At 38.6% G+C, this 57,671-nt stretch carries 53 protein-coding genes and 1 tRNA gene (1 of these 54 running past the window's edge); 29 read left to right on the top strand and 25 right to left on the bottom strand.

The window, feature by feature from the left end; all coding sequences use genetic code 11:
* A protein-coding gene (locus AC1DDK_RS10250) for a SusD/RagB family nutrient-binding outer membrane lipoprotein (RefSeq protein WP_172662403.1) crosses the window boundary here: on the top strand, positions 1 to 776 show its 3' portion. It extends 706 nt beyond the left edge of the window; 776 of the gene's 1,482 nt are visible here — the last part of the coding sequence; its start codon lies beyond the left edge, outside the window; the stop codon is at positions 774 to 776.
* A 7-nt stretch (positions 777 to 783) separates the two neighbouring features.
* A complete protein-coding gene (locus tag AC1DDK_RS10245; protein ID WP_172662404.1) occupies positions 784 to 1,230 on the top strand; it encodes a hypothetical protein in 447 nt (148 codons plus the stop codon).
* A gap of 27 nt (positions 1,231 to 1,257) precedes the next feature.
* Here the strand turns inward: AC1DDK_RS10245 and AC1DDK_RS10240 are convergent, their stop codons facing one another.
* Complete coding sequence (locus tag AC1DDK_RS10240; RefSeq protein WP_477633879.1) at positions 1,258 to 2,127, bottom strand: S66 peptidase family protein; 870 nt, start codon at positions 2,125 to 2,127, stop codon at positions 1,258 to 1,260.
* Positions 2,128 to 2,167: 40 nt separating this feature from the next.
* Between AC1DDK_RS10240 and metG the strand changes: the two genes are divergently transcribed.
* The gene (gene metG / locus AC1DDK_RS10235; protein ID WP_477633878.1) at positions 2,168 to 4,276 is read left to right on the top strand and encodes a methionine--tRNA ligase; all 2,109 of its coding nucleotides are present in this window, start codon (positions 2,168 to 2,170) and stop codon (positions 4,274 to 4,276) included.
* A gap of 274 nt (positions 4,277 to 4,550) precedes the next feature.
* On the opposite strand, the gene AC1DDK_RS10230 is transcribed toward metG, so the two are convergent.
* Positions 4,551 to 4,862 carry a hypothetical protein gene (locus tag AC1DDK_RS10230; RefSeq protein WP_288881429.1) on the bottom strand — a complete coding sequence of 104 codons (312 nt, stop codon included), beginning with the start codon at positions 4,860 to 4,862 and terminating at the stop codon, positions 4,551 to 4,553.
* Between the two features lie 603 nt (positions 4,863 to 5,465).
* Here AC1DDK_RS10230 and AC1DDK_RS10225 point away from each other — a divergent pair.
* The 6 genes from AC1DDK_RS10225 to AC1DDK_RS10200 all read left to right on the top strand — a co-directional run bounded on the left by AC1DDK_RS10225 (position 5,466) and on the right by AC1DDK_RS10200 (position 14,518).
* A complete protein-coding gene (locus AC1DDK_RS10225) occupies positions 5,466 to 6,491 on the top strand; it encodes a GntR family transcriptional regulator (RefSeq protein WP_172662407.1) in 1,026 nt (341 codons plus the stop codon).
* A gap of 350 nt (positions 6,492 to 6,841) precedes the next feature.
* Complete coding sequence (locus AC1DDK_RS10220) at positions 6,842 to 9,985, top strand: SusC/RagA family TonB-linked outer membrane protein (RefSeq protein ID WP_477633877.1); 3,144 nt, start codon at positions 6,842 to 6,844, stop codon at positions 9,983 to 9,985.
* A 12-nt stretch (positions 9,986 to 9,997) separates the two neighbouring features.
* Positions 9,998 to 11,884 carry a RagB/SusD family nutrient uptake outer membrane protein gene (locus AC1DDK_RS10215; protein WP_172662409.1) on the top strand — a complete coding sequence of 629 codons (1,887 nt, stop codon included), beginning with the start codon at positions 9,998 to 10,000 and terminating at the stop codon, positions 11,882 to 11,884.
* A 41-nt stretch (positions 11,885 to 11,925) separates the two neighbouring features.
* Positions 11,926 to 13,110, top strand: coding sequence for a DUF5000 domain-containing lipoprotein (locus AC1DDK_RS10210; RefSeq protein ID WP_288881434.1), 1,185 nt, complete (start codon positions 11,926 to 11,928; stop codon positions 13,108 to 13,110).
* Positions 13,111 to 13,140: 30 nt separating this feature from the next.
* A complete protein-coding gene (locus tag AC1DDK_RS10205; protein ID WP_288881437.1) occupies positions 13,141 to 14,271 on the top strand; it encodes a DUF4998 domain-containing protein in 1,131 nt (376 codons plus the stop codon).
* Positions 14,272 to 14,446: 175 nt separating this feature from the next.
* A tRNA-Arg gene (locus tag AC1DDK_RS10200) sits at positions 14,447 to 14,518 on the top strand.
* Between the two features lie 193 nt (positions 14,519 to 14,711).
* On the opposite strand, the gene AC1DDK_RS10195 is transcribed toward AC1DDK_RS10200, so the two are convergent.
* Both AC1DDK_RS10195 and AC1DDK_RS10190 read right to left on the bottom strand, forming a co-directional pair.
* Positions 14,712 to 15,470 carry an SDR family NAD(P)-dependent oxidoreductase gene (locus tag AC1DDK_RS10195; protein ID WP_172659261.1) on the bottom strand — a complete coding sequence of 253 codons (759 nt, stop codon included), beginning with the start codon at positions 15,468 to 15,470 and terminating at the stop codon, positions 14,712 to 14,714.
* Positions 15,471 to 15,689: 219 nt separating this feature from the next.
* Positions 15,690 to 16,277, bottom strand: coding sequence for a Crp/Fnr family transcriptional regulator (locus tag AC1DDK_RS10190; protein ID WP_288881443.1), 588 nt, complete (start codon positions 16,275 to 16,277; stop codon positions 15,690 to 15,692).
* Positions 16,278 to 16,466: 189 nt separating this feature from the next.
* On the opposite strand from AC1DDK_RS10190, the gene AC1DDK_RS10185 reads away from it, so the two are divergent.
* Together AC1DDK_RS10185 and AC1DDK_RS10180 are read left to right on the top strand one after the other, a co-directional pair.
* Positions 16,467 to 16,940, top strand: a complete 474-nt coding sequence (locus AC1DDK_RS10185; RefSeq protein ID WP_172659259.1) for a DinB family protein — start codon at positions 16,467 to 16,469, stop codon at positions 16,938 to 16,940.
* Between the two features lie 90 nt (positions 16,941 to 17,030).
* The gene (locus tag AC1DDK_RS10180; RefSeq protein WP_353935619.1) at positions 17,031 to 17,165 is read left to right on the top strand and encodes a winged helix-turn-helix transcriptional regulator; all 135 of its coding nucleotides are present in this window, start codon (positions 17,031 to 17,033) and stop codon (positions 17,163 to 17,165) included.
* Here AC1DDK_RS10180 and AC1DDK_RS10175 read toward each other — a convergent pair.
* Complete coding sequence (locus AC1DDK_RS10175; RefSeq protein WP_477633876.1) at positions 17,143 to 18,645, bottom strand: TlpA family protein disulfide reductase; 1,503 nt, start codon at positions 18,643 to 18,645, stop codon at positions 17,143 to 17,145. The genes AC1DDK_RS10180 and AC1DDK_RS10175 overlap by 23 nt on opposite strands.
* Positions 18,646 to 18,758: 113 nt before the next feature.
* Complete coding sequence (locus AC1DDK_RS10170; protein ID WP_477633875.1) at positions 18,759 to 20,186, bottom strand: S41 family peptidase; 1,428 nt, start codon at positions 20,184 to 20,186, stop codon at positions 18,759 to 18,761.
* 148 nt (positions 20,187 to 20,334) lie between these two features.
* Between AC1DDK_RS10170 and AC1DDK_RS10165 the strand changes: the two genes are divergently transcribed.
* Complete coding sequence (locus tag AC1DDK_RS10165; RefSeq protein WP_172659256.1) at positions 20,335 to 20,670, top strand: hypothetical protein; 336 nt, start codon at positions 20,335 to 20,337, stop codon at positions 20,668 to 20,670.
* A gap of 77 nt (positions 20,671 to 20,747) precedes the next feature.
* Here AC1DDK_RS10165 and AC1DDK_RS10160 read toward each other — a convergent pair whose 3' ends face one another.
* Positions 20,748 to 21,359: a hypothetical protein gene (locus tag AC1DDK_RS10160; RefSeq protein WP_172659255.1), complete on the bottom strand. Its 612-nt coding sequence runs from the start codon at positions 21,357 to 21,359 to the stop codon at positions 20,748 to 20,750.
* 299 nt (positions 21,360 to 21,658) lie between these two features.
* On the opposite strand from AC1DDK_RS10160, the gene AC1DDK_RS10155 reads away from it, so the two are divergent.
* The 4 genes from AC1DDK_RS10155 to AC1DDK_RS10140 are packed head-to-tail and all read left to right on the top strand — an operon-like array spanning position 21,659 to position 27,085.
* On the top strand, positions 21,659 to 25,057 hold the full coding sequence (locus AC1DDK_RS10155; RefSeq protein WP_337717116.1) for a ThuA domain-containing protein: 3,399 nt from the start codon (positions 21,659 to 21,661) through the stop codon (positions 25,055 to 25,057).
* Positions 25,058 to 25,064: 7 nt separating this feature from the next.
* The gene (locus tag AC1DDK_RS10150) at positions 25,065 to 25,970 is read left to right on the top strand and encodes an alpha/beta hydrolase (RefSeq protein WP_172659253.1); all 906 of its coding nucleotides are present in this window, start codon (positions 25,065 to 25,067) and stop codon (positions 25,968 to 25,970) included.
* Positions 25,971 to 26,008: 38 nt separating this feature from the next.
* Complete coding sequence (locus tag AC1DDK_RS10145; protein WP_288881456.1) at positions 26,009 to 26,569, top strand: thiamine pyrophosphokinase; 561 nt, start codon at positions 26,009 to 26,011, stop codon at positions 26,567 to 26,569.
* A gap of 18 nt (positions 26,570 to 26,587) precedes the next feature.
* Positions 26,588 to 27,085, top strand: coding sequence for a GNAT family N-acetyltransferase (locus AC1DDK_RS10140; RefSeq protein WP_172659251.1), 498 nt, complete (start codon positions 26,588 to 26,590; stop codon positions 27,083 to 27,085).
* Positions 27,086 to 27,087: 2 nt separating this feature from the next.
* Here the strand turns inward: AC1DDK_RS10140 and AC1DDK_RS10135 are convergent, their stop codons facing one another.
* A complete protein-coding gene (locus tag AC1DDK_RS10135; RefSeq protein WP_172659250.1) occupies positions 27,088 to 28,401 on the bottom strand; it encodes a M20/M25/M40 family metallo-hydrolase in 1,314 nt (437 codons plus the stop codon).
* A 5-nt stretch (positions 28,402 to 28,406) separates the two neighbouring features.
* Positions 28,407 to 29,492 carry a DUF4407 domain-containing protein gene (locus tag AC1DDK_RS10130; protein ID WP_172659249.1) on the bottom strand — a complete coding sequence of 362 codons (1,086 nt, stop codon included), beginning with the start codon at positions 29,490 to 29,492 and terminating at the stop codon, positions 28,407 to 28,409.
* A gap of 148 nt (positions 29,493 to 29,640) precedes the next feature.
* Between AC1DDK_RS10130 and AC1DDK_RS10125 the strand changes: the two genes are divergently transcribed.
* Both AC1DDK_RS10125 and AC1DDK_RS10120 read left to right on the top strand, forming a co-directional pair.
* Positions 29,641 to 29,958 (top strand): rhodanese-like domain-containing protein, encoded by a 318-nt coding sequence (locus AC1DDK_RS10125; protein ID WP_048908338.1) that lies wholly within the window; start codon positions 29,641 to 29,643, stop codon positions 29,956 to 29,958.
* Positions 29,959 to 29,961: 3 nt separating this feature from the next.
* Positions 29,962 to 30,147 (top strand): DUF6358 family protein, encoded by a 186-nt coding sequence (locus AC1DDK_RS10120; RefSeq protein ID WP_048907957.1) that lies wholly within the window; start codon positions 29,962 to 29,964, stop codon positions 30,145 to 30,147.
* Here the strand turns inward: AC1DDK_RS10120 and AC1DDK_RS10115 are convergent.
* A complete protein-coding gene (locus AC1DDK_RS10115) occupies positions 30,137 to 31,174 on the bottom strand; it encodes a dipeptide epimerase (RefSeq protein WP_337717118.1) in 1,038 nt (345 codons plus the stop codon). The genes AC1DDK_RS10120 and AC1DDK_RS10115 overlap by 11 nt on opposite strands.
* Before the next feature lie 88 nt (positions 31,175 to 31,262).
* Between AC1DDK_RS10115 and AC1DDK_RS10110 the strand changes: the two genes are divergently transcribed.
* Entirely contained in the window at positions 31,263 to 32,231 is a 969-nt protein-coding gene (locus tag AC1DDK_RS10110; RefSeq protein ID WP_337717120.1) for a hypothetical protein, read from the top strand.
* On the opposite strand, the gene AC1DDK_RS10105 is transcribed toward AC1DDK_RS10110, so the two are convergent.
* The 3 genes from AC1DDK_RS10105 to AC1DDK_RS10095 are packed head-to-tail and all read right to left on the bottom strand — an operon-like array spanning position 32,228 to position 35,256.
* On the bottom strand, positions 32,228 to 32,845 hold the full coding sequence (locus tag AC1DDK_RS10105; RefSeq protein ID WP_172659246.1) for a rhomboid family intramembrane serine protease: 618 nt from the start codon (positions 32,843 to 32,845) through the stop codon (positions 32,228 to 32,230). The two genes, AC1DDK_RS10110 and AC1DDK_RS10105, sit on opposite strands and share 4 nt — an antisense overlap.
* A gap of 2 nt (positions 32,846 to 32,847) precedes the next feature.
* The gene (locus AC1DDK_RS10100; protein ID WP_337717122.1) at positions 32,848 to 34,548 is read right to left on the bottom strand and encodes a M14 family metallopeptidase; all 1,701 of its coding nucleotides are present in this window, start codon (positions 34,546 to 34,548) and stop codon (positions 32,848 to 32,850) included.
* Between the two features lie 60 nt (positions 34,549 to 34,608).
* Positions 34,609 to 35,256 (bottom strand): hypothetical protein, encoded by a 648-nt coding sequence (locus AC1DDK_RS10095; RefSeq protein ID WP_172659244.1) that lies wholly within the window; start codon positions 35,254 to 35,256, stop codon positions 34,609 to 34,611.
* A 67-nt stretch (positions 35,257 to 35,323) separates the two neighbouring features.
* On the opposite strand from AC1DDK_RS10095, the gene pepT reads away from it, so the two are divergent.
* Positions 35,324 to 36,577: a peptidase T gene (gene pepT / locus AC1DDK_RS10090; RefSeq protein ID WP_288881517.1), complete on the top strand. Its 1,254-nt coding sequence runs from the start codon at positions 35,324 to 35,326 to the stop codon at positions 36,575 to 36,577.
* Between the two features lies 1 nt (position 36,578).
* Here pepT and AC1DDK_RS10085 read toward each other — a convergent pair whose 3' ends face one another.
* From AC1DDK_RS10085 to AC1DDK_RS10065, 5 genes are read right to left on the bottom strand one after another with little or no spacing between them, the layout of a single operon-like run.
* Entirely contained in the window at positions 36,579 to 36,995 is a 417-nt protein-coding gene (locus AC1DDK_RS10085) for a DUF6691 family protein (RefSeq protein WP_172659243.1), read from the bottom strand.
* A gap of 10 nt (positions 36,996 to 37,005) precedes the next feature.
* Positions 37,006 to 37,563 (bottom strand): YeeE/YedE family protein, encoded by a 558-nt coding sequence (locus AC1DDK_RS10080; RefSeq protein WP_288881478.1) that lies wholly within the window; start codon positions 37,561 to 37,563, stop codon positions 37,006 to 37,008.
* Positions 37,564 to 37,568: 5 nt separating this feature from the next.
* Positions 37,569 to 38,258 (bottom strand): class I SAM-dependent methyltransferase, encoded by a 690-nt coding sequence (locus AC1DDK_RS10075; RefSeq protein WP_288881481.1) that lies wholly within the window; start codon positions 38,256 to 38,258, stop codon positions 37,569 to 37,571.
* Positions 38,259 to 38,285: 27 nt separating this feature from the next.
* Positions 38,286 to 39,683 (bottom strand): MBL fold metallo-hydrolase, encoded by a 1,398-nt coding sequence (locus AC1DDK_RS10070; protein ID WP_337717124.1) that lies wholly within the window; start codon positions 39,681 to 39,683, stop codon positions 38,286 to 38,288.
* Positions 39,684 to 39,693: 10 nt separating this feature from the next.
* Positions 39,694 to 39,900: a YtxH domain-containing protein gene (locus AC1DDK_RS10065; protein ID WP_048907947.1), complete on the bottom strand. Its 207-nt coding sequence runs from the start codon at positions 39,898 to 39,900 to the stop codon at positions 39,694 to 39,696.
* 105 nt (positions 39,901 to 40,005) lie between these two features.
* Between AC1DDK_RS10065 and AC1DDK_RS10060 the strand changes: the two genes are divergently transcribed.
* Entirely contained in the window at positions 40,006 to 40,356 is a 351-nt protein-coding gene (locus tag AC1DDK_RS10060; protein WP_337717125.1) for a hypothetical protein, read from the top strand.
* On the opposite strand, the gene AC1DDK_RS10055 is transcribed toward AC1DDK_RS10060, so the two are convergent.
* The 7 genes from AC1DDK_RS10055 to AC1DDK_RS10025 all read right to left on the bottom strand — a co-directional run bounded on the left by AC1DDK_RS10055 (position 40,340) and on the right by AC1DDK_RS10025 (position 50,256).
* Positions 40,340 to 42,826: an outer membrane beta-barrel protein gene (locus AC1DDK_RS10055; RefSeq protein ID WP_337717127.1), complete on the bottom strand. Its 2,487-nt coding sequence runs from the start codon at positions 42,824 to 42,826 to the stop codon at positions 40,340 to 40,342. The two genes, AC1DDK_RS10060 and AC1DDK_RS10055, sit on opposite strands and share 17 nt — an antisense overlap.
* A 9-nt stretch (positions 42,827 to 42,835) precedes the next feature.
* Positions 42,836 to 43,963: a PepSY-associated TM helix domain-containing protein gene (locus AC1DDK_RS10050; RefSeq protein WP_337717129.1), complete on the bottom strand. Its 1,128-nt coding sequence runs from the start codon at positions 43,961 to 43,963 to the stop codon at positions 42,836 to 42,838.
* A 24-nt stretch (positions 43,964 to 43,987) separates the two neighbouring features.
* Complete coding sequence (locus tag AC1DDK_RS10045) at positions 43,988 to 45,190, bottom strand: DUF4374 domain-containing protein (RefSeq protein ID WP_337717131.1); 1,203 nt, start codon at positions 45,188 to 45,190, stop codon at positions 43,988 to 43,990.
* A 22-nt stretch (positions 45,191 to 45,212) separates the two neighbouring features.
* Positions 45,213 to 47,597: a TonB-dependent receptor gene (locus AC1DDK_RS10040; RefSeq protein WP_172659235.1), complete on the bottom strand. Its 2,385-nt coding sequence runs from the start codon at positions 47,595 to 47,597 to the stop codon at positions 45,213 to 45,215.
* A gap of 89 nt (positions 47,598 to 47,686) precedes the next feature.
* Positions 47,687 to 48,934, bottom strand: a complete 1,248-nt coding sequence (locus AC1DDK_RS10035) for a DUF4374 domain-containing protein (protein WP_337717134.1) — start codon at positions 48,932 to 48,934, stop codon at positions 47,687 to 47,689.
* 15 nt (positions 48,935 to 48,949) lie between these two features.
* The gene (locus AC1DDK_RS10030; protein WP_172659233.1) at positions 48,950 to 49,591 is read right to left on the bottom strand and encodes a hypothetical protein; all 642 of its coding nucleotides are present in this window, start codon (positions 49,589 to 49,591) and stop codon (positions 48,950 to 48,952) included.
* Positions 49,592 to 49,710: 119 nt separating this feature from the next.
* On the bottom strand, positions 49,711 to 50,256 hold the full coding sequence (locus AC1DDK_RS10025) for a sigma-70 family RNA polymerase sigma factor (protein ID WP_172659232.1): 546 nt from the start codon (positions 50,254 to 50,256) through the stop codon (positions 49,711 to 49,713).
* Between the two features lie 151 nt (positions 50,257 to 50,407).
* Here AC1DDK_RS10025 and AC1DDK_RS10020 point away from each other — a divergent pair, with 151 nt between their 5' ends.
* The 8 genes from AC1DDK_RS10020 (at position 50,408) to tsf (ending at position 57,393) form a co-directional block, all read left to right on the top strand.
* Positions 50,408 to 51,637 (top strand): enolase C-terminal domain-like protein, encoded by a 1,230-nt coding sequence (locus AC1DDK_RS10020; protein ID WP_337717136.1) that lies wholly within the window; start codon positions 50,408 to 50,410, stop codon positions 51,635 to 51,637.
* 20 nt (positions 51,638 to 51,657) lie between these two features.
* Positions 51,658 to 53,301 (top strand): sodium:solute symporter, encoded by a 1,644-nt coding sequence (locus AC1DDK_RS10015; RefSeq protein WP_172659230.1) that lies wholly within the window; start codon positions 51,658 to 51,660, stop codon positions 53,299 to 53,301.
* Between the two features lies 1 nt (position 53,302).
* Complete coding sequence (locus AC1DDK_RS10010) at positions 53,303 to 53,719, top strand: L-rhamnose mutarotase (protein WP_172659229.1); 417 nt, start codon at positions 53,303 to 53,305, stop codon at positions 53,717 to 53,719.
* A 23-nt stretch (positions 53,720 to 53,742) separates the two neighbouring features.
* Positions 53,743 to 54,513 (top strand): SDR family NAD(P)-dependent oxidoreductase, encoded by a 771-nt coding sequence (locus AC1DDK_RS10005; protein ID WP_172659228.1) that lies wholly within the window; start codon positions 53,743 to 53,745, stop codon positions 54,511 to 54,513.
* A 249-nt stretch (positions 54,514 to 54,762) separates the two neighbouring features.
* Positions 54,763 to 55,206, top strand: coding sequence for a 50S ribosomal protein L13 (gene rplM / locus AC1DDK_RS10000; RefSeq protein WP_048907936.1), 444 nt, complete (start codon positions 54,763 to 54,765; stop codon positions 55,204 to 55,206).
* A gap of 11 nt (positions 55,207 to 55,217) precedes the next feature.
* Positions 55,218 to 55,604, top strand: a complete 387-nt coding sequence (rpsI, locus tag AC1DDK_RS09995) for a 30S ribosomal protein S9 (RefSeq protein ID WP_048907935.1) — start codon at positions 55,218 to 55,220, stop codon at positions 55,602 to 55,604.
* An 18-nt stretch (positions 55,605 to 55,622) separates the two neighbouring features.
* On the top strand, positions 55,623 to 56,453 hold the full coding sequence (gene rpsB, locus AC1DDK_RS09990; protein ID WP_477633874.1) for a 30S ribosomal protein S2: 831 nt from the start codon (positions 55,623 to 55,625) through the stop codon (positions 56,451 to 56,453).
* 100 nt (positions 56,454 to 56,553) lie between these two features.
* On the top strand, positions 56,554 to 57,393 hold the full coding sequence (tsf, locus tag AC1DDK_RS09985; RefSeq protein WP_477623040.1) for a translation elongation factor Ts: 840 nt from the start codon (positions 56,554 to 56,556) through the stop codon (positions 57,391 to 57,393).
* Positions 57,394 to 57,671 lie beyond the last annotated feature (278 nt).

Below are 57,671 nucleotides of genomic sequence, written 5' to 3'. Positions count from 1 at the left end.
CGGCTATTGGAACATTGGTAAATGACGCTGCACAAGCGATGGTAAATGGTGTAACAGATAATGTTGCCATACCATACCAGGACGTTCCTAATAAGAGAAACCCGAAATATGCAATTAGCCTTCAATACAATGGTGGAAAGAACTTCTTCTTTGCCAGCAAGCCAGTTGTTGATATTATGAATGCTGCTCCATCTGTTGATCCTCGTCTTCCGAAGTTTTTTGATAAGCCTGCAGGGCAAGCAACGTATATTGGTGTTGTACCTGGAGCAGACGCAGTTGATGCTATTAATCCGAGGATTGCTGCTTCTTTGCACTCTCCTGCTGCACCAGAAGTGATGTATACTTATCAAGAGCAGTTATTTGCAGAAGCCGAAGTGTATGCAAGAGGATTGGGAGTTCCAGTAGATTTGGGTAAGGCGAATACGTTATTTAAACAAGGGCTCGCAGAATCATGTAAATTCTTTGGTGTGAGCGCTACCGAGGCGGGTGTATTCTCAACATCTTTTCCAGCGTTTAGCGGACAAGCTAATGCGGTGTTGACAATTCATGAACAACAATGGGTTGATAAAATGGATCGAGGTCTAGATGCCTTTACGCAATGGAGAAGATCTGGAACGGACGGAAGTGAAGTTCCTGTGCTTACACTACCTATAGGTGCACCTGCCGGTCCAATCTTTAGAAGGTTTGAATATCCAATTACGAATGAGATATCTAATAACCCTAATGCGCCGAAAACAACTGTAAGGTATAACGAAAAAATGTGGTTTGATTTATAATAGAAATATGAAAAAGCTTATAATATTACTCTCTCTGACTGCAGTATTTTTCCTGCAGTCATGTGAAAAGAAAGGTCCTGGAGATAACTATGATTTCAGTAATAGCCTTCCTGCTTATGTAGCACTAACTAGTACAGCAACAAAGACTATCAAGGAAGGTGCATCAGGAACATTCACATTTACCTTAAGAACATCAATTCAGCAAACAGTTAAAGTTACCTACAAAGTTGAAGGGGCATTAAATTTGCCTAATCAAACGGTTACAATTGCCAGGGATGCACTGACTTCTGTAGCAACTGTTGCTGTTCCAGTAGGAGTTATTGTAGCTCCAGCAACCACTGCTACTGCTACATTAACTTTAGTTAGTGCTGCAACCGCAGACGGAAATGCGCTGACAATTGGCTCTAAAAATGATGCTAGCAGTCAAAAAGTAACAATTAACATTACGAAATAGAAGTTAAAGTTTTAACATAAGGGTTGTTCAATTAATGAACAACCCTTTTTTACCTACTACCACTGCCCGGTTATCATCCATATGCCCAATAGGGAAATTAAACCATACCKGATACTCATATTCCTTCACTACTTCCCATATTATTTCTTCAGGCGATTGTCCAAAAGGAATTTTCTCTTCAGGCAACTCATTAAAAGCCCCAACAATTAATCCTTTTAGTTTATTCAGTTTTCCTGCCCGCTTCAGCATGTGCATCATGCGATCTATTGCTGCCGGACGTTCCCCTATATCTTCAATAAATAAGATCTTATCCTCATAGTCGACTTCAGAAGCTGAACCAATCGTCATCACCAATAAAGTAAGGTTACCACCTATCAAAATCCCTTGCATATATCCCTCGCGATTCAATGGTGATGGATGGTAATCATACCTTATTTCCTCACCAAATAGCGCAGCCTTCAAAGAAGCTAAAGACTCGGGTGTGGCCTCGTTAAACGTATAAGGCATCTGTCCATGGATACTTTGAATGCCATATTGAGCGTAGATGTGACAAAGCAATACTGTGATGTCGCTGAAGCCGACAAGCCATTTGGGATACTCAACAAATGTGCTAAAGTCAAGATCATCTACAATTCGAATACAACCATACCCCCCTCGTCCAGCAATGATTGCTTTCACAGTGGGGTCATCTAAAAAAAATTGAATATCCTCTGTACGCAGAACATCATCACCAGCAAACTGGTGGTGCTCAGCATGAACGGTCTTCCCGATAATTACTTCCAAGCCCCAGGATTCGAAGAGTTGTACCGCTGAGTCTATACCTCTTGGAAGTTTGCTTGCTGGGCAGACAATCGCAATTTTGTCGCCTTTTTTTAAATATGCTGGCTGTTTAATCATTAATAAAACACTTATCTTTGACAAAATAATAAAAATAGTTTTGGATAACAGTAAAATAAAGAGATATACCGTTACGGCTGCGCTGCCCTATACAAACGGACCTGTACATATTGGACATCTTGCCGGCGTTTACCTACCTGCAGATACCTATGTAAGGTATTTGCGCTCGAATAAAAGAGATGTAAAGTTTATTTGCGGATCTGACGAAAATGGAGTTCCGATTACCTTAAAGGCAAAAAAAGAAGGAACTACCCCTCAGGCTATAGTAGATAAATACCACAAAATTATTGGCGATTCCTTTAAAGAACTTGGTGTTTCTTTCGACATTTATCACCGTACATCTTCTTTAATGCATCATCAAACTGCTTCAGATTTCTTTGAAACACTATATAATAAAGGCGTTTTTACGGAAGAAGTAACTGAACAGTACTACGATGAAAAGGCACAGACTTTTTTGGCCGACAGGTACATTACTGGTACTTGTCCTAAATGTGGAAATGAAAATGCCTACGGCGATCAGTGTGAAAATTGCGGAAGTACTTTAAATGCAACGGATCTTATCAATCCTAAATCTACTTTATCTGGAGAGAAACCAGTACGCAAAGAAACAAAGAACTGGTTTTTGCCGCTTGATAAATACGAGGATCAATTAAGAATCTACATTGAAAGCCACAAAGAGTGGAGACCAAATGTATACGGACAATGCCAAAGCTGGCTTAATGCGGGCCTACAGCCTCGTGCGATGACCAGAGATTTGGATTGGGGTATTAAAGTTCCGGTTAAAGGTGCAGAAGGTAAAGTTTTGTACGTATGGTTTGATGCGCCTATTGGCTATATTTCGGCAACAAAAGAGCTATTTGAATATGCTCGTTTGGGTATCTGGAACCCTAAAGCTGAAGAATATTACATTAACCAAAACGAGGTAGAAAATGGCAACTGGGAACAATACTGGAAAGATGATGAAACCAAGCTTGTTCACTTTATAGGTAAAGATAATATCGTATTCCATTGTGTTATTTTCCCCGCAATGTTAATGGCCCACGGCGATTATATATTGKCGGATAATGTACCTGCAAATGAGTTCCTGAATCTGGAAGGTCAAAAAATATCGACCTCTAAAAATTGGGCAGTTTGGCTTGATGAATATTTGGTTGAATTTAAAGATAAGCAGGATGTTTTGCGTTACGTTTTAACTGCTACAGCACCTGAAACAAAAGATAACGACTTTACCTGGAAAGATTTTCAGGCAAGAAATAACAATGAACTGGTTGCCATTTTAGGTAACTTCATTAATAGGGTGGTAGTTTTAACCCATAAGTATTTCGGAGGGAAAGTTCCAATGTGCATGACTAAAACTCCGGAAGATCAGCAAGTGATTGATGATTTGGCTGCGTACCCTGCAAAAATCAGCGCTTCGATTGAAAATTATCGCTTCAGAGAGGCTTTATCGGAGGTAATGAATGTTGCTCGCTTAGGTAATAAATACCTGGCAGAAACGGAGCCCTGGAAGGTAATTAAAACAGATGAAGATCGTGTTCGTACCATCTTAAATATCAGTTTGCAAATTGCTGCTACTATAGAAATTTTGATTGAACCGTTTTTACCATTTACTGCCGATAAATTGCAGAAAATGTTGAACTACGGCGGTCATTTATGGGAAGATGCCGGTAAAATGGGCTTGTTGAAACGCGGACATCAGCTTAATGAGCCTGTGTTACTATTTGATAAAATCGAAGACGAAACTGTACAAGCTCAAATAGATAAACTTAACAAGAGCAAAGCTGATAATGTTGCTGCAACAGCAACAGTTGAGCCTGCTAAGGAAAACATCCAATTTGAACAGTTTACAGCAATTGATATCAGGGTAGCTACAATTGTAGCAGCAGAAAAGGTTGAAAAGACCAAAAAGCTATTAAAGCTAACGCTTGATACAGGTATAGATCAAAGAACGGTTGTTTCTGGCATCGCCGAATATTATAAACCAGAAGAAATAATTGGGAAACAGGTTAGTTTGGTTGTAAACCTTGCCCCTCGTGAAATTAAGGGTATTCTATCTCAGGGAATGATCTTAATGTCTGAAGATTCGGATGGCAAACTGGCTTTTGTATCGCCAGTACAAAATCATAGCAATGGTAGTGTGATTCGATAATCGAATCACACTATTATTTTACATTGAATGACATTTCTCTCCAGCCGTCAGTTGCATCCGGATTTACTGTTCCTGGAATTATAAAGGCTTTTAATATAGCCGCTGGATTAAAGGATTTACTATTAATTCCTAAGTTCCCGGCAAAGGTCTTTGTGTAATAACGAAGCGTAACCGTTATTACACAAAGGCATCCGGCTTGGGTATCAAAACTGAATTCTGTAGCGGGTACAGTAAGCGGTTTGTATTCATATCTTATTTCAATAGATTGTGTTTCCTATTTCCGGCATCTATAATTTTCCATATCAAATAATGCCACCTGAAAAGCTAAAATGCAATTGTTCCCCTCGGTGGGGAACTTAAGGTCTTTTGGGATGTGCATTTCAGGCAAGGCTATTTTAATGGCCTCACCGGTTGTTGTAACCGTGGGTTGGGCAAACAAAAGCCTTCTTACCGGAGAATCTATATTAAACTCAAAACCATTAAGCTTATCAAATACAGCATTTGAAAAATCAGATGTTTGTGATTCACGGATCAAAGCTGAATTCAGTATCAGAGCATTTTCTCCGGTAAATCGCGAGATGGCCATACTATCATGTTCGCCAATAGTTTGCGAAAGGAGCACTCTGATGTCAGATGCCAGGTTACTGGCTTTGCCAAAAATACCCGCCGCTTTTTTAGTCGCAACAGTTTATCTTATCTTTTTCTTGGATTTGCCCTGAACTATTTGTGTTTTGCCGACTTTTTTAAAAACAGAGTCGCCAACTAGCCCCCTAATGTATTTGCCGTCAAGTCTTCCCATCGTTTGGTGGTTTAAAATTAAACGCGCAGAATAGTTCGGTTACGGAAAAATAAAATTAGAATTTACTGATAATGAGTGGTATATCCAAGTTTTTATTGGCAAAACATGGACTGGACATGGACTTACCATGAACTCAACATGGACTAACTAGAATAGAAGCTAGGTTTAGGCTACTAAATTTTTACAAAATGCACTTTTCTTTGTCCTTTTTGATAAAAAGGCTGACCGGGAGAAGGATGTTGACTGCCAAAAAGTACATTTGATTTATCAGATTCTCTATTTCTTCCGCACCCTTAACCAATAATTTTGAAGATTAGGGCATTTGCTAACGAAATATTAAAGATAATCAATTATGGGATTGCGGGGTGGAACTGATAAACTATTCTTATTATGAAAAATTATCTCAAAATAATTGAAATAAATGAATACTCAAAAACGCCGAAGTATCTTCAGATTTTCGATTCTATACTGAATGCTATTAAAACCAGCGAGATAGATGTTAATGATGTACTGCCCTCCATTAACTATTTAAGTGAAAGCCTTGAGGTTGGAAGAAATACAATTGAACGGGCTTATTTGGGCTTAAAGAAGTTTGGAGTTGTAGATTCCGTGCCAGGGAAAGGCTATTTTGTATCGAATGCTGAATTTGAGCAACCTTTCAAAATTTTGCTCCTCTTTAATAAACTAAGCGACCATAAGAAAATCATATATGATGCCTTTACTGCTAAACTAGGACATGATGTATCCATAGATTTTTATGTTTACAATAACAATTTTAGTCAGTTCAGAAAAATTCTTGAAAATAAGCCAGATCGTTATAACAAGGTTGTGATTATTCCGCATTTCTTTAATGAACATGACAAAGCTTACGCATTGATAAACAGCTTGCCAAAAGAGAAACTGGTATTGGTTGACAAGCTGATCCCGGAAATATCTGGTGATTTCTGTACGGTATACGAGGATTTCGAAAATGATATATCTTATGCACTTGAAGAACTTAAAGTAAGATTGAGTAACTATCATACTATTAAAATTATTTTTCCTTCTAAAAGTTACTATTCCACAAAGATCTTAACCGGCTTTACTGATTTTTGCCTGAAGTATGCTTTTAACTATGAGGTATTGTCAGATTTGAAAAGTGAGACATTTGTACCGGGAACGGCATATATTAATTTGAGGGAAGACCATTTGGTTGAACTTGTAGAAAAAATAGTGAATAATGAACTCAAAATTGGTTCTGAGATAGGGGTCATATCTTATAACGAGACACCGATAAAGAAGCTAATCCTCTCAGGAATTACAACCATATCGACCAATTTTGCAATGATGGGTGAAGCCGCAGCAAACATGGTTCTTGATAATTTAAAGGGGCATTTGGCAATTCCTTTTAAAGTTACGGCAAGGAATTCATTGTGAAACAGATAGATGGTGCTAGCGTAAGTGTATCTGCATCAGACAGAACAGGTTGCGGATGATGCTTGCAAAAACTATTATTGTATTAACCAAATACAAACCAAACAGTATGCGTCCTCTCATTCTTATTAAAATGCAGTATCGTTTTCTGTTTTATTTACAGAGAGGCAGGTACTTATGAAATAGAACTTATACATCCATTTATGTCAACTATCCATACTTCTTTATTGGCCTAAAGAAGTATTGAATAGCCAACAGTCAAATGTCACAATTCTTTTAGTGCAGCACGGAACCACGGAAGCAACCTAGAGATCCGTTAGCTGCGAATATTTACATTTAAACAGAGTAAAGGTATGAAAAAAACGCTTGTTCTCATAGCTCTCTCAATGGTGTGCAATTTTGTTTTTGCACTGAAATTGAGAGAAATAGAGACTTTAAATGAAATTGCCGCCCCGCGCATCGTCACGGGAACTGTTTTAGACGAAACAGGAGTGGGAATTCCGAATGTTACAATCACCGTTGAGGGTTCTAAACCTAAACGTGCCGCAATGACCAGCCCCGACGGTAAGTACAGCATACAGGTAAACAGTGATTTGGAAGTGCTGATTTTTTCTTTTGTTGGATACGCTACACAGAAAATTACAATTGGTGATAAAAATACAGTCAATGTTAAACTATTACCCGATGATAAAAATGCGCTTGAAGAAGTTGCAGTAGTTGCTTTTGGCACTCAGAAGAAAAACGATTTAGTAGGCTCAGTTGTGTCTGTTAAGGTATCAGACCTTAAAATTCCATCAAGCAATCTAACAACGGCTCTGGCGGGTCGTATTCCAGGTATGATTGCATTTCAGCGTGGTGCGGAACCAGGTAAAGACAATGCAAATTTCTTTATACGCGGTGTTACTACGTTTGGGTATAAAAATGATCCCCTGATATTAATTGATAACATGGAGGTTGGTACAACTGAACTCGCCCGTTTACAGACCGATGATATTGCCAGTTTTTCTGTGATGAAAGATGCAACTTCAACGGCATTATATGGTGCCCGTGGAGCAAATGGGGTAATTTTGATTACCACAAAGCAGGGGGCAGTTGGTAAGGCACAAATTTCATTTCGATTAGAAAATTCGCTCTCAGCCTCGGTAAAGGATATTGAACTTGCAGACCCTGTTACCTACATGAAGCAGGCTAACGAAGCCGTATTAACGCGCAATCCTTTGGGACAAGTATTGTATAGCGACGAAAAAATTGCTAATACCGGAGTAGGCTTAAACCCGAATATTTATCCGGCAAATGATTGGAGGGCTTTGGTTTTTAAAGACTATACCACCAATCAACGCGCTAATCTAAATGTGAGCGGAGGTGGCGAAGTTGCAAGGTATTTTGTTTCCGGATCCTTAAGTAAGGATAATGGATTATTAAAAGTAGATCAACGGAATAATTTCAATAACAATATAGATTTAACAAGTTATTCGCTTCGATCTAACGTAAATATAAACCTGACCAAAACAACTGAAATGGTGGTTCGTTTAAGTGGTAATTTTGACGAATATACGGGCCCTATAGATGGTGGTGCCGAAATGTACCAAAAGGTAATGCGTTCCAACCCGGTACTCTTCCCCCAATATTATCCTGTCGATGAGCAGCACCAATTTGTAAAACACATCATGTTTGGTAACTCTGACATAGGCGGTGGTGGATATACAAATCCATACGCAGACTTGGTTAGGGGCTACAAGGATTCTTCAAGATCATTGATGCTGGCACAATTAGAACTTAAGCAAGATCTTTCTTTTTTAACTCAAGGGCTTAATGCACAGGTGATGATGAATACTAACCGCACCACATTTTTCGATGTAACCAGGGCTTATAATCCTTATTTCTATAAGCTTATAGGTTATGATCCTGTAGATAATACATATGCAATAGACGCTATGAATGAAGATACTGGGACAGAATATTTAAATTATGCTCCAGGAAATAGAGTTCTGAATTCTGTATTTTACGGACAAGGGCAGATAAATTACAGTCGTAGTTTCGCAAAGCATGGGTTTAGTGCCCTGATTGTTGCTATGTTGCAGAACAATTTAAGTGCAAATGGTAGTGACCTTCAACAATCTCTTCCTTCCAGAAATATGGGTGTTTCGGGCAGGGCAACGTACAATTATGATAGTCGTTATTATCTGGAGTATAACTTTGGTTATAACGGATCAGAAAGATTTGCTGCTAAACAGCGTTACGGTTATTTCCCGTCTGTAGGTGTTGCTTGGACGCTTTCTAATGAGAAGTTTTTCGGGAAAATTAAACCCATCGTAAATAATTTAAGATTAAGAGCAACCTATGGGTTAATTGGAAATGATGCGATTGGCTCACCTTCAGATCGGTTCTTTTACCTTTCTAATGTAGACATGAATGCAAGCATTAGAGGGGCTACTTTTGGGAATGGACTTGGTGCCGGTAGTTATTTAAATGGAGTAAATATTTCCAGATATGCCAATGAAGATATTACCTGGGAGAAATCAACTAAATCCAATTTAGCGTTGGAAATAGGACTTTTTGACAAATTAAAAATCACTGCCKAGGTTTATTCAGAAAAGCGTAAAAATATACTAATGAGCCGAGCGGCAATTCCTGTTACCATGGGCTTAACGGCTGATATAAGAGCCAATGTTGGTGAAGCTTCAGGAAAAGGAACGGATATTTCCTTTGAATATAATCAACACGTAGGGCAGGATTTTTGGATTGCAGCAACCGGAAATTTTACCTATGCAAGAAGTAAATTTACCGTTTATGAAGAACCAGTTTATAATGAAAAATACCGTAGCCGCATTGGCCACCCTATTTTCCAGGATTATGGATTGATTGCAGAACGTCTGTTTGTTGATGATGTAGAAGCAGCAAACTCTCCAAAACAAAATTTCGGACCTTACGGCGGTGGAGACATTAAATATACGGATGTAAATGGCGATGGTCAGATTACAGGCGCGGATATGGTACCTATTGGCAACCCTAGATTACCGGAAGTAGTTTATGGCTTTGGTTTTTCTTCGGGGTATAAAAGTTTTGATTTTTCTGCCTTCTTTCAGGGATTATCAAATGAGTCATTCTGGATTGACTCGCGTGCCACATCTCCTTTCAATAATGAGACCCAACTCTTAAAAGCTTATGCTGATAGTCACTGGTCTGAAGATTCACGTGATATACATGCGCTTTGGCCGAGATTAAGTCCCACAATTAATGACAACAACAATCAAAGAAGTACCTGGTTTATGCGTGATGGCGCATTTCTACGACTTAAACAAGTTGAAATTGGCTATAAGATACCTAACAGTATCCAAAAAAGATTACATACATCAAGTTTTAGACTTTATGTGAATGCAACCAACTTGTTCAATATCAGTAAGTTCAATTTATGGGATGTAGAAATGGGTGGCGATGGTTTAGGTTATCCTATACAACGTGTATTTAACGTAGGTCTAAATATTTCACTGAAGTAAATCATACAAATTATGAGAAAATATATTATACTCGGAGCCAGTTTTCTGGTCTTTTTAGCCGGGCTTAGTTCCTGCAAAAAATTTCTGGATGTTGTGCCTGATAACGTAGCTACCATTGATAATGCATTTACCTTACGTACACAGGCGAAGAAATTTTTATACACTTGCTACTCCTTTATGCCGAAAAATGGCCAGTTGGGAGATGATCCGGCAATGGTTGGTGGCGATGAGCTCTGGGAAATACCCGAAAGAGGTGCTTATTTAGACATGGCCAAAGGATTTCAAAGTAAAGTAGGTCCATTGGGCGACAGGTGGCAGCAAATGTATCAGGGAATAAGAGATTGCAACATCTTTCTTGAAAACATTGGAAAGGTGCCAGACATGGAACCAGAAGAGAAGATTAGCTGGATTTCAGAGGTGAAATTTCTTAAGGCATACTATCACTTCTGTTTAGTTAGAATGTATGGGCCAATTCCCTTGATTAAAAATAATTTACCCATCTCTGCGGATGTTAATGAGGTAAAAGTTTTCCGCGATCCCGTGGATTCCTGCTTCAATTACATTGCAACCTTGCTTAACGAGGCAGCGCCTGGTCTTCCATTAACCATAATCAGTCCGGCAACAGAAGCAGGGCGTATTACCTTGCCAATTGCATTGTCTTTAAGGGCAAAAGTATTGGTTACTGCAGCTAGCCCGTTATTTAACGGAAATACAGACCAGTCGGCTTTAAAAAACTCGAATGGAACGCAATTATTTAATACTACGTATTCTAAAGCTAAATGGGATACTGCGGTTGTTGCCTGTAAAAGAGCAATAGATGTGTGTGCATCAGCAGGGATGAAATTGTATATTTATAATCCATCCTTTCAGCAATTTATCGTTAGCGATACCATCAAAACCCAATTAAGTATTAATGGTGCTGTTACAGAAAAATGGAATAGCGAGGTCATTTGGGCAAATACACAATCGGACACCTATAATTTACAAAGGTTAATATCTAGCTGGTGGGATCCCAGATATCTTGATGGTGTGATCACCAGAGGTGAGCTGTCGCCACCTTTAAAAATTGCAGAAATGTTCTATTCCTCCAATGGTGTTCCGATTAACGAAGACAAAACTTATGATTACACAGGCCGCTATAATTTACGGGTTTCGGGAGATGCAGATAGGCTATATGTACATAAGGGCTATACTACGGTAGGCTTACATTTTAACAGGGAGCCACGTTTTTATGCCGACTTAGGATTTGATGGAGCTGTCTATTACGGGCACGGACGTTATGACGACAAAGATTTTATGGGGCTATTTTATTTAGAAGGTAAATTTAAACAGCGTAACGGTAAAGGTAAATATGGATTCAATACTGTGACCGGATATAATCTTAAAAAGCTGATCCATTTTCAAAACGTGATCAATTCACAAGATGATTATTCGGTTGTTAACTATCCTTACCCAATTATGCGTTTGTCTGACCTGTATTTGTTGTATGCCGAAGCCTTAAACGAATCTGAAGGGCCGGGTACAGAAGTAAACAAATATATTGATTTAGTGAGAGCCCGGGCTGGTTTGCCTACGGTTGCTGCATCATGGACTAACTTCTCGACCAATCCAGTAAAATACCAGAATAAGGACGGTATGCGCGCTATTATTCATCAGGAAAGGTTAATTGAACTATCTTTTGAGTCGCAGCGCCTATGGGATCTTCGAAGATGGAAAGAATCTGCCACCGAATTGAATAAGCAAATTCTTGGTTGGGATCTTTCACAAACAGAACCTATTTCCTACTATAGAACTACAGTGGTTTATAACCAGTCGTTTGGATCAAAGGACTATTTCTGGCCTATTGACGAAAACTATATTGTTAACAATAGAAATTTGGCTCAAAACTTAGGTTGGTAGATCATATCGTTTAAGGACTAATCATTTAATTAAGAGAGAAAATGAAAAAAATATATTTTATCGGAGCATTGTTCACCGCTCTTTTATGGTACGGTTGTTCAAAAGAAGGGCGGATGGATTTTGTAGATGGAAATACACCTGCTCCGATGCAAGTTAGCAATATAAAAGTAGAGGCAACCCCAGGGGGCGGCATATTAACCTACAAGCTTCCTGCAGATTTAAACCTGGCTTATGTTAAGGCTGTGTATGAAATACAAAAAGGTGTGTTTAGAGAGGCGAAATCATCGAGATATACAGATACCCTTCGTTTGGTAGGTTTTGGAGATGAATTGGTTCACACAGTGAAGGTATACAGTGTGGCTGCCAACGAAAAAGAATCTGAACCGATTTTGGTTGAATTACAACCAAAAACACCCCCTGTTAAATCTGTATTTGAATCAGCAGTTTTTAAAGAAACCTTCGGTGGGGTTAACGTAGCTATATTAAATCCTTTTAAAGCGGACTTGGCAATAGTAGTATTGAAAGATACCACAGGAAACAATAACTGGGTTACGGTGAGGACCTTTTATACAGCAGCCACCGCCGGAGATTTTGCCGCCCGCGGTTTTGATGCTAAGGCACAAAAATTTGCAATGTACATCCGGGACCGCTGGAATAATAAATCTGATACGATAATTAAGACATTAACTCCTAAACCTGAAATCGAAATACCAAGCGATACTTATAAAAAATTGGTATTACCTACTGATCAGGTTGCTCTTGCTAATGCCGGTTATAATATTGAGAATTTATGGAATGGCTTAGCCGATAGAAGACTTTATGCTTCATCAAACGCTTCATCTCTACCGCAATGGATCACGATTGACTTAGGGAAAAAAGTTTTGCTGAGTAGATTTAAACAATACATGGAACAAAATGACCATTGTTATACCGGATCTGGTTTGAAAAATTTTGAACTGTATGGCTCAAATTCCCCAAATCCGGATGGCAGCTGGACAAGCTGGACTTTGCTGGGTGAATTTACCACACTTAAACCATCAAACTTGCCGTTAGGTCAAAAAACAAATGAAGATATTAATTATGCCTGTAACCTGGGGGCTGATTTCTATTTCGCCACGCAACCCGCTGCGGTACGGTACCTTCGTTTGAAATCTTTAGAGACCTATAGTAGCCCGGGGCAGGTAGTAATCATGGAGCTTAAATTCTTTGGACAAATAGTACCATAGATGGCTTATCTAAACAAAAAACATAGTATTATGAAAAAGACATATCATTTCAGTTTAATATTATTTGCCGCAATCTGTCTGGTTTCTGCCTGTAGAAAGATGGATGCAACATATAAAGAATACGTTGTCCCTTCTGGTTTGGTCTACCCCGGAAAAGCAATAGCAATTGCACAGTCTGGGCGAAACAGGGTTCAAATTGTATGGCCAAAGGGTGTTGATAAGACTGTTGTTAAAGCCAAAGTTTATTGGAATAGTTTTGCCGATTCTGTAGTTGTTGATGTTGCTGCGATTACCGGGGATACGGTAAAAGTAATGGTAGACAATTTGCAAGAAAAAAACTACACATTCGTTATCCGTACCTTTGATGCGCAGGGAAATATCTCGGTTCCGGTAGAAGTAAATGGTGGCTCTTATGGAGAAAGGTATCAATCACAATTATTAACCAGGCCCGTAAACTCTACATTAATTAATGCGGCGGGCAAGTTAACTATAAACTGGGGTGGTGCTGATGTTGCCAATGGAGCTTATGCCTCAGAGATTAAATACACAGATGTTTCGGGAGCTGCCAAAACTCAAATATTCCCGGTGCTTCTTAAAACTACTGAAGTGAAAACTACAGAAATAACCGACATGCTGGCAAATACAAATTACCAGTTTAGAACGATATTTAGGCCAGACTCATTGAGTGTTGATAAGTTCTATACGTCTTATTCAGATGGTGGTTTGTTCTCTATTGATAAAGGAGACTGGCATGTTGTTGCGTTTTCGTCTCAACATCCAGGAGGGGATAATGCAGCAGTTAATTTTATTGACGGGACCGAGCATACTCGTTGGCATACCTGTGCTGGTTGTTCAAATTATCCACATTGGATAGTAATTGATATGGGTGCACCTAGAATACTTACTCAATTTGGAGTTTGGAGAACAGATTTTGATTCACCTGGGGGAGATAAACGTGGACCGGATAAGTTTGAGTTTTTAACCAGCACAGATAATGTAACCTGGGTAAGCCAGGGAAGTTTTGATTTCGATCATAACTTGAACGGTGAGCAACGTTATGTGCTTCCTAATAGTCCAAAAGCAAGATATTTTAAATTTGTTGGTACTCAAGGATCAGATAGTAATATGGTGCTGGGTGAAATCAGTGCCTACGGCCTTTAAAGAAACAAGCTTAGGTGCAATAAATGCTTGTAAATTAGTTTGGCTTGCCAGCAGGGTGGTTCCTGCTGGCATTTTTATGAAAGTTAAATTTGTTGGAAGTACTATTTAAAGGCATTGTTTTATTATTATATTTGCGCCTGCTATTACTATTTATCCTTTAATAGCATTTATTATTGGTCCCGTAGTTCAACGGATAGAATAGAAGTTTCCTAAACTTTAGATATGAGTTCGATTCTCGTCGGGACCACTGAAATGAGTAACAAAACGTATAAAAGCCTGCAAATCGATGATTTGGAGGCTTTTTTTGTATTGGGGTGAGCATTTTCAAAATGCTGACTCACTACAGAATATGTAGTAGGGACATGGTCCGATCAAAGGTTTCTGAAGGCAAATAAAAGTCCCCGATGATCACCGTCGGGGACTCAAAACCACAGCATGATTTAAAAGCCGTACATTCCGCCCGACACGGAAATTTGCTCACCCGTAACCCACGCGGCATCATCGGAAGCCAGAAATACGGCTGCTTTCGCAATATCTTCGGGCTTACCTCTGCGACCAAGTGGTGTGTTGGCAATAAACATTTTTTCATACTCACTGCCGGTAGTGACGCCCGCACTAGCTGCACCTTCTGTTTCCGTAGCACCCGGCAAAATAGAATTGATGCGAATCTTTTGGATACCCAGTTCTTTCGACAAAGAGATCGTTATGGCATCTAAAGCCGCTTTAGTTGCGGAATATAACGAGGCTCCCGGAAGAGGCATCTTGCTTGCGCCTGAGCTGATATTGATTATATTGCCACCCTTATCACCAAACAATTTTAAAGCTGCCTGAATAGTTTGTATGGGACCAAGTACATTGACATTAAAACTATTATGAAAAGTTTCTGCTGATATCTGTTCAATAGGTGCATATCCCTGATAAACCGCGTTATTTACCAAAATATCCAGGCTGCCGAATGCCTTATTAGTTTCCTCAAACAACCTGTTTACATCAGCTTCTTTAGATACATCGGCCTGTACCGCAATGGCTATGCCTCCGTTGTCAGTAATTTCCTTCACCACTTTATCTGCACCTTCTTTACTTGAAGCGTAATTCACAACTACCTTTGCGCCTTCTGCCGCAAAGTGTTTGGCGATAGAGGCACCTATTCCTTTCGAAGCACCGGTAACTACCGCTACTTTGTTTTCTAATTTACTCATGATTTTTATGTATTAATATATCCAAAGATCCTGACTTACAGGGAACTGGATATTGATATGGATCATTAAGTAAGCTTGACCCAGATCAAGTTAAGGCGATGACCTTAATCACTTTAATCGGATAAGGATTTGTAAAATAACAACTTAACAAAGATGCAAAAAAGCAAAGCAGTAGAATGCTAGAGCGGTCACTACTGCTTATATCGATTGAGATTAGATTTATTTAAAAGAATTTTTCTTTAATCTGCTCAAAGTTTCCGGGGACAAGCCCAGATAAGAAGCGATCATGTTTTGCGGGAACCGTTGTAGAAACTGCGGATAATTGCTGATCAAGTCCTCGTAACGCTCTTCAGCGGTATAGATCATAGCGGCCTGCATTCTTTTTTGTGTTGCAATGGTGTTATTTTGACTAATTACGTTGGACATCGCTGAAAAGGCAGGTATATGCTTAAGAAACTCCTCAATTTGAGCATTGGTAGATTGCAGCACCTCCAGATTCTCCAGCGCTTCAATATTAAAGCGGCTTGGCGTTAACAGGTAAAAGCTTTCAAAATCCACTATCCACCAGTTTTCCAAAGACAATTTCAGTATATGTTCATGCCCTTTGTCATCTACCGTAAAGGTCCTGGCGGATCCTTTTACAATAAACCCAATATATTTGCACACGTCCCCTTCCTGTAAGAAGTATTGTCTTTTTCGAAGTTTTTTGGGTTTAAAATGTGCCATTAACAAATGCTTGTCATCCTCTGAGAGCGATTTGCCAGATGTTTCTTGAATGTAATAGAAAAGCGTCTCAAAATTTGACATCGTTCAAGTATATAATTATTCGCAATTTACTCAAGCTTCCTGATAAAAGAACAAGAAAAGCAAACATCTTAAATCACTAAGTAAGCCATGACTGTGTATCAATCGGAGAAAGTTTGAACTTCAACAGGAAAAGGTTACTTTAGAGAACATAATGGCTTCTTCTGATGCTAAGCACTTAAACCAACTTAAATGATTAATGAACGTTTCGAATGTGAAATTTTAAGAGCTAGCAGGATTAGGCTATTGCAATTAATGGAAACAAGTAACTACGAAATATTATTTAAAATTCCAGAGGGTTTTAACAATAATATAATTTGGCAAATCGGTCATTGTATTACTTCTCAACAGAGGCATATGTATATGCGTAGCGGGTTACCAATGTATATATCTAAGGAATTCATGGAGTCCTTCAAAATTGGATCGTCTCCGGGTTCTTGGAAAATTACTCCGGATGTTAACGAGGTGAAACATTTATTGATTGATACAGTTAACCACCTTGAATCCGATCTTGAATCCAGATTATTTGTCAACTATAACCCGTTTGAGTTACCCATCGGAATTCAAGTGAAAAATCATGTCCAGGCTTTACAAGCCGCTAATTATCACGAAGCGGAGCATAGTGGGAAGATTTTTACGTATTTGAAGTTGTTAGTCAAAGAATGACGTACTCAATATGATCTTTCTATACGGTAGTGCTTTCTGAATTGTGAAGTAGACACTTTTCACAACTAAAAGAGTTGGGAGAAGTGTCTACTGGAAAGATTGGCTTATAAGGAACTACCGCCAAGGGTAGAATATAAGTTGTCTGAAAAAGGCTTAGCTAAAACCCAAATGGTTGATTTGATGACCTTCTTGTTATTCAGAATTAATGAACTAACACAGAGTTGATTTGCTGATACAGTGCTTCTTTGTCGCTTGGGCGTAAAGCCTTACTTACGGCTACCTTTCCCTCTTTATCAAAAATGAAATACTGGGGGTAGTATTCAGCTTTATCCTGGTTGTCTGCCAATAATTCTTTCCACAGCGGGGCTATAGTTTGTCTGTTCTTACGGAAGTGTACTCCTGTTAACCCGTTTACTTTAATGAACTCTTTCCAGATGGCATCGCGATCTTCCTCATCCATATCCAGATAAAGAAATATAACATCCTTATTGGTAAAAGCAGATTTGAGTTGAGGCATAAATTTAAGCTCCTCTTTGCAGGGGCCACACCATGTGCCCCAAACATCAAGATAAACCACTTTGCCTTTATACTTAGCTATAACATCATAAACTGATTGTATTTTGTCGTAATCCTTTAAAACCACGATATCAGTGTTTGATTCGTTCTGAGCAAGCATTTGCCTTAATGAATTTACTTTTTGATCAATCTCCTGATTAAATTTGCTTTGAGGAAACCGCTTTTTAAATACCTCTGAAAGCGCAGCGATTTGCCTTAGGTCTTTGTCATAGTACAAGTTTATGATCTGCTGATATGTATACTGTTCGGTAACTGGTTCAGGAAAGTTCTTGGTACTGCCCACCCACCTCCAATATGGCTTTCCATATTTTTTTACTACTACATTGGCACTATCTAAACTGATCCCATAGTACGGTATCGGTTCGGTGGGCTTGATGTTATCTTTTTTAATCTTTAAAAAAGCTTTGGTTTCCAGGTACCGGAGATAGTTGTCGGCAAAGGAGTAATACTGAAGACCAGCAGGAAAAACTTCAGGTTTAATGATGCTATTATCAAAAAGATTAATAATCATGCTGTCGATAGCAGGCTTATTGTTGAGCTGTGTTCTCGCAAAATCATTTAGATAATTGTAAGCAAGATATTTTACTTCTGATATGATCAGCTTTTTGTTCTTCAACGAAATTTTTGAGGCCGTTATGATATCGATTTTTTCATCTCGTTTAGCAAGATAAGGCTGGATCAGCTTAGCATTCAATTCAGTAAAATTAAGACCTCCATAAAGATGTGCTGCCTGTTCTTCCATAAAGGCCGGATTTTCCATTATGTTGATTTTTTGCAGCAGCTTKTTTTCCAACAAAGCAGTACCTGATAAGAGCTCAAGGTTTTTATTATTTTCGTTTATACTAGCTGTTAAATTTTTATTCCTGGTGATCAGAAGCGTGTAAAACTGTCTTTGAAAAATCAAGCTGACAAAATTTTGTGTTTCAGTAGGTAGGGTGATATTGAATGTGCCATTTTTCGCTACAGGAATAGATATAGAATTCTCTTTATGAAAACCGTATACCAATGGAATGTTGACGACTAGATCTTCTTTGCCAGTATAATTTAGGATTTTTCCCATAAGGTTAAACTGGGCCGAAGCCTGTATAACAACAAACATTAAGCACAATAGAGCAATATTTTTTTTCATACCTGATTGTTTTTTAACACAATAATAACCTTTAGATGAACTGATTTATTAAAATGTGATGAACAACGGTAAAAATGTGATGAATCAGAAAACTTACTCAATGAATGAACTCACTATCCTTTCTTTTTTAGATCCTTAACGATGTATTCAACCCACTGCTTTCCTGGTATTTTGAGTTTAACATCAGGACTAAAGCCCGCCTCATCAATTGGATTTTTATCGGTCCAGCTCGATTTTGAAACGGGCATCATTAGAATTAGCTCTCTACATGGAAGTGGAGTTGTTGAAGTTGGGCCTTCATAATCCATCATTCCTACACTATTTGAACCGTATCTTGTGGTTTTTTTGCTTTGTTTCATCRATTGAAAAAAGTATTCTGTAGAACTCCCGCAAAGTTCATCAGTTATTAGCGCTACCCGGGAGGGATTGCCGAGAACAGAATCAATTGGAATAGTTAATCCAGGAACTTCATAAAAGGTACTTTTAGCGGTCGGGAGCTCCTCGTAGATTTTTTTGAGTGTGCTTATATATTCATCGGGATAATATTTCTTTGCATCCTCGGGCAAAGGATTTTTTACAAGAGATTCAAGCTCCGATCTTTTAATCTGGACATTGTCTTTTGATATGCGAAGTAAGGGGGCGTCCTGTTTAATGGGATTGGTTATTACATAAGGCAATAGAAAGCTCCAGCCGGAATTGCCTCCTCCATTTCCACGGAGATCGATGATCAGGTACTTACTATTTCTAATAGCTTTGTCGTTTGTTGCAACCAATTTCTCGATCTTACTGTCGTTGTTAAAGAAGGTTGGAATTTTGATATAACTGGTTTCTTCATCTAACTGATTAAAATCTAATCCATTGTTATTATTCTTCCATGTGTTTAACTCCCTTTTTTCACTAGCGGTCATTTCTCTTGGTGAAATCCTTCCAAAAAGTGAAAAATTCCATAATTGCAGTAAGCCGCCTCTTTGCTGAGCATAAAAATCTATACTGTTCAACACATTGTATTGTTGTAACAGATAACCCTTTTTGTGGGGTTTTAGTTTAAAATAAACCAAACCTTTTGGAAGCTTTTCATCCTTTGCTTTAAGGATAATGGCCTTGTATTCGTTATCTGGAAATTTCTTTATTCCCAGGGTGATTGAGCTGTCTGGATTGGTCCATATACCTTCAACGCTATTGTCAGGTTTCAGGATTTTGAAGTAAGATTCATCAATGTCTTCTTTCTCATTGTCGTAATCATTTTTATTCAGGTAGGATAATGAGAAATGTTTGTCCTTAAAAAATCTTATATAGTCTTTTATGAGGTAGAAACATTTTTTTGCATTGCTTTCATTTCCTGCCTTTGCACGTAGACTGGTTATTAGATTATCATAATCAGACTTTGTCTTTGCATCCACTTTAGTGGGGAAGCCAGCATAGTTGATTTCAGTTTTAACAATGGTTTCATTTAAATTGTCCAGACAGTTACACGATACCTGTTGTGCTATTAGTAAATAAGGGAATGCAAGGATGATAAGAAGGGCGCTCAATTTTTTCATTGCGGTAATTTGGTTGAGGATTAATATATTAAAGATGTCAGGTTTTTAGTTTTTATTACAAGCCTTAAATTAGATAAAAAGCGTAAGATTATTAGCCCAAAAAATTGTCACCAGAATAGAAATGATGTAAATTGCGCAAAAATTAATTATGAGCCCAGTAAACGTTATTCCTGAATACAAGAATTTTAGTGAGTTTTATATTCAAGCGGTTCTTCCTTACAAAGAATTAAATCCAACTCATATTAGGTTAGATGGAAAAATGCTAGGGAATACAAGAAATTTTTCAGCTTATTTTTGGTATTTAGATAAAAAATGGAAAGTTGGCGCTGATACGCACATTGATCGACTGAAACTGGCTTTTGAAGCATGCAAAGCAAGTGACGAGCCATTCGTAGTAAAGTATACCAGGGATAAAAAGGGAGAATATTTAGAGATTAAGGGGCAACCGATAAGGGATAAGAAGTTCTATGTTTATAAAGCGTGAGAGAAGTAAGGATCATAAAAAAACCTTTAGATGAAGATCTAAAGGTTTTAAATTCATAACATCTTTTATCAGTCGAATTACTTTAATTCGTCAAGTTTTACGCTTTTCAAAAATGATTCTAATTCCTGAAGACTGTATCCTGTTCCATCCAAGCTTACAGAATACCTGTCTTTGTAAAGGAATTTGATAGATGAGCTAACTGAGCTTTCAGATTTGGTTTCCTCTGTTATAGAACGAATGCCATTAACGTCTACTGTTTTAGACACAGTTCCATTAGATTCTGATTCTCTGTCCATACTTAGTGTCATGGCCATTAAAGAAATAATAGCGCTTCCAGATTCTCCTGCGCCATCAATGATGCCAACTTTTACATATTTACTGTCGTCGCCATATTCAGCTTCAATAGTGCTCAAGCCACTTACAGCATAACCGCCAGCACTAAAGCTTTTTCTTTTCAACCCGTCGAGTGTTTCTGGTACTGCAGCTTTCAGCTGCTCATTGGTTAGGGGTGTTAGTTTTTTTAGTTCAGCGGTCATCTCCTCCATCTTATCTGCGGATTGAGCCACCTTATTCAGATTGCTGACTTTGTCGATAACACTGCCAGTCCCTGAATCACTTTCTTCTTTTTTTTGATTACCACAAGAGAGCATTAAAAATGCCATGCCTGCTAGTATAGATTTTTTCAGCATAGGATTATATTTAAATGTTTCCGAATGTAATAAATATATCAGAATTAGTATGTTAAATTCTGATGAATATTTTATCTAATTGTTTAGCTGACAGTATGTTTGTTTCCATATGTTCGCTTTATTAAGGTCTTTTTCATTATAATTGCTAAGTTTACTTCAAAATGAACTTTAATCCAAACCTAAACCAAGTGATTGTGAGTAGTTAAGCCCTAAATGCCTGTCAATATTCAAGGGCAAATTGTTTTGTGATCTTACTTTACTTTTTTTTTGGCCGGGAGCCACATTAACCCAATATTTTTATGCTTAAAACTAAATACTTTAAAATTTACCTTGCTGTATTCTCAACAGTTTGCACTTCTGTTGTATTTTATGCCTGCAAAACGGTAGTGCCTAAAACGCCTGCTACTCCGGCGTCTAGTGTTGCTAAACCAGCAAAACCTGCCCGTATCCTGGTGTTTTCAAAAACCAAGGGCTTTTATCATGCTTCTATTCCGGCTGGTATTGCTGCTCTACAAAAGCTTGGTAAAGAGAATAATTTTATTGTAGATACAACTAAGAATTCAGCTTATTTTGTTCAGGATAGTTTAAAAAACTACAGTGCTGTAATCTTTTTAAGCACCACTATGAATGTATTAAATGCCGATGAGCAGGTAGCTTTTGAAAGGTATATTCAATCTGGTGGTGGTTACGCCGGAGTTCATGCTGCGGCAGATACAGAATACGATTGGCCTTGGTATAATAAGCTTGTTGGAGCTTATTTTAAAAGCCATCCGGGTAATCCTAATGTGCGTAAGGCAACTATTGATGTGATTGACACGACCCATATATCGACTAAGAGCCTGCCAAAAAGATGGGACCGCACAGACGAATGGTATAACTATAAAAGCATACAAGACGATATAAAGGTGCTGGCTAAATTAGATGAAGATAGCTACGAAGGCGGAGAAAACGGAGAGAACCATCCTATTGCCTGGTACCATGAATTCGATGGCGGCCGCGCTTTTTATACAGGCGGCGGACATACCGACGAAAGCTTTAGCGAACCATTATTTTTAACTCACCTCCTTGGGGGTATTAAGTATGCCATTGGTACCAACGTTGCATTGGATTATTCAAAAGCATACGCAGTTAAAAAGCCAGAGGATAATCGTTTTACTAAAACCGTTTTATCTAATGATTTAAATGAGCCTATGGAATTATCTGTAGCTCCGGATGGTAGGGTGTTTTTTATTGAGCGCGCCGGTAATTTTTACGTATACAATCCTGCCGATGGTAAAACTACATTGGTTTACAACTTTCCTGTGAAGGCTGTTGATAAATACCTAAATGGTTTGTTGGGGATGACTATTGATCCGGACTTTGCAACAAATAACTATTTGTATTTCTTTTATACTGCCTCTGCAGGTGATAAATACAAACAGCATATTTCTCGCTTTAAAATTAGTAAGGAAAATGAGCTTGATCTTAAATCTGAGCAGGTGATTATAGAGGTCCCAATTGATCTTGAAGTAAGTGCTCATACAGGTGGTTCTTTAGCCTGGGATAAGTACAAGAATCTATATATTTCAACCGGGGATAATACTGTGCCTTTTGAATCTGATGGTTTTGCTCCTATTGATAGAAGAGATAATCGTTTAACATTTGATGCAGAAAGATCGGCAGGAAATACAAACGACTTGCGCGGCAAGATCCTGCGGATTCATCCTGAGGCAGATGGAAGTTATACCATTCCTGAAGGGAATTTATTTGCTAAAGGAACACCAAAAACACGTCCGGAAATTTATGTAATGGGTTGTCGTAACCCTTATAGAATGTCTGTAGATCCTGAAACTTCTATCGTGTATTGGGGAGAAGTTGGACCGGATTCTGGTACTGATGGTTTACAGGGGCCACGTGGATACGATGAATTTAATCAGGCAAAAAAAGCTGGAAATTATGGCTGGCCATATTTTGTTGGTGATAATAAGGCTTATAAAGAGTATGATTTTGCGACCAAAAAAGTAGGAGATTTCTTTGATGTAAACGGTCCTGCAAACAATTCCCCATATAGTACCGGCGCTCAAATATTGCCACCGGCTCAAAAAGCGATGGTGTGGTATCCTTATAACAGATCAGAAGAATTCCCTGCTTTGGGACAAGGCGGAAGATGTGCTATGGGCGGACCTGTATATCATTATAATGCAGCGCTTAAATCCGATACTAAGTTCCCTGAGTATTATGATAAAGCACTTTTTATGTACGATTGGATGAGAAACTGGGTGTTTGCAGTGCGTCTGGATGAGAATCAAAACTATGTACGCATGGAGCCTTTTATGGAAACTAATGGCGATTTTAGACGCCCTATTGATATAGAGGTTGGGCCAGAAGGATCATTTTATATGTTGGAATATGGATCTGTATACGGGATAGATAATGTTGATGCGCGTTTGGTTCGTATTGATTACAATGGTGGAAACCGTGCTCCGTTTGCTAAAATTGAAACCAAAGATACTATTGGAATTGCTCCATACAAAGTTGCTTTTACCTCGAAGAGCTATGATAATGACGATGATGATAAACTGTCGTACGAGTGGAGCTTTGAAGGAAACAAGATCGCATCAACAGAACAAAATGTTAACTATACATTTCAAAAAAACGGCATATACAACGCTATTTTAAAAGTAACTGATGCAGCGGGTAAAAGCGGGTTGGATACGGTTGTGATTAAGGTAGGTAATACGATGCCTCAGGTAGCCATAAATACAACAAGTAATAGTTCTTTCTTTTTCCCTAAGGCAACTAATTTTAATTATAAAGTTGATGTAAAGGATAATGAAGATAAGGTGATAGATGCAAAAAAGGTAAAGGTGAACCTTGATTTTATTGCAAAGGTAGAAAGCAATCAGGCGCTGGTAGGTCATCAGGAGATTACACCTACATATAATTTTGGTAAATCTTTAGTTGCTAAAAGCGACTGTAAAGCTTGCCATCAGATAAATGGTAAATCAGTGGGTCCTTCGTTTATGCAGGTTGCACAACGTTATACCGGTAACAAAGATGCAGTAAGTCGTTTGGCTAAGAAGATCATTGTTGGAGGTGGCGGTGTTTGGGGAGAACATGCAATGAGTGCACACCCTCAGATTTCTAATGATGATGCAACTGAGATTGTTAAATATATTTTAAGCTTAAATGCCAAAAAAACTAATGCTGCGTTGCCACAACAAGGAGCCGTTGCTTTAAAACAGCATTTAGCTAATAAGGATCAGGGTAGGTACATTTTCTCTGCGTCGTATACTGACAAGGGCGGGGCGATAACTCCTTTAACAAAAAAAGAGACGATTGTGTTGCGTCCGGCAAAAGTACAGGCAGAAGATGCAGATGTTTTTAATAACGTAGATAAAAATGACAGGTATGTTGGTAGCATCCATAACAAGTCTTATATCGTGTTTAAAAATATTGACCTTAGGAACATTAATAAACTTACCTATTATTATGCTTCGGCAAATCATAGTGGAACTATAGAGGTGCATATCGATTCTCCAAAAGGAGAAATAATTAGTACGGCTAATTTTACCTCAACAGGTAAGTGGGAAAAGTACACTGAATTAAGCACGTCTATAAAAAACCCGGGGGGTAAACATGATCTTTATTTTGTGTTTTTAAAGAATACCCCACCAAATAGAGATTTGATAAGTATAGATTGGATCAATTTCGAATAAATACCTCATGGCAAAGTATATTGTATTTTTATCGCTGATGTTTTTGGTTCCGTATTGTAATGCGCAACAGGTGATCCCATTATATTCAGGTAAAATACCAAATGCCAAGCCTATATCAAATCAAGAGCAGAGGATCGGTAATCCAGACGTAGATAGTCTTACTTCTAACGTGTCTGTTCCTACTCTTTCTGTTTATTTGCCCCCAAAGGGTTTGGCAAATGGAACTTCTGTTATCATTTGTCCTGGCGGAGGATATCATGTGCTACTTACAAAAAGAGAAGGCAGCGATGCAGCCAGAGCATTTGCGAAAATGGGGGTAACGGCTTTTGTATTAAAGTATAGGCTGCCGAACGATAAGATAATGTTGGACAAGTCTATCGGGCCTCTGCAGGATGCCCAACAGGCAATTAAGATAGTGAGACAGAGGGCTAAAGAATGGAACATTGACCCCAAAAAGATAGGTATTCTGGGGTTTTCTGCCGGAGGCCATCTTGCCGCAACTGCGGGAACACATTTTAATAAACCAGTTATTGAAAATCGAGAAGGAATTAGCGTTAGGCCAAATTTTATGCTGCTTATAAATCCGGTGATCTCTTTTACCGACAAGATTGGTCATATTGGATCCAGAGATAATCTTCTTGGCCCCTCTCCAACAGAAGAAAAGATAAAACTTTACTCCAATGAGTTGCAGGTAACAGAAGAAACGCCGCCAACGATTTTAATTCATTCGGATGCTGATCAGGTTGTACCTGTAGCCAATAGTGTTGAGTTTTACAGAGCGCTTAAAGAAAACAAGGTATCTGGAGAATTGCATATTTACGCAAAAGGAGAGCATGGGTTTTTAACTGCTCCTTCTTTTGATGAATGGTTTGGGCGATGCATTTTCTGGATGAAAAGCATGTCTTTGATCTGATACTAAAATAAAAAAGAATATTAGGATATATTTGCTGTATGTCATCACATCATATCATTCGGGAAAAACAAGAGCCGGCACTATATATCCACTATTTAGGGGACTTTAATGAAGAATATTTAGGTCAGCTGCTGGAATGGAGCCCAACTTTAATCGTTAGCGCTGCGGTTTATGAAAAGGCCATCAGTCTTGGATTAAAGGTGGATATTGTGGTCAATTCAAATGACCAGGATTTTCAGGAAAATACAAAAGTAATTCATGCTAAATCTGAGGAATTAGATGCTGTTTTAGATTATTTGATTGCTGAAAAATACCCTGCAGTAAATGTTATTGATTCAAAAAGCGACTTAAGGGAACTGGGAAGTTATATTGATGCGATAAACATTGTGGTATTTACTGAAACTGAAAAATCATACGCTATTAAATCGGGATTTAAAGTATGGAAACCCAAAGACAGCATTTTTAATATTGAAGTTGTCTCTTATTTTGAAACAAGTAATTTAAAGCAAACAGAAAATAATACTTTTGAGGTAATAAATGATGGATTTGTGGAGTTCATATTCAACGTACCATATCTGTTTATTAGTGAGGTATTGTAATTAGATAAAGAAGCTTTTATGATAATTTTAAGGAAAGCAAAAGAAGAGGATATTGCCACTATTCAGGATCTGGCAGATAGGACATGGCGAATTACGTATGCCGAATATCTTTCAACCGAACAGATTGATTATATGTTAGAGAAAATGTATAACCGGGGAGAATTGCTTTCGCAATTGGAGAAGGGGCATACATTTTTGATAGCTGAGGAAGATAATGAAGACCTGGGTTTTGCAGGGTTTTCGGTTATAGAGCCTGAAAGCCATGCTTATAAACTACATAAGTTATATGTTTTGCCCCAAACGCACGGAAGGGGTGTAGGTAAGCTATTGATAAACGAAGTTTTTAACCTGGTAAAAAGGGCGGGCGGTAAATCACTTCAGTTAAATGTTAATAAGAACAATAAGGCCAAAGACTTTTATGAAAGAGCAGGTTTTATAATAAAAGAAACCGTTGTCCTGGATATCGGAAACGGTTTCGTTATGGACGATTACGTCATGGAGAAACCCATCATATAGACCTAGTTATTTTCCAGTTTAGGAATTCTTGTTGGCGTATCAATACCTTTTATAATGCTTATTGCGCTTTTGGCAATACCTTTAATGGTCGACAATATATTGTCTGAATCAAGGGTACTGTATTCGTCTTTTACGGTGTGATAAAACTTATCGGTATCTATTTGATCTGTGCTTATCGTATGTGCCGGAACGCCAAGAGCAGCTAATGTAGCATTGTCGCTTCTATAGAATAGATTTTGTTGTGGGTAAGGATCAGGGTGAAAAGTAAATTCTGTTCCTTTCAAGTTTTTCTGTAAGATCTGGCCAAAATCTGATTTATCATAGCCTGTTATAAAGGCTGTGTTTTTACCAAATTTACTGTCTTTACCAATCATTTCTATATTAAACATGGCTACAACATCGTCCGGATTTAATTTTTCCGAGAAATGCCTGGCACCAAAACCTCCAATTTCTTCTGCTGTAAAGGCTACAAATATTAGGGTGCGCTCATTATTGTTTAACTTCTTGTAATACTTGGCTAAAGCAATCATTGCTGTTGTGCCTGATGCATCATCATCTGCACCGTTTGCAATGCTGTCTTGTCCATCAGCTTTAATTATACCAAGGTGATCATAATGTCCTGAAAAGATGACCAATTCTTTGGCTTTTGATTTTCCGGGAATCATCCCTGCAACATTGAATAAAGGCATTTTTGCAAAAGAGTTTTTCAAGTCTACTTTAAAATCGCTTGCTACAGTGTCCTTATCAAGGACAAAAACAAGAGCAGTTGACTTGGCATTTAAATCTTTTTCGTCCAATATGCTTCCTTTGTCAAAGTATCCTTTGATTCTGTTAAAGGCATCTGCAAATTTTGCATCAACCAATATCAACTGTTTCTTGCCGCTTCTGCTAATTGGTCTGAACTGATCCATAAAAGGCTTAGAGGGATCAAGTTTTATCCATCCATCGCTGTTGGTGTTGTCAAAAGTTAGGTTTTCTGAGGTATTCCCAAATACCAGGATGTTTGCCGGATCAATGTTTGCGCCATCAATTGTAACAGAGGTGGCCTCAGGTTTCAATTGATATTTGAAGAAGGATTGGCGATAACCATTTTCTCCTTCAAGCGGTTTTAGCCCAATACTTTTGAACTCAGATTCTATAAAAGTTGCAGCTTTGTCTATGCCTGGTGTAAATGTACCCCTGCCTTGCATGTCATCACTGCTAAGGGTTTTGATCAGTCTGTCGACATAATCTTTTGTAATTATTTTATTGATGTCCTGTGCATTTGCCTGTTGTGCAATTAGAAGCACAAAAAAGAAGTAAAGAGCTTTTCTCATATATGTTAGTTAGAATTCAATGCGTTTTTTCTTCTGTTTATCTCTGTTGAAACACGTGTGTCATGAACGCCATCGATAACAGTTATCTCATAGTCTTTGTCTTTATCAGATTCGTACATCTGGACAGTTTCTATATTTTCTACAGATCTGTCATATGGTCCTCTGCTGCTCATCAATTTAACAAAAACAGGTAAGCATTCAAAGAAAATAAATAACAAGCCAATAAACGTTATCGCGAGTGAAGTATTTACATCTTTTTTACCGTTGGGGCTGATACTTAACTGACCTAAGGCAGAGTTCCTGTCGGCAAAGCCTGCAATACTGGTTAAGCTATCCAGTTGTTTGCTGGTATATAGTTTCTCACTCATCAGGCCATCAAACTGCTTTCGGTTATCTACAAAATCTTCGAGTTTTCTAACTCCTGCCGATAGGGTGTCCAAGTCTTGTTCGCGCTGCTTCAATTCTGCTTCTTTTCTTTTGGCGTATGGGCCATAGCCCATAATTCCGGAAGTTTCGGTTGTTTTGTTTCCAAAAATTTCGAAGTTTAGCTTTTGTCTGTCTGTCTTTATCGCACTCTCCATAGAGTCGCGCTGAGCCTTGGTTTCTTTGAGTTTAGCGAGTTCAATTTTATACTTATTGCCAAAGGCAATGTTTAACGTATCGATTTTAGAACGCTGATTGTTTAGATAAGTGACCTTTAAACGTTCCTTGATCTCTTTGTCGAATATTTTTAATTCCAGTGGACGGGATATGACAATCCCGATCATGATGGCTAATAAAATACGTGGGGTGGCCTGTAATAGCTGTTTGCCAGTGGAAGCACTTTTATTAATGCTGGAGACTATATAGCGATCCATATTAAAAATAGCGAGCCCCCAGATTAAGCCAAAAAGAAAGGCAAAAGGGAGTGCTGTTGAATCTCCTTTAAAAACAAAATACATGGCATAACCACCAGAAAGTGCGGCAAACAATCCGGTAAAGAAAATGGTGGCTCCGATGCCCACATATTTATTGTGCTCCGTAGGATGCTTTTCCAGGGTAGCAATATGTACTCCTGAACAAAACCAAAAGAAACGAAATATTGAATTCATGATGTTAAAGCCAAAGTTAGCAAAGACTTACTATTAAACGCCCGACATACTTAGTTGTTACAGTTATTCACTTTTTTGTAATGTTTCCTGCCACAATTATGGATACTTGCGTAACTTTATCTAAGTTTGAAAAAATCGAAATAATATGATTAAGGAAATAACGGTTGAGGAGCTTAAAGCAAAGATTGATAATAACGAAGATTTTCAATTGATCGATGTTAGGGAGCCATTTGAGTATGAAACATCAAACCTTAACGGATTGAATATCCCTTTGGGAGGTATTTTAATTGAAGCAGATAAAGTTGCTACTGATAAACCAGTAATTATGCAATGCAGAAGTGGCAAAAGAAGTGCTGCGGCTGTAATGCAGTTAGAGCAACAACTTGGTCTAACCAATTTGTATAACCTTAAGGGAGGCATTCTGGCATGGCAAGAGGCGTTTGATCCTGATATGCCTGTTTACTAGGATATGGGTAAGAAAATCGCTTTAAACGTTTTTTATAACCTGGGAGTTATCCTGTCGGGTTATGGGATATTTTGGGCTTTTAAAAATGAGAAATATCTATTCGTAGCTCTTTTTGTAGTTACTGCTGGGTTTTTTCTATACCAAAAGCTTCAGCTCATAAAAGAGATGAGAAGTAACCTTAAGAAGTAATAAAAAGATCTTCAGGAATACCTTCCAGGCCGAGACCTGGGAGGTATTTTAATAAATATTTTCCAACCTCCATTTCCGGAGCTTTAAAAGGGTTGTTTTTGGTTAGCCAGGGGCCATCCAGATCCGCCCAGTCGCATAAAGGAGCAAGGGCAATTCCTGCCTGCGTGGCGCAGGATGTTTCGCTCATGCAGCCAATCAGAATTTTCATTCCAAAAGAACGCGCCTTCAGAATCATTTGATGAGCCTCATACATGCCGGCACTTTTCATCAGTTTTATGTTTATGCCATGATAAGCACCTTTTAGTGCATCCAGGTCGGGTAAGCGCTGTACGGCTTCGTCGGCTAGAATTGGGATAGGACTTCTACCCGTTAGCCAGGCATTCCCATCCATGTTGGTTTTATCCATTGGCTGTTCTATCAGCAAAGCCCCCTTGTCGTGCAGCCAATAAATCATATCTATCGCTTCGGCTTTGTCGTTCCAGCCCTGATTAGCATCGATATATAGAGGCAAGTCACTTACGCTTCTTATGGTATTGATAAGTTCTTTGTCGTTGTCTCTGCCTAGTTTTATTTTTAGCACTTTAAAATCTTTGGCATCTGCAACTTTTTCTCTTAAAACGTTTGGTGTATCTATGCCAATGGTATAAGAGGTTAGCGGCATTTTTAGCGGATCCGAACCGTAGACCTCATAACATGGTTTGTTTAAAATCTTACCATTTATGTCATTCAAGGCAATATCTATAGCTGCTTTTATCGCAGGGTGACCACTTTCAATGTCATCAAGATATTCCATTATTTCCCTGAAATCAAAAGGATAGGTGAACCTTTTCCAATCGACCTTGTTTAAAAAGGCAATTGCACTTTCTAAACTTTCGCCCATATAAGGAACCATTGATGCTTCGCCATATCCATCAATTCCTTCGTACGTAAGCTTTATCAGCATAACCGGAGTGCTTGTTCTTGAGAATTTAGCAATAGAAAATGGATGTTTTAATTCCAGTTGATATGGTTTGGCGTTTACCTGCATGAGCTAAAAAAGCTTTAAGTAATATCAAAGTTAAAAAAATAGGAGCTGCTGCTAATGTAAAAATAATATGCCTAATATTGCGCCTTGTATGAATAGCACAATATATCAACCGTTCAAAAACTTCGATTTTAAGTATAAAAACTGTTTTCTTAGTGGAGATACATTTTCTACGCCTATAACTGAGATTGGTATTTTGCCTGAGTGGCTTTTAAAAGTGGCCAACTTTAGCGGAGATGAGCAGATTAAGCTACTTGATGAGAGTGTTCGTTCATACAATAGTTTAAAAGTTCCGTGCAATACGGAAGTATTAACTCATTTTATTGAGCCCCTGGAAGAAAAGATCCATAATGCTTTTTTAAAGGGATACGAAGCCGTCTCTAAGCTTGAAGAGGTTGAACTGTTCAGGTGGATCGGTAAGTTCATGTATAGCCTTATTTATGTAGAAATGCATGCGGCCGTTCGCCAGCAACAATTAAGTGCGGATGGCGTAAATATGTCGCAGGGACTGATGCATAAATTTGGAAATCTGCATACCATGATTCAGGGAATTTATACTGATGTGGTGTTTGAAGATTTTACACCCTGGTCTATTGTTGTAGTTCCATTAGAACAGCATGATACCACCTTTAGTTTTAGGGATGAAATCAATACGATGACTTTTTCCTTGAAATTGAAGGACTTTGGTATTATTGCCTGCCTGCAGGATAATGGAACGAATAAAAAATACCATCAGGAATTGCTGGATCAGATTGGAAACGCAGCATTATCGCCGCAGCAATTTGAAGAGCTTTGTGCCAGGTTTTTTTATTCGGCTTATTTGTTTAACCGATTACCGGAATATGCAATATTGCCGGTTGAGGGGTCTATTTATATTGATGCGATGCCTCTAAGAGGAACGTTGAATAAAGCTCTTTTTGATCATTGGCAACATAAAACCTACGCACAGGTATTACAGGATTTCTGGAAGCCATGGGATCATACACTTTTCGAAATCATTAAAGACCCGACAAATCCCATCAGCTATTTTAATCCGCCTAGCTTACCGGCCACTACTTAACCTATTTTGGCAAGTATCTGACCTAAGAAGTGAGGGATTGCTCCCGGAACAATTAGCACAGTAACAATTAAACCTGCAAGTGCACCAAAAAAATGCGCATCATGGTTTATGTTGTCTCTGGATTGTCTGGACGCATAAACGCAGTATAAAAGGTACAAGGGGCCAAATATGATAGCCCATATTGGAATAGGCAGGGGAAATATGATCATAGAAGAAAACGGCTGAAATAGAATGTAGCTAAACAGTACAGCGCTTATTGCTCCTGATGCGCCCAAACTATTGTACCACATGTCGTTTTTATGCTTTATAACAGAGGGTATGTCACTTAAAATTAGACCCATAAAATAGACTACACCAAATTGCCATGAACCGATCATTGCCTCGAGTTGAAAAGCGAAGAAAAAGAAGGTCATCATATTAAAAATCAAGTGCATCCAATCGGCATGAATCAATCCGCTTGTTACAAGGGTGTAAACCTTATGCTTGCGCGACACACTATATGGGTGTAACATAAACTTACCGAATAACCCGGGGTCATTAAATGCGTATATACTTGTTATAATAGTAAAAACAAAAATTATTGAGGCTACTGGTGTATGCTGAAGGTATTCCATTTTTATTTAAGGATTAATTTAGTGTCGTTTACCAGACGGGCAATGGGGTATCGGGAGTGGGTTTTTTCGTAATAATCAGAATTTTTATAGACAAAGTCAAGCTGTGCCGCAGCATTTTTACTTAAACTGCTGTCTTTAGCCTTTTGAGCCTCAAGTTTTTTCTTTAGCTCAGGATTTTTCTTTAAAAGTTCTGCAGCAGTATCCTCAAAAACGTAAGCGCTAAAATGCTCTTTCATTCCTAGTATTGCATCAAAGAAATTCCAGTTGAAGAAGGAATCCATTGCTTGTGGTTCGAGTGTTTCAATGATATATCTGTTAACGGACTGGTTTGTATAAACCACATAGTCGCCATCGTAAAACTGCAAAGTCTGTTTTACAGGATTCACCTTTACGTTAGAATGCAGGTAGTGCCCTTCAAACGGACTGTTTACTGTTTTGTAGTCCGTGATGTAATACGATTCAATATCGATTTGAGTATCTTTCTGCAGCTGCTGTACTTTTACGTTGTTAAGCTTTAACAGGTCAATTATTTTATCCCAGGCCTTTGGGATAATGTATGCTACCGGTTTTGTAATGGTAACAGCTGGCTGATAAGTATTCCAGTACTTGATGGTTGTGGTATAAGGCTCATTTCTGTCGTAATACAGGCGATCTAGCCCGCTTACCTCGCTTGGTTTTTTCTTTGCCGTATACCCCATAAACTCCAGATCTTCTGCCAGATTTTCATTAAGCTTCCATTCTATAGGAAAGGTTGTTTGTTTTGCAATCTCTTCATCAGCTTTTCGCTTATTCTCTCCAATTACTTTTGCATCGCGAACTACTATGTCGATATAGATCTGCAAAAGGCGATATGTTGCATCAACCCTTTTATCATAATCTTTCAGCATATGGGTTTCAGGCATAAAGCCGATTGTATTGTGCAGTGTTGTGTATCCGGTAGAATACCTTGCCGATTCTAAAAAACCTGTGATTCCCGCATCTGGTGTCTCTTCAACAGAATTTACATATGGGATCATCTCATAACCAGCTTTTTTCATTCCTTCATATAGAGATGGTAACATGGTTTTAGTCATGTATCCAGATAAGATAGGATTTAACTTGTCTTTGTGGGTTGGAATAAGTGTCATTACATATTGGTAGTCTGCACCATTACTCGTGTGCGTATCTACGAATATTTCTGGTTGCCAGATATTAAAGATTTCCTGAAAGGAATGGGAGTTCTTAGAATCTGTTTTTATGAAATCTCTGTTCAGATCGTAATTTTTACTATTTCCCCTAAAGCCATAAGCCACAGGGCCATTCTGGTTTGCCCTGGATGTACCTGTTCGGTTAAAGCTACCATCTATATTGTAAACAGGAATGATGCAGATTACAACGTCTTTAGGCAATAAGTCCCCTTTTAATAAATCTCTGGCCAGCATCATGCTGGCATCTATACCTTCGGGCTCTCCGGGGTGTATGCCATTGTTTATTAGTAAAATACGCTTGTTGCTTTTTCTTATGGCAATAGGATCAAATATTTTGTCTTTTGATAAAACCAAAAGGTGCAGGGGTTTGCCAAAGTCAGTGTTCCCATAGGTAAATAACTTAGCCTGTTCGTATGTCTTATCTAACTGTTCATAGTGCTTAATGGCTTCATAATAAGTTGCTGTTTCTTTTTTGTCGCTTAATTCGTATGGCGTTAATTGTGCTGATGTATCCATTGCTATTAATAAAAGTAAGATGATGAGATAGGGCTTCATTAGCGTTGGGAAAATGCCGGGTTAATACAGTGTTTTTGTGGAAAGTCCCATTGGTCCAAATTGATACCTGATGCCGATAGAAAAATAAGTGTAGATGTCTGTATGGGAAGTTTCTTCTCTTCCATCTAAACCTCCATCAAGGCTAATGGTGCTTTGATAGTTTGCATTGATCCCATATCTATAATAACCGGCTTTATTAGGAAAGTAATAAGTGTATCCAATATTAAGAGGAATGATGATGTCTTTTGTTTTCGGGGTTTCGGCACCGCTTATGTTATTTAATATGCCTCCTAAACCAGCGCCCATATATAACCCTTTTATAGTGTTAGAAAAACCATTTCTTTTATAATCAATTAAAGCACCCAGGTAGAGTTTTGCATTAATTGTTAATGATTTGTAAGCGTTAACAAATTGTGGCGTCTCAAAGGCAGGATCTCTGCTTTCACCTTTAATCCGACCTATCTGTCCTTCTCCGCCGAGACTAATGAAAGGGGTAAAAAAGAATTCGCCAACACCGTAAATAGACTTTCCAAACTTATACTTTTCATAGTCTGTAAACGATTGGGTAAGCCCGCCGCCGCCGCCCAGGCTAAGTTTGTAAAAGTTAGATTGCGCTGTAGCGGTTAAACAAAGTAAAAGAGCCAGGATTGAGGTAAATATTGCTTTCAAAGTTTCTTCTTTAAGTTTCGAACCTATTTAGTAATCTTATATATAACTTTGTTTTTTCTATATGAATATGCTAAAATATCAAAATAATAACAAAACACTTCAAGGTAGGTTCACAAAGTACGTCCAAATTGATACACAATCAGACCCATTATCTGAAACCACGCCATCAACAGCCAAACAAAAGGATCTGGGAAAGGTTCTTGTTGAAGAACTTTTGGAAATGGGAATTACAGACGCACATCTTGACGATTTTGGCTATGTGTACGCGACCATACCTGCTACTACAGAAAAAGAGGTTCCTGTAATTTGTTTCTGTTCGCACATGGATACTTCTCCTGATTGCAGCGGTAAAAATGTGAAACCCATTATTCATTCCAATTATCAAGGACAGGACCTGGTACTTCCTGATGATGAATCAATCATTTTGAAAATGGAAGAACATCCAGATTTAAAAGACCAGATAGGGAATGATATTATTACCGCAAGCGGAACAACACTTCTTGGAGCAGATAACAAAGCCGGACTTGCCGAGATCATGGAGGCAGCATCCTTTTTAATATCGCATCCTGAAATTAAACACGGAAAAATCAGGATCCTGTTTACACCTGATGAAGAGATTGGCCGCGGGGTAGATAAAGCAGATTTGAAAAAGCTTGGTGCTGATTTTGCATATACGATTGATGGCGAAACTTTAGGCTCAATAGAAGATGAAACATTTTCTGCTGATGGAGCTGTATTAACCATAAACGGTGTGAGTACGCATCCAGGCTTTGCTAAAGGGAAAATGGAAAGCGCAATAAAGATCTTGTCTGATGTAATTAGTGCATTGCCTGCAGATTGTCTTTCTCCTGAGTCGACAGAGCTTAAAGAAGGGTTTATCCATCCTGTTACTTTTGGAGGAAGTGTAGAGCAGGCCGAAGCCCGCTTTATTCTTCGTGCTTTTAATGATGAAGAATTAAGTGCTAATGGCGAATTATTGGATGCTACAGTTCAGAATATTATTGAAGATTTTCCAAACTCTACCTATGAGTTAAAAATAACTCCTCAGTACCGTAATATGAAACAAGTATTGGATCAATACCCTCAGGTAATCGAATGCGGCATTGAAGCGATTAAAAGAGCAGGAATTATGCCTAAGCAGCAAAGTATCAGAGGCGGTACTGATGGTTCACGTCTTTCATTTATGGGTTTACCTTGTCCTAATATTTTTGCCGGAGAGCATGCTTTTCATGGTAAACAAGAGTGGGCATCGGTACAAGACATGGAAAAAGCAGTTCAAACCATTGTAAATATTGCCTCCATTTGGGAAGAAAAAGCTTAGGCTAATGGGGTAAACGGTGTCTTAATAATCCGTAAACAAATGTGCCCAATAGCGAACCAATTATTACTACTATCATAACCAGGTAGCCTTGTCCGAGCAGCACAAAAACTGGCCCCGGACAAGCGCCTGTAAGTGCCCATCCCAATCCAAAAATGGTGCCGCCAAATAAATATCGGCGCCATGATTTTTCCTTATCTGTAAATGAAATTGGGTTTCCTTCAACATCACGGGATTTCAATTTTTTCATTAGCCAAACCGCAATTACACCTGTAATTACGGCGGTGCCCATAATGCCAAACATATGGAATGATTGGAATCGGAACATTTCCTGAATGCGATACCAGGATATGGCTTCTGATTTACTCATAATAATGCCAAACAGTGTGCCGGCAAGAATATATTTAACTGATTTGATCATGAGTTAATGATTAAAATAGAAGTGGGAAAATTAAATGTGTCATTACCAGGCCACCAATAAAGAAGCCAATAACCGCAATAAGAGAAGGAATTTGCAGGTTAGACAAACCGCTAATGGCGTGGCCTGATGTACAACCGCCTGCATAACGTGTTCCAAAACCAATTAAAAAACCTCCTCCAAGAAAAATCAGCAGCCCTTTCCCTGTTGCCAGAAAATCCCAGTTAAATAATTGCGAAGGCACAATGTTTCCGTCGAACTGAATGTTAAGTTTTTGAAGGTCCTGAATAGTTGTCTCCGATAAATTTAAAGGAACATCTGATTGAAGCCAGTTCGCAGAAATGAAACCGCCAATTACGGAGCCAATCAGAAAAAGTAAGTTCCATCTTTGTGCTTTCCAGTCAAAATTAAAAAAACTTACCCATTTGCCTGCTCCCAGTATGCTGCACATGGTTCGCAGATTTGATGAAAAGCCAAAAGATTTTCCAAAAAAAATCAGAATTACCATTATAAAACTGATGGCCAGGCCTGATGTATACCATGGCCAGGGTTGTTTAATAAGTTCAAGCATAGTGTTTATTTGCTTAATGTTAACCGTGCTAAATATTGATCGTGATCGTCTTCAAAAACTATTTCGGCATCCCAGCCAGATTGCTGAGCAATGTCTTTAAGCGTTTTTTGGTCTACATAAACCCATTTAAACCAATTGCCTTTAATGCTTTTATATTCGTACCTGAAACTTACCTCTCCATAATACCCGTTAAGAGGAAAGGGTATTTCCTGATAGAGATAAGATAGGTCGGAACTATCAAATACCAATTGCCCGCCAGGATTTAAGAGACCCTTCACGTGCTTTAAAAAAGCCTTTAGCCCTGCAATTGATCCTGTAAGGCCAATGCCATTCATCATAAAGAGGAGCGTGTCGTAAGTATCTTCTTTATAGGTAAGGATGTTTCCTTCGATGGCCTGTTTTAACCCTCGTTGTTTCATAATGGTAACCGCAGGACCAGAAATGTCCATTCCGGTTACATTTAACCCGCGTTTTTGCAAAATGAGCGCATGACTACCCACGCCAGCACCAACATCAAGTACTTTTCCATTGCACAATGCTAAAGCCTTAAGCTCCAGTTCCGGCATTTCCTCTTCCCCTCTAAAGTAAACATCTACCGGCATTTCTTCCGGCTCATCATAAGAGTTATGTACCCATAAAGTTTCAGCGGGTGGTTTTGTAAATTGATCTTTTAAAGCTTCACCGAAAACATCCATAAAGGCAAAGATAAAAACCTTTGCCTGTTATAATTGAAACTCCTGATGATATTCGGGAATGTTTACATTTTTAAACCCATTGTTGATGATGCGCTGCGCAAATTTTTGTTGGACTTCATATTCTCCATGTACAAGAAATAGCTGCTTAACTTTTGAGGGGTCTTGCACCGATAAAAATTGCAATAGATCTTCGTAATCACCATGTGCACTCATGGATTTTATAGAGCGGACCTCGGCTTGTACGTCATATTCCTGCCCAAATAGCCAAACTCTTTTTTGCCCGGCAATTAACCTGCCGGCTAAGGAATTAGCCGTTGCATAACCGACCATTAAAATGGTGTTTTTCCGATCGGTGATGCTGTTTCTGATGTGATGTCTAACCCTACCGCCCTCTGCCATTCCGGATGAGGATATAATTACGCAAGGGCGATCATCACTATTCAGCGCTTTGGATTCTTCAACGCTCTCTATAAATTTTAAACCTCTGAAATCGAAGATATCATGGTCTACTTTGAAAACCTCTTTAACACCATTGTTGTATACTTCCGGGTGGTCTTTTAATACCTGAGTCGCTTCAAATGAAAGAGGGCTGTCTACATAATAGCGGACATCGGGCAATTGGTTTTTAAGCTCCAGTCCATTTAGTGCATAAAGTAGTTCCTGAGTACGACCTACACTAAAAGCCGGTATAATTACTTTCCCTTTTTTGATCTCGCATGTATTCTTAATAATCTGCAATAACATATTCTCTATGGGCTCCAGATCAACATGCAGGGAATCGCCATAGGTAGATTCCATGATGATATAATCGGCCTGAGGAAATGTTTGCGGACTTTTTAACAGTAAATCCCCATAACGGCCAACGTCTCCACTAAAAGTGATATGCGTTACCTTTCCATCTTCAGTTATTTTTAGATGGACCGCTGCACTGCCAACAATGTGTCCTGCATCGGTAAACCGTAGGGTTATGTTAGGGTCTATTTCAAAATCCTGATCGTAGGAAACCGTTTTAAACAAACTAAGCGTTTTGTTAACATCCTTGTCTGTGTACAGCGGCATTTCCTGATCTTCTACACGCTTAATTTTCCTGTTTGCATATTCTGCATCCTGCATTTGTATTTTGGCCGAATCCAATAGTAAGATCCTGGCCAGATCACGCGTTGCAGGAGTACAATATATAGGCCCATTAAAACCTTCAGAAACCAACTTAGGCAGCAATCCGCAATGGTCTATGTGCGCATGAGATAAGATCATGTAAGTAACCTTTGCAGGATCAAATCCGAAGGACTCATTTAAGCCCTCTGTGATGTCGCCCATGCCCTGAAAAAGGCCGCAGTCCAATAAAATTTGAGTCTCGTTATTTAAGGTAATAAGGTGTTTACTACCAGTTACAGCGCGTGCTGCACCATGAAAAGCAATCTTCATTCAGAATATATTACGCTCTTACTTTTGCAATGGTATCTTTCACTTTATCTGAAACATCTGCAAGCTTGTCTTTAGAAGAATCTAATAAATCGCAGAACCAATCGGTTACTTTGCCTTTCATTTCACCATCTTTATCTGATGATAGTATTACTGCTATTGCTGTGCCAAGAGCTACTCCTGCCAATATACCTGCAATTATTTTAGTTTCTTTCTTCATAATGATATTCGTTTATGAAAGTTAAACAAAAATAAGGCCGAATGGTTCTCTTGTTTTACATTTTTCTTAATGCAGTCCCTGCAATTGAATCAGTATCTTTAACAGATGTTAAAGTCCATATCCTATATAAATATTGCGTTAGCTATTGTATACTTTTTGTTCTATTTGCTAAACAGCACATCTTATGCGATGATTGGCATTTTCACGGTAATTGCTTTTAGTGGCCTGACCGTCAGAAATGCGGAGAAAGACATAAAACCTACAACAATATATTTTATTCTTGGATTGCCTGTGTTGGTGTTTGCTGGTTTTTTGGCAATATGGACCTACAATGTAATCGTGGCTTCATTTGAACATAATTATTTTGGGAATAGCTGGCTATATATTGCCATTAGTGCTTGTTTAATTGCAGGGATAATAATTCAAAGTATATTATTGCTTATCCACCGCCCTTAACTCTATTCTGAATGTCCTCGCTACCTGTTTTGCGGTCTTTTTTACTAATGTCTTGATTACCGAAACGGTAAGAAAGAGATAACATTATCCTACGACTATCAGGCCTTTTATTGGTATACATGTCTATGTTCTGATATTTTGTTTGCTCCCTGTATCTGTTAGATTGGAAAATGTCATTTACCATAAACTTAATGTTTCCCTTATCTTTCAATATGTTTTTTTGTACACCAGTTGATATTGCATAGCTTCCTTTGTAGGTTGATATACCATAAACTGAACCAGAGTAATAAAATCCACTTAATTCCATCGTGTAGCCCTTGCCGGCTTTAAATGAGTTTTGAGAGTTGAAACTAAAGCTCGTTGTATTGTTGTTAAACGTATTGTTCTGCACATTTCCTTTATACTCGTTACGAAAAATGTTTGCGAAATGTGTTCCATTCCACCATTCAATAAATGTGGTAGAAGCGGTGAAGCTAATGCCATAGTTAATGAGCCTGTTTAAGTTTTGAGGAGATTCAAAAGTGGTATTTAATGAATCTATCTGGCCGCTTAGCCAGGTAATCACATCGGTAGTTTGGTTGTAGTTTATCGCGGTAGTATATTTCCCCTTAAAGCTATGGCTCAATTGAAATGTATTGATCAGTTCTGGTTTTAAAAAGGGGTTTCCCTGATAAAAAAGCAGCGGATCTCTGAACACTCTGAACGGATTGAGGTCCCCATAATCTGGTCTTTCTATTCTTCTGCTATAAGCAGCCTGAATTTGATGATTACCGCCAATAGGCTTGTTTATAAATACACTTGGAAACAGTTGAAAGTAGCTGCGGATCAATAAAGAATCAGTAGTTATTTGATGGCCCTGTGTTCTCGTATATTCGCCTCTTAAACCTGCTTGTACACTAAAGCCTTTAAATTCTTTATTAATGTTGAAATATCCTGCATGTATCTGTTCTTTATACTTGAAATGATTGCTGCCATTACTGTCGTACTCCCAGTTGCCATTGTTTAGTACATCGTATCGGAGGTTATTGTCGGATTGTATGATGCTGCTTTTTAGTCCGCTTTCTAATTTTATTGTTTTGGTGAGGGGATCTGCGTAATCTATTTTAGCAAGATATACATCTGTTACGGCAGGGATATATCCTCGTCTGTTTGTGGTTATTCCGGCTTGTCCATCCGTTGATGGAAGTGTTGTTGTCTTTAAATTTAGATTAGAAGTAAAGCTATTACTCGCAAAATCAGCATCGGCTGAGAATGTCCTGCCTTCTTTTTTAAATTTATGAAGGTAGTTAACATTGTATGTTAAGTTTTTCCAGTTCTGCTGGTCGTAATTGGTTGTAGCCATACGACTAATTATTGTCCCATCACCAGAAATTAGCCTGTTTCCAGTCTTGCTATCATGTGTGTATTTCCCAACATTACCATTTATAAGCAACCCGATTGTATTGGAACTGTCAAGCTCGTAATCAAGCCCAAGCCTGAAGTTATTTGTATGTAGTGGCTCATCGGTTTCTGTATCCTGATAAGAAGCCCGGCTTGCGATACCTCCTGCATTGCCGTTATCATAAAAGCGTCTAACAAAATCCAGGTATTCTGTTTCGCCACGATAACCGTAATCATAGCTGCCATAAACATTTACCTTGTCGTTTCTGTAGTTTAAACTTAGTGCACTGCCATAGCGTGCATTCCTGCTAGCCCCTCCGTTTAAAGAGACTGACCCATTTAAACCGGTTTTCATATTTTTCTTCATCTGGATATTGATGATACCACCATTTCCGGCCGCGTCATATTTAGCAGATGGATTGCTCATGATTTCTATTTTTGAAATAGAAGAAGAATTAGTTCCTTTTAATAAGGTGCTTAACTCTTTTGGAGAGAGATAAGTTGATTTTCCATTGATCATCACTAACACACCAGAACGGCCTTTTAACGAAATCTGGCCATCTTCACCAACTTTAACACCGGGAGCCCTTTCAAGAAGTTCTAACGCCGTATTGCCTTCAGATAAGATGCTGTTTTCTACATTAATTACTGTTTTATCTATTGTCTGTTCTACTAACTTTTTCTGTGCCGAGATCACTACTGCATTTAGTAATTTGCTGTCCTCCTTTAATTTTAAAAGGCCAAGGTCCAGTATTCTGTTTTCTACGGATATAACAAATGATTGAGTAGTGAGCGGATGATAGCTTACCCCGGTAACCTTTACAAGGTATTTTCCATCAGGGACAGCCGAAAATGTGAATTTTCCAGTTGAGTCACTTAATGCTCCTTTTACCATTTTTCCATCTTCGTAGAGCAAGCCTACAGAAACATATTCTATAGGTATGCCCTGGGGATCAACTACCTTGCCCGATATATTGCCTTTGGTTTGTGCATAGCAAGGGAGTTGAAAAGCGATAAATGCCATTTGCAAAATAAAGGGTAATAGGAATCCTGTAGAAAGCTTTGGGCCTCCTGTACTATATGTTTTCATAGGTTTTCTTTAAGAAAGTATTGGAACGAGTTTATTTTTTTTTGCTGCTTTTTTTCTTTTACCCCACCAAACATAGAAACCAGTAACAGGTAAACTGGCACATATCAGGCTGGCAAAAAAATAAATGATCTTTGTTGTAAGGCCAGCAAATGCTCCTACGTGTAAGCCATAATTAGACCGGCGGATCCAGGATGCAAGGTCTTCGTCTCTTAATCTTTTACTTGAAGCAGGTAACTCCGCAAGTGTGTGCTGATCCAGATAAACATCGCGCCATGTTCCTCTGTACATATCCGTACACACATAAATCGGATCTGATGCTTTCTCTGGAAAATGCATCAGAATATCATTGCGTTCGTGTTCAGCAATTTCGTTTATGCCTTTATGCCATGCCTTATCAACCTGTGAAAGCATATTTGATTTGGAATTGCTTGTTGTGTCAGACAACGCCTGTATACGAGGCTTATCTTCTCCACCAGCCATCCAGTATACACTTTTGTTAAACCAGGTGAAGCTCATCATTAGTGCTGTAAATGCCATAATAATGGCTATAATGATGGAATAAAAACCGAGCACATTGTGTAAGTCGTAATTTACCCGTTTAAATTTTGCACGCCATTTTATTTTAAAACTCTGCTCGCGTGTTTTTTTAGTCCATTTTTTTGGCCACCATAATATAAGGCCACTTATAAGGAGAAAAAAGAAGATGAAAGTGGCCCATCCTACCACTTGATGGCCTATTTTTTCTGGCAGCCACATATAATAATGTCCATCTTCAAAAAAATGGAAGATGTCTTCATGATCAACCATGGCAACCACATTTGCAGTATAAGGGTTTACATAGACAATGGAATCTGATTCATGAATGGTAAGTTGTGCAGTCCTGTTTTCTCCGTAATACCATACTGATTCCACTTCCTTGCCTGGCAAAGTTTTTTGAACGGCTTTGTAAAGCACAGAAGGGGGTAAAAACTGATCAGCATCTATAGTTTTTCGGGCGTGTAGCCATGGTGAGCTAATGCTTTTTATTTCTTGTTTAAATACCAGGACGCAGCCAGTAATGCTTAGGATAAATACTATAATTCCGGATGCTAATCCAAGCCATAAATGAAACCAGGCATTGATCTTTTTGAAAACCATTTATCAAGTCAAAAGTTATATCTACTATTTCAGTTTTTCTATACGAAGGATGTAATCGATGCCACCTATAAATTCAACACCTTTTGTTAATTTCTCAGTAGCCGGATCATACTCCCAAATGTAGTCTCTGTCGGCAGCATTAACCGCAATAAAGGCTTTTCCATCTTCAACAATTACTCCATTTACCATTCGTTCACCTTTATCCACGGGCAGATCTAATTTTCTAACAAGGGTGCCATTTTTCACGTCAATAACACGGAAGTAATGATCTGCATCAATGGACTGTCCGGCTATCCGTGATCTTACAATAGCTTTTCCATTACCAATGTACCACATTGCCGGAGCCATTTCATTGTTAGCAGCAGCGGAAAAATTGAAGAAATAGCTAGGGTCAATTTCTGTTTGTCCGTTTTTAATCCGGTACATTGCTGCAGGTGATTTGTAATCATATACATTTACCGGATCACTAATGAAATACAAGTCATTGTTTTCATCAACAAAAGATGATGGAGCATAAACACTTGGTCCGCCAAGCCCCGTGGTACGCGTATCCGCTAATGATTTTTCCACAACCATAGTCGAATAATCTATAACAGCTACAAATGATTTTTGATAAACAGGCATGTTAGGATACTGAGACCAGTCATTAGACCCGAAACCATATCCCAGAAATAATTTGTTAGCCCTGTATTCAGCAAAGCCGATACTATAGGTCTGAAATCCAGAAGGGATGGCTTCAAGGCCAAGTGTGCCAGTTTTAATGGTCATTTTATCTACCTTAACTACCGCATAACGCGCTTCTCCATTACCTTCTCCGAAAATAACCAACGTGTTATTATCTGCCCAGGCATAAGAACTCCAGTTTAACCATGCAAAAGGAATTTCTTTGTCTATGATCAATGATCCATTTTCTACGTGATATTTTCCTAAACGCCCGCTATTGGCATTTGCATGATAGTAAAAGCCATCTTTCTGCACTACATCCTGCGCATATACTTTTCCTGTCATTTCCGCACCATTGCCCTTTAAGCTAATTGTACCGCTGGTTAATGAAGGAATGCTGGTGATGTAATAAGCAGTATTCGGCCAGCTGCCCACACATAGAATTGCAGCGTATTTCGTTCCTTCTTCTACGTTACCAATGTCTCTTTTTTCGCATCCGCTAACTGATATGAGCATTAATGCAACCAGTAGCAGTTTTGGTGTATAGTAAAATAATTTATTCATGCTTATTGTGTGAAATATTAATTTATTGAATGAAATATCTGAGTTTAACGGAGAATGACCTGCCAGGTTTTTGTAGTTTAAAGTTGTCGTAGGCAAGGTGATCTGTTAGGTTTCTGCACTCTGCAGAAATGTTGTACTTCCCTTTTTGAAGGGAATAACTTAGAGAGGCGTTATGGATAAATTGTGTAGGAATGTCTGATTTTCCATTTGGATTTCCTTTACTTTCCCAGGTCAGATAGAACCAGTTTACATACTGTGTAAACCAGTTAAATTGCAAACGGGTATCTTTTCCAAGGATGTTGTCTTGACCAATGGTGAAGTCGGCGTTTCCGAATAACCACGGCTGATTAGGGATTTTATTTTTATACGTTCCTTCAATATAGTAAGATTCCGTCTGCCCAAATTTTGTTGTATTTATTGCATTTTGATAGGTAAGGTTTAATGTTAGGGAAAGAAGCTGAGCGTAGTTATATCTTACCTCAGATTCAAAGCCTGTAATGCGAACGCTTGACTGGTTTTCGTTTTTTAACAATTTAGAACGCACATCTGGCACAGGAAAAATAAAGTCCTTCGCATTGCGGTAAAATGCCGATGCTTCAATAAAAAACGAGCTCTTATCAATTTGAAAGCCATAATATGCGCCAAAATTGATATTGTCGCTGCGCTCAGGCTTTAAGTCAGGATTACCTTGCAGGTTTAATCCGTCGCCAAACATTTCTTCCGCCTCCTGAAGTCTATAAGTATGCTCATAAGATGCCTTGATGCCGAGACCTTTGGTTAATTTATACCTTGAAGCTATGCCATACCCAAAATTTCCAAAGGCAGTATCGAGTAATGCATAGGCGCCATTAATATATTTAGCCCTTTCTAAACCAAGATGGTAGTATTTTCCAAAAACGGTGTTTACCAAACGGTTTTCTAACAAGTTCTGCTGATAGGCAAAGCCTACAATCTGTTTATTCATCAGGCCAGGAAGACTGTCGCGATCTACCTGTAGCTGATTGTAGTTTTCATTCTTTAAATGATCGAGTGTATAGTTAAGGTTTAGAGAATGCTGACTATTTATGACATAACTCAAGTTTCCCATTGCATAGGTGCGTGGTCTAACGATATTGGCGATGGTTTTAATCCCGTTGCCCATTTCAGTATAGCCTTTATCGTACCAGGTCCCATCCCAATTATAATTGCGGAACAGCGTGTCTGTGGTTTTATATGTGTCTTTGGATCTTGCTGCAAATGCACTAAAATTCAGTCCCTCGGTAAATAGGTTGTCCTTTTTATATCTTAAAGTTCCGCTTTTTGCATAGTTGGTTCTTCGAACTTTTCCATAAACCGTGTTTTGGTCGAAGCCAGTTTGCAAATCTTGATGACCTTCATTGTATCCGGCTCCAATGAAAAGCACATCTGCCCATGTTTTATTGGTGATACCTACTTCTACCTGACCAAGAGCTGATAAATAATTATCATGGAAACGTCTGACATCTGCCTTCACATACTCCGCATCGGTAACATCCGTAATGTAATTGCCATCTCTTACACCACCCACAACTACATCGACACCTTTCATTTTGTAGTTGTTTACAGATGAATTTAAAAAGCCACTTCCTTTTATGATAATCCCTGTTTTCTCATGAACATATTGGCCCGTTAGTGCCGATCGGTTGGTGCTGAATGAACCGTAACTATGACTTAGGTCAAGATAGTTGCTTACCTTTTGGTTTGTAATCACATTTACGGCTCCACCCATTGCATCTGCCCCCAATTGAACAGGTACAACCCCCTTATAAACCTCTAGGCGTTCTGCCAAGTTAACAGGAATGTTATTTAATGACATTGCACTTCCCATTACATCCATTGGGATACCGTCAATAAAAAACTTGACTTGTTTTCCTGATAACCCATTGATGGAGAATTTGAAGTCAGAACCTAATCCACCCTGCTCACGGATTCTAACACCAGTACTCCTGTTCAAAATCTGATTTAAGTCGGCAGTAGTATTTGCAAACTTTTTAGTCTCAATGGCATTTACCGAAAATCCGGACTCTTTAATCTCTCGTGTTTTAGTCTTTCCATCAATTGCTACATCGTTTAATAATCTGAGATCCCTTTTTAGAGAAAAATTGATGTTGAGTTTTTCGCCCTCCTTCAGTGTTATCCGTCTCGATTCTGCAATATAGCCGAGGTAGCTTATCTGAATGGTATAGGCTCCTTTTACGAGATTAGTTAATTCAAAATACCCTTTAGAATCAGTTGTGATTCCGGTTTTTGTATTTTTTAATACAACAGAAGCGCCGGAAATGGTTGTGGTGCTATCCTTTACAATTCCAGAGATGGAAGAATTTTGTGCGAACACATAAGATGATAGAGCGGTAAAGAATATTGAAAGTAAAGTTTTACGATATAGCATTATTTTAATATTGTGTATTTATACTGTAAGTAGCATAACCACGACTTCCCCGAAGGTGGGAAAGCAAAAAATATTAAAATAGTTTAATTCTAAGGATTCAGTTTATCGATGCGCATAATGAAATCGGTATTGCCCGCCAGTTCAAGCCCTTTCTTTAAGTCATCTGTTTTGGGGTTATAAATCCAGATAAAGTTGCCTTGAGTGCTTGAATTGACCGCAATGTAGGCCATATTATCTTTAACAATAATACACTCTCTTCTTGTTCCCTTATCTAGGGGAAGGTTAAGTTTTTTAATAACTCTTGCTGCGGCCAGATCAATCAGATAAAATTCAAAATGAGCGGTGCTATAATGATCGCCTAATCCCTTAAAAAGGTCCTTTCTTTCACTTCTGATGATGGCTTTGTTGTTGCCAATATACCACATGCCATAAGCATGGTTATTTATTAATGACGAAGAGATGTTGATAAAGTAGTCCTTATCCAGGCTTTCATCACCTGCTTTGATTCTAAATATTCCGCTAGGTAGGTCGGGGCGATTGCCAAGAGCTATTCCCGGACACGACATGAAGTAATAATTGTTGTGCTCATCATTAAAGGAATAAGACTGTACCGTGTTTATGCCCCCCGGATAGGTGGAACGGGTATCTTTATCGATCTTTAAAAGATTCATTTGCGGATAGCCCAACTCGGCAATGTAAGTGGTGTCGCTTGTGGTATAATTGGAGGAACTTAATTGCTGGTGGTACGTATAACCAACGAAAAAGTGATTTTTACGCAGCTCTACAAACCCAATTGACATAGAAGTAAGCTTACCAGAAGGCTGGGGAATTGCGAGGCTGCCTGAAGATAGCAGATCCATCTTTCCGGTTTCAATCAGAACGTATTTTGCCTGCTTAAAACCTTTAATGTCCAATCCTGTTAATAGCAAGGAGTCTTTACCTACCCATAAATAATTCTCTATTGAAAAATCTTTTAGCGGGATAGATGCAACAGTATGTAAAGAATCCTTTTGTACGTTGTATTTAGATAATTTAGCTTTCTTTCTGTTTAGATGGTAGTAGCTACCGTCTTTAACAATGATGTCTCTGTCCATTGCTTTTGCATCTAACATTGCCCCTTGTTGTTCAGGTAATATTTTTCCGCTGTCTAAGGAGTTGGTTTCAACGATATATTCTTTACCATCTTTTCCAAGAATATACATGCTGTAATTTTTGCCCGCCAGCATGTTGCTGGTTTCTGGTTGTTGGGAGCAGGAATAAAGGAATAATGATAAGGTGGCTGATGTTAATAAAAGAATAACCTTTTTAACAGATTTATATATTGTTTTTTCTTGCAAGGATGATTTGTTTTATTAGATACTGAACTGATTTATGATTTGTTTTTGTAATACAGGCGGCAAGTCCATCAGGTTTCTTTCGCTAACTACAATGATCTTATCCTCGTCTGTTTTACCGTTAAGGATAATGTAAGTTTGACCCCCTTTTAAGGATATTTTTTTATCAGTTCCTTTAAATTTAAGCTCTACATCTTTTTTAGGAGAAATCAACATACTCCCCGATAGGTCAACGGAGCCTGTAGCATAATTTATTTTAGCAAGTGTATTTGGGCCAACGGAAATATTATAGCCTTTAGAATCAAGATGCCTAACGCTTATTGCTGAAGTATTATCGACAGACACAAATTGAGGCGAATCATTTTTTGTCTTTATTGTAAATTGATAAAAACCCAAGCCTAGTAATCCTAAAACTATTGAAGCCGCAACTGCGCCTTTCCAGAATGAAAGCGAATGGCTTTTGGTAATGCTTTCCTTAGCGGGTGCGGGAGCTATTTCATTCCAAATAGCAGCCTTGTGGGCTGCCTTGTCTTCGCCAACCGGAAGATCCAGCTCTTCTGCCGAGTCATCTGCAAACAACCAATCCTCTACCGCCTTGCGTTCCTCTTGAGTGCACTCATCTCTATGGTATCTCTCTATCAGTTCTTGATTGATATTCATATGGCTTTACAGTTACCTGGTTTTAGGTCTTTTTGGTAAAAGTAACATAAACTTATATAAAATTAGCGCTTTAAATGTAAGTAGCATAACGCTGTAATTTCCGTAAGCTTTATTGAAAATTAATTATTATAGGGTGCAAGTTTAACTTTAAGCACGCTCATTGCTTTGGTAATATGATATTCTACTGCACGCTCTGTAATCAGAAGAGCAGAGGCAATTTCTTTATTGCTAAGCCCTTGCTCGCGACTCATCTTGTAAACTCTTTTGCATTGGCATGGCAACGTATCAACAAGGATATTTACCTTTTCTTTAAGGTTGTTAAATAAAACATGCTCTTCGGTACAATTGCTTGATGGGCATGAATATTGCATTTTGATGCTTACATGCTTCTGCCTGCTAACTTTATTTCTGATGTATTCGAATGTTTTAAATTTAGCAGATCTGATTAGATAGTTGCTTACTTTTTCGAGTTCAAGCTCATGGCGGCGTTCCCAAAGTGATTTAAAAATATCCTGAACCATCTCTTTTGCAGGTTCTATTTCGCGGATATTGTTGTAGCAAACAGCGTAGACTTTTTCCCAATACAGATTATATACGGTTTCGAACGCTTGTTCGTCGATCCGTAGAGGATTGGTGCAATAATCTGTAGGTTTTCTGTCTGACAATGCCCTCGCGTTTTGTGATTCGGGCCAAATATAGCTTATTTAGATTTATTATAAACAATAGAATGAAGAATTATTTAAAGCAATAGAATAATTCATTAAAACAGAAGTATAATGCATTGTTTGGAGCAAGGTAACGCACTAATTTAGATTTATGATTAAAAGTATAAATATACAGGATGCAAGGTTTCCGTTAGCTAAGGGTGCAGGCAGTGATGCCATTCATCGTGATCCCATATATTCTTATGCAGTAACCAATCTGGTTGATGACGGCGGTTTAGTGGGAACAGGTTTTGCATTTACGCTTGGAGAGGGAAATGATCTTGTTTGCAAGGCTGCGCAGTTCTATGCAGATCAGCTAAAAGGAAGAGATATTGAAGAACTAATGTCTGATTTTGGAAGCGTATTTAATCAGCTGTCCAATGAGCAGCAGTTTCGTTGGCTTGGACCACATAAAGGTATAGTGCATTTGGCTCTTGCCTCTGTTACCAATGCATGTTATGATCTTTGGGCTAAAAAGAGAGGAGTGCCACTTTGGAAATTGTTAAATGATTTATCACCACAAGAAATAGTAAATACACTTGATCTGTCTTATTTAGAAGATGAGCTTACGGCCGCTCAGGCTTTACAATTATTAAAAGATAATGAGGCAGGTAAAGAGGCTCGCAAACAAATTGTTACCCAGGGCTATCCAGGGTACGATACTTCAATAGGCTGGTTTAATTATACAGATGAGAAGGTTCGCGAAAATTGTAAGAAAGCCATTGCTGAAGGCTTTACGGCTATGAAACTGAAAGTGGGCAGTTCAGACCCGCAGAGAGATATCCGCCGATCGCATATTGTGCGTGAAGTAGCCGGAGATGATGTAAAAGTTATGCTGGATGCAAATCAGCAGTGGACATTACCGCAAGCACTAAAAATATGCAAAGAGCTGCGAGGCATGAATCCTTACTGGATAGAAGAACCAACTCATCCGGATGATGTACTTGCACATAAAACACTGGCCGATGCTATTGCCCCAACCAAACTTGCATTAGGAGAGCATGTACCAAACCGCATTATCTTTAAGAACTATTTGCAAACCAGGTCTGCAGGTTTTATGCAGGTTGATGCAGTAAGGGTGGGCGGTGTAAGTGAATTTATTACTGTTAGTCTGCTTTGTCGTAAATATGGAATTCCAGTGGTGCCACACGTAGGCGATATGGGTCAGCTTCATCAGCATTTAGTGCTATTTAATCACATTACAATGGGCCATGAAGCTTTGTTCCTGGAGCACATTCCCCATTTGCAAAAGCACTTTGTGCATCCTGTGATTATAGAGGGCGGGGTTTATAAAACACCAATGGAACCCGGCAGCAGTTGCGATTTGAAACCCTTAAATTAAACCTCAGAAAAATATATGCGATGTTAAAATCACTAGACTTAAGCATTAGTATCCTGTATATACTTGGTATTTTAGCTATAGGCTTATGGGCGGGGATCAGTCATCGGCGCAAAAGCAAAGCGAATGCTGCCGGCGAGTATTTTCTGGCTGGTAAAACGTTAAAATGGCCGGCTATAGGACTGGCGCTGTTTGCGACAAATATTTCTACAGTCCATTTGGTTAGTCTGGCGCAAAGCGGCTTTGATAGTGGTTTGCTTAATGGTAATTTCGAATGGATGGCGGCGTTTACACTTATTCTGTTGTCGCTGTTTTTTGTCCCATTTTATATTAAGTCGGGAGTTGCTACGCTACCCGATTTTCTGGAAAAGCGCTACGACCGCTCCAGTCGCGACTGGCTGGCTGTCATTTCAGTAGTATCTGCAATAATTATCCATATCGCGTTCTCTATGCTGGCGGGTGGTATTGTATTGAAAACCCTGTTTGGACTTAACATGTATGTAAGCGTGATTGTAATTTGTATAATCACAGCTATTTATACCATTATAGGCGGGCTAAAAGCCGTTGTTGTAACAGAATCTATCCAAACAGTTGTTTTGCTTGCAGGAGCCTTTATTATCAGCTATGCTGCCTTTAATAAAATGGGCGGATGGGAACCAATGACTGATGTATTAAAAAACAAAGGTGAGATGGATAAACTTTCGATGCTGCGCCCACATGGCGATAGCAGCGGAATGCCCTGGTATACCGTGTTTTTGGGTTATCCTATTTTGGGTATTTGGTATTGGTGTGCAGATCAGACCATTGTACAGCGCGTGCTTGGTGCTAAAGATGAAAATCATGCAAGAGTAGGGCCTTTATTTTGTGGGTTTATAAAAATTTTACCTGTTTTTATTTTCGTGCTGCCAGGCTTGTTTGCTTATACTTTAGTGCAGACCGGCCATTTAGATGTAAGCAGTTTAGGTGTTGATGATAAGGGAAATGTAAACTCAAAGGGCATTTATACGCTTATGATTACTCAGCTGCTGCCTTCAGGATTGATTGGTGTTTTAGTAGCGGCCCTTTTATCGGGCTTAATGAGTCAGGTTTCAGGAGCCTTAAATTCCATTTCAACAATGGTTAGTTATGATATGTATCAGCGCTATCGCCCCGAGGCATCAGATAAACAATTGATCAGGATAGGGAAAATAGCTGCAGGTATTGCTCTTGTATTTTCATTAGGATTGCTGCCTTTATTAAATAGATACGAAAGCATATTTAGTGGAATCAATGATATTATAGCGCACATTGCGCCGCCAATAACCTGTGTGTTTTTGTTGGGCGTATTTTGGAAAGGAGCATCTGCCCAATCAGCCAAATTAACCTTATGGATCGGGTCTGTTCTGGGAGTAGTTGTATTTGCTATCAATAAGATATTTCCTGAAACCCTAATTGGCCATATACCATTTATGATGATGGCATTTTACCTTTTTTGCACCTGTGTGATTATTCAGGTAAGCTTTTCTTATATCTATCCTGTGCAACATACCGAAGAGAGCGCACAGCTTTATTGGAAATCGCCATGGGAACCTTTGCAGGGGACTGCCTGGAAGGGATTAGGAAATTACAAAGTGCTGTCGGGCTTGCTTTTATTAGTGACAGGTGTATTGTATTGTATATTCAGATAAAATGAAAAGATATATTCTCATTGTGTTTATTACCGGCCTTTTTCTGACCGGTTGTAAAGAAGAAACCAAGCAGGCTAATGTTAAGCGATTTGGTTCTGTAACAGGTTTAAAGCCCGAAAAATTGGATTACTATAAGCAATTACATGCCAATGCCTGGCCATCCGTTTTAAAGAAAATAAAAGAATGTAACATCAGGAATTATTCGATTTATCTGGAAAAGATAGGAGATGCTTATTATTTGTTCAGCTATTTTGAATATACGGGTGTTGATTTTGATGCGGATATGAAGAAGATGGCGGATGATCCGGAAACCCAAAGATGGTGGAAAGAAACAGATCCTTGCCAGCAACCATTGCCCGAAGCAGCGGCTAAAAAGCAAGTGTGGACAGATATGGAACAGGTTTTCCATACAGATTAAGATTTATAGAAAAAATATTGAATATGCAATTATTATCCGGTAAAGTTATTTTCCTCACGGGAGGTTCAGCAGGGATTGGTTTTGAGTGTGCAAAGGCTTACGCCGAGGCCGGTGCAAATGTGGTTGTTGCGGCATCTTCGCCTGAACCTGTGGAAGATGCTGTAAGGCAATTGGGTTCTGCGCATCTCGGTATTGTATGCGATGTATCTAAAGCCGATGATGTTGAAATAGCAATTGCAAAGACCTTAGCCCGCTATGGAAAATTAGATGCGATCCACAACAATGCAGGTGTGGCCTCGCCATCTAAACCTTTGCATGAGACCAGCGATGAGGAATGGGGAAATTTGATGGATGTGAATTTGAAAAGTATACTCTATACAACCCGATATGGATTTGAAGCATTAAAAGAATCTAAAGGATGTATTTTGAATACAAGTAGTCTTGTTGGAGAAATAGGACAGGAAAACCATGCAGCTTACACTGCTACCAAAGGCGCAATGAATACGCTGACAAAATCGATGGCGCTGGATTATGCACAATATAAAATCCGTGTAAATGCGGTTCTGCCAGCGGGAGTTTGGACCCCTATGCTGCGGGAGTGGAGTAAAGAGCAACCGAATCCGGCATCGATAGCACAATATTTGGACGATATACATCCTTTGGGCTATTGTCCGGAGGGAGATGTGATTGCTGATGCCTGTGTTTTTTTGCTTTCGGAAAAAGCCAGGTTTATTACGGGAACAATTTTGCCTGTTAGTGGCGGTGCGGAACTTGGGTACAGGTCTGTAAGATAAAGCCAGACTGAGCTTTAGTTATACAGATGTAAAACAGCGTTTAAACAGTTTTTGATTGTATAAACATTGTATAAACCTTGTGTTAAGATTGTATAAAAATTGCTTAAAAATTTTTGACGGAGAGCGTTTCCCGTTATTATTCTAATAATATTTCTTCAACTGTTTGACAATTAAAGATATTACACTATCTTTGCAGTCCCTAAAATTTAGGGGGAATAAATAATTGTTAAACAAATTAAATACAAGCAAGTGAATACGTTAAGTTACAAAACTGTCTCTGCCAATGCAAAAACTGTTAACAAACAGTGGGTTGTTGTTGACGCACAAGGCGAGATTTTGGGGCGCTTGTCATCGAAGATCGCAATGATCATCCGTGGTAAAAACAAGCCTGAGTATACCCCACACGTAGACTGCGGTGATAACGTTATCGTTATTAATGCAGACAAGGTTAAGTTGACCGGAAATAAATTTTCAGAGAAAATTTATACTTCTTACACCGGATACCCAGGTGGTCAGCGTTTCATTTCTCCAAAAGAGTTAATGGCTAAACACCCAAAACGTGTTATCGAGAAAGCTGTTCGTGGTATGTTACCTAAAACTAAACTTGGTGCTAAATTATACACCAACTTATATGTTTACGCAGGTTCAGAGCATCCGCACGAGGCACAATCACCAAAAACCATTAAACTTTAATTAAAGAAGAAATGTCAGTTACAAACACTTCAGGAAGAAGAAAAACAGCTGTTGCACGTATCTATTTAAAAGAAGGCAACGGCACTATTACCGTAAATGGTAAAGACCACAAAGTATATTTCCCAACGTTACCATTACAATACATTGTTAACCAATCGTTCGAAGTTTCTGAACTAGTTGGTCAGTATGATGTAAATGTAAACGTAGCTGGTGGAGGTGTTAAAGGTCAAGCAGAAGCAGTTCGTTTAGCTATCGCTAAAGCTATTGTTGAATTAGATGCTGAGAAAAAACCAGCATTACGTGCTAAAGGGTTAATGACCCGTGATATGCGTATGGTTGAACGTAAGAAACCAGGACGTAAAAAAGCACGTAAGAAATTCCAATTCAGTAAACGTTAATCTTAAGGAGACAAAACAATGGCAAGAACTACATATCAAGACTTATTGGATGCAGGTGTACACTTTGGTCACCTTACCCGTAAATGGAACCCAAAAATGGCGCCTTACATTTTCATGGAGCGCAATGGTATCCACATTATAGATTTAAATAAAACTTTAACTAAAACTGAAGAAGCTGCTTCAGCAATCAAACAGATCGTTAAATCTGGTCGTAAGATTCTTTTCGTAGCTACTAAGAAACAAGCTAAAGAAATTGTTGCTGAGCAAGCAAAAAAAGTAAACATGCCTTTCGTAACTGAACGTTGGTTAGGTGGTATKTTAACTAACTTTGCTACCGTACGTAAGTCAATCAAAAAGATGGTTACCATCGATAAAATGACTAAAGACGGTACTTATTCGATCCTTTCTAAAAAGGAGCGTTTAATGATTCAGCGTGAGCGTATCAAACTAGAAAGCTTATTAGGTGGTATCGCGGATTTAAACCGTTTACCAGCTGCTATCTTTTTAATTGACGTTAAAAAAGAGCACATCGCTGTTAGCGAAGCGTTGAAATTAAACATTCCAACTTTTGCAATGGTTGATACTAACTCTGACCCTTCAAACATCGATTTCCCAATCCCAGCGAATGATGATGCAACTAAATCTATCTCTTTAATTACTGATGTTATCATCAAAGCAATTGAAGAAGGTTTAGATGAGCGCAAACGTGAAAAAGACGAAGAAACTGAAAAAGAGGCTGTAGCTGCTAAAGCTGCTGCTGATGCTCCTGAAGCTGCTGCTCCTGGTGCAAGAAGAAAAAAAGTAAGTAGCGAAGCTGAAACCGAAGAAGGTACAAGCGAAGAAGCTTAATTAATAATATAATTTGGGTTGTATGCTGTGCGTTGGAGGTTTACTTACAACAATCACGTACAACCCATAATTTTTGATAATAACTTAAAAAGGAAATAAAATGTCTACAGTACAAATTTCTGCAGCAGATGTAAACAAATTGCGCCAACAAACCGGTGCTGGTATGATGGACTGCAAAAAAGCATTAATCGAAGCTAACGGTGATTTCAAAGCTGCGGTTGATTACTTACGTAAAAAAGGTGCTAAAGTAGCAGCTTCACGTCAGGATCGTGATTCTAACGAAGGAGTTGTTATTGCTAAAGCTACAGCTGATGGCAAACGTGGTGTTGTTGTTGAATTAAACTGCGAAACTGACTTTGTTGCTAAAAACGCTGATTTCGTTGCTTTAGCTAATAAATTTACTGATTTAGCTATCGATAAAAACCCTGCTTCATTAGAAGAGCTTTTATCTTTAGAAGTTGATGGTCAGAAAGTTTCTGATATCATTATCGAAAACACTGGTAAAATCGGTGAGAAAATCGGTATTTCTAAATTTGAAACAGTATCAGGTGAGAAAGTTGTTCCTTACATCCACGGTAACTACCGTTTAGGTGTTTTGGTTGCTTTAAACCAAGCTGTTGCTGGTGTTGACGAAGCAGGTAAAGATGTTGCAATGCAAATTGCTGCTATGAACCCAGTTGCTTTAGATAAAGCTGATGTTGATGCAACTACTATTGAGCGTGAAACTGAAATCGCTAAAGAACAAATCCGTGCTGAAGGTAAACCTGAAGAAATGGTAGAAAAAATTGCTGCTGGTAAATTGAATAAATTCTACAAAGACAGTACTTTATTGAACCAGGAATTTGTTAAAGATTCATCTAAAGATGTTCGTAAATTCTTAAATGATACAGCTAACGGTTTAACTGTTACTGCATTTAAACGCGTACAATTAGGAGCTTAATCGCTTTTATTTTATATTAAAAGAGGGTGTATCATGATTTTTATAATGATGATATACCCTCTTTTTTTGTTTTCGTTATTCTGAGAACTTAGCATTAGAAAGACACACCATCATCTCGAACACACACTGCGTCCTTTAGATTTGACCAGTGGTCTAGAACCTAAAAAACAATTGTTATTAAGTGTTACGCTTAATTCCTCAGCTATACAGAATTTTGTAGGAATAATGCCTAACCACGGCAGCGGCGAATTATCAAGTCGTCAAGGTTTTTATGCCTA

Source organism: Pedobacter sp. 05T44 (genome assembly GCF_056395985.1).
The sequence above is the reverse complement of the archived record's forward strand: the minus strand, read 5'-3'. Positions and strand labels throughout refer to the sequence as shown.

Bases quoted from the DNA above. Each gene is read 5' to 3' on its own strand.
- AC1DDK_RS10105 (WP_172659246.1), bottom strand. From the start codon at position 32,845: ATGGAATACCTTCAGCATACACCAGTAGCCTCAATAATTTTTGTTTTT.
- AC1DDK_RS10065 (WP_048907947.1), bottom strand. From the start codon at position 39,900: ATGAAGAAAGAAACTAAAATAATTGCAGGTATATTGGCAGGAGTAGCT.
- AC1DDK_RS10155 (WP_337717116.1), top strand. From the start codon at position 21,659: ATGCTTAAAACTAAATACTTTAAAATTTACCTTGCTGTATTCTCAACA.
- AC1DDK_RS10050 (WP_337717129.1), bottom strand. From the start codon at position 43,963: ATGGTTTTCAAAAAGATCAATGCCTGGTTTCATTTATGGCTTGGATTA.
- AC1DDK_RS10195 (WP_172659261.1), bottom strand. From the start codon at position 15,470: ATGAGTAAATTAGAAAACAAAGTAGCGGTAGTTACCGGTGCTTCGAAA.
- AC1DDK_RS10165 (WP_172659256.1), top strand. From the start codon at position 20,335: ATGAGCCCAGTAAACGTTATTCCTGAATACAAGAATTTTAGTGAGTTT.
- AC1DDK_RS10075 (WP_288881481.1), bottom strand. From the start codon at position 38,258: ATGGATGTTTTCGGTGAAGCTTTAAAAGATCAATTTACAAAACCACCC.
- AC1DDK_RS10230 (WP_288881429.1), bottom strand. From the start codon at position 4,862: ATGGCCATCTCGCGATTTACCGGAGAAAATGCTCTGATACTGAATTCA.
- AC1DDK_RS10010 (WP_172659229.1), top strand. From the start codon at position 53,303: ATGAAAAGATATATTCTCATTGTGTTTATTACCGGCCTTTTTCTGACC.
- AC1DDK_RS10040 (WP_172659235.1), bottom strand. From the start codon at position 47,597: ATGCTATATCGTAAAACTTTACTTTCAATATTCTTTACCGCTCTATCA.
- AC1DDK_RS10005 (WP_172659228.1), top strand. From the start codon at position 53,743: ATGCAATTATTATCCGGTAAAGTTATTTTCCTCACGGGAGGTTCAGCA.
- AC1DDK_RS10130 (WP_172659249.1), bottom strand. From the start codon at position 29,492: ATGAATTCAATATTTCGTTTCTTTTGGTTTTGTTCAGGAGTACATATT.
- AC1DDK_RS10225 (WP_172662407.1), top strand. From the start codon at position 5,466: ATGAAAAATTATCTCAAAATAATTGAAATAAATGAATACTCAAAAACG.
- AC1DDK_RS10115 (WP_337717118.1), bottom strand. From the start codon at position 31,174: ATGCAGGTAAACGCCAAACCATATCAACTGGAATTAAAACATCCATTT.
- AC1DDK_RS10060 (WP_337717125.1), top strand. From the start codon at position 40,006: ATGTTAAAGTCCATATCCTATATAAATATTGCGTTAGCTATTGTATAC.
- AC1DDK_RS10030 (WP_172659233.1), bottom strand. From the start codon at position 49,591: ATGAATATCAATCAAGAACTGATAGAGAGATACCATAGAGATGAGTGC.
- AC1DDK_RS10210 (WP_288881434.1), top strand. From the start codon at position 11,926: ATGAAAAAAATATATTTTATCGGAGCATTGTTCACCGCTCTTTTATGG.
- AC1DDK_RS10185 (WP_172659259.1), top strand. From the start codon at position 16,467: ATGATTAATGAACGTTTCGAATGTGAAATTTTAAGAGCTAGCAGGATT.
- AC1DDK_RS10080 (WP_288881478.1), bottom strand. From the start codon at position 37,563: ATGCTTGAACTTATTAAACAACCCTGGCCATGGTATACATCAGGCCTG.
- AC1DDK_RS10015 (WP_172659230.1), top strand. From the start codon at position 51,658: ATGTTAAAATCACTAGACTTAAGCATTAGTATCCTGTATATACTTGGT.
- AC1DDK_RS10145 (WP_288881456.1), top strand. From the start codon at position 26,009: ATGTCATCACATCATATCATTCGGGAAAAACAAGAGCCGGCACTATAT.
- AC1DDK_RS10070 (WP_337717124.1), bottom strand. From the start codon at position 39,683: ATGAAGATTGCTTTTCATGGTGCAGCACGCGCTGTAACTGGTAGTAAA.
- AC1DDK_RS10045 (WP_337717131.1), bottom strand. From the start codon at position 45,190: ATGAATAAATTATTTTACTATACACCAAAACTGCTACTGGTTGCATTA.
- AC1DDK_RS10245 (WP_172662404.1), top strand. From the start codon at position 784: ATGAAAAAGCTTATAATATTACTCTCTCTGACTGCAGTATTTTTCCTG.
- AC1DDK_RS10055 (WP_337717127.1), bottom strand. From the start codon at position 42,826: ATGAAAACATATAGTACAGGAGGCCCAAAGCTTTCTACAGGATTCCTA.
- rpsI (WP_048907935.1), top strand. From the start codon at position 55,218: ATGTCAGTTACAAACACTTCAGGAAGAAGAAAAACAGCTGTTGCACGT.
- AC1DDK_RS10190 (WP_288881443.1), bottom strand. From the start codon at position 16,277: ATGTCAAATTTTGAGACGCTTTTCTATTACATTCAAGAAACATCTGGC.
- AC1DDK_RS10140 (WP_172659251.1), top strand. From the start codon at position 26,588: ATGATAATTTTAAGGAAAGCAAAAGAAGAGGATATTGCCACTATTCAG.
- pepT (WP_288881517.1), top strand. From the start codon at position 35,324: ATGCTAAAATATCAAAATAATAACAAAACACTTCAAGGTAGGTTCACA.
- AC1DDK_RS10120 (WP_048907957.1), top strand. From the start codon at position 29,962: ATGGGTAAGAAAATCGCTTTAAACGTTTTTTATAACCTGGGAGTTATC.
- AC1DDK_RS10135 (WP_172659250.1), bottom strand. From the start codon at position 28,401: ATGAGAAAAGCTCTTTACTTCTTTTTTGTGCTTCTAATTGCACAACAG.
- AC1DDK_RS10160 (WP_172659255.1), bottom strand. From the start codon at position 21,359: ATGCTGAAAAAATCTATACTAGCAGGCATGGCATTTTTAATGCTCTCT.
- tsf (WP_477623040.1), top strand. From the start codon at position 56,554: ATGTCTACAGTACAAATTTCTGCAGCAGATGTAAACAAATTGCGCCAA.
- AC1DDK_RS10110 (WP_337717120.1), top strand. From the start codon at position 31,263: ATGAATAGCACAATATATCAACCGTTCAAAAACTTCGATTTTAAGTAT.
- AC1DDK_RS10215 (WP_172662409.1), top strand. From the start codon at position 9,998: ATGAGAAAATATATTATACTCGGAGCCAGTTTTCTGGTCTTTTTAGCC.
- AC1DDK_RS10020 (WP_337717136.1), top strand. From the start codon at position 50,408: ATGATTAAAAGTATAAATATACAGGATGCAAGGTTTCCGTTAGCTAAG.
- AC1DDK_RS10205 (WP_288881437.1), top strand. From the start codon at position 13,141: ATGAAAAAGACATATCATTTCAGTTTAATATTATTTGCCGCAATCTGT.
- AC1DDK_RS10100 (WP_337717122.1), bottom strand. From the start codon at position 34,548: ATGGATACATCAGCACAATTAACGCCATACGAATTAAGCGACAAAAAA.
- AC1DDK_RS10085 (WP_172659243.1), bottom strand. From the start codon at position 36,995: ATGATCAAATCAGTTAAATATATTCTTGCCGGCACACTGTTTGGCATT.
- AC1DDK_RS10150 (WP_172659253.1), top strand. From the start codon at position 25,065: ATGGCAAAGTATATTGTATTTTTATCGCTGATGTTTTTGGTTCCGTAT.